Here is a 56,239-nt window from a genome sequence, read left to right on the forward strand (position 1 = left end):
CTCACCCCAACCCTCTCCCACGGGGAGAGGGGGCAAACACTAAAAACGGCAACGTGGTTGCCGTTTTGCTTTTTATTTAGGGCTCAAACGGCCGACGCTGGAACTGATCGTGGCCGCATTTCGGACACAGCGGCAGGACATCCGGCGTATATACCGCAATATGGTGGTGGCAATTCTCGCACACCAGATTTCCTAAGCCGACCACCTCACCACTGTGATACACACCGTGATGGTTCAAATCCTGAAAGACCTCGCGCCACTCCAGCTGCGTTTTATCCGTGATGTCGGCCAGCTCTTGCCACAGGCTTTCTTTAATCACCCGCATAAAAACGCTGTCAGTGACCTCCCCCTGGCTCTCCTGGTAGCTGCGCGCGAACTCTTCCAGATCGCGACGCACGGCGCGCGTCACCTCTTCCACTTCGGTTCGCGTTAACTCACCCGTTTGCGTCACGCGGGCACGTGCCTGCTCCACCAGCGCATCGATATCTCGCTCGCCGTTACGCAGCCGTTCCGTCAGTGTCGCCACCAGTTCGCGATAAAATTGAGCAACCTTGTTCATCATTTTGCCTCCCGGGTAAGTAACTATTTCTAATAATAGACCTTATTTCATCGCCGCTTTGTCAGGTGAAGCACAGACCCGGTAAATTCCTGCAAAGCGCATTTGTGCGAAAGGCTGTTTTGACGCGGGCGTTTGGGCTATGCTATGCGGATCTGAATTACCACATCCATTGGCTACATTTGTAGCTGTATTGAAAACAGGACCACTGGCTGCCATGCAAGAGCAATACCGCCCGGAAGAGATAGAATCAAAAGTCCAGCAACACTGGGACGAGAAGCGCACCTTTGAAGTAACCGAAGACGAGAGCAAAGAGAAGTATTACTGCCTGTCGATGCTTCCCTATCCTTCTGGTCGACTACACATGGGCCATGTGCGTAACTACACCATCGGCGATGTGATTGCACGCTACCAGCGCATGCTGGGTAAAAACGTTCTGCAGCCTATCGGCTGGGATGCGTTCGGTCTGCCTGCGGAAGGCGCGGCGGTCAAAAACAACACCGCTCCGGCGCCGTGGACGTACGACAATATCGCGTACATGAAAAACCAGCTCAAAATGCTGGGCTTTGGCTATGACTGGAGCCGCGAGCTGGCAACCTGTACCCCGGAATACTATCGCTGGGAGCAGAAGTTCTTCACCGAGCTGTACAAAAAAGGCCTGGTATATAAGAAGACCTCTGCCGTTAACTGGTGCCCGAATGACCAGACCGTTCTCGCGAACGAACAGGTTATCGACGGCTGCTGCTGGCGCTGTGACACCAAAGTTGAGCGTAAAGAGATCCCACAGTGGTTTATCAAAATCACCGCTTACGCTGATGAGCTGCTGAACGATCTGGATAACCTGGATCACTGGCCAGATACCGTTAAGACCATGCAGCGCAACTGGATCGGCCGTTCTGAAGGCGTGGAAATTACCTTCAACGTTGAGAACTATGACCAGACCCTGACAGTCTACACCACCCGTCCGGACACCTTCATGGGCGCGACCTACCTGGCCGTGGCCGCAGGTCACCCGCTGGCGCAGAAAGCGGCAGAGAATAACCCGGAACTGGCGACCTTCATCGATGAGTGCCGCAACACCAAAGTGGCCGAAGCCGACATGGCGACGATGGAGAAAAAAGGGGTTGATACCGGCTTTAAAGCCATTCACCCACTGACTGGCGAAGCGATCCCTGTCTGGGCCGCCAACTTCGTTCTGATGGAGTACGGCACTGGCGCAGTGATGGCTGTTCCGGGTCACGACCAGCGCGACTACGAATTTGCAACCAAATATGGCCTGACCATCAAGCCTGTCATCCTGGCGGCTGACGGTTCAGAACCAGACCTGTCTGAACACGCGCTGACTGAAAAGGGCACCCTGTTCAACTCCGATGAATTTAGCGGTCTGAGCTTCGAAGAGGGCTTCAACGCCATCGCCGATAAGCTGGCCTCACTGGGCGTAGGTGAGCGTAAAGTTAACTTCCGTCTGCGCGACTGGGGCGTGTCCCGTCAGCGTTACTGGGGTGCGCCAATCCCGATGGTGACGCTGGAAGATGGCACCGTGATGCCAACCCCGGAAGATCAGCTCCCGGTGATCCTGCCGGAAGACGTGGTCATGGACGGTATCACCAGCCCGATTAAAGCCGATCCTGAGTGGGCAAAAACCACCGTTAACGGTCAGCCTGCGCTGCGTGAAACCGACACCTTTGACACCTTTATGGAGTCATCCTGGTACTATGCGCGCTACACCTGCCCGCAGTATCAGGACGGTATGCTCGATTCCGATGCAGCAAACTACTGGCTGCCGGTAGATATCTATATCGGCGGCATCGAACACGCCATCATGCACCTGCTCTACTTCCGCTTCTTCCACAAACTGATGCGCGATGCAGGCATGGTGAACTCTGACGAACCAGCAAAACAGCTGCTATGTCAGGGCATGGTGCTGGCAGATGCGTTCTATTACGTTGGTGCCAACGGCGAGCGTAACTGGGTTTCACCGGTTGATGCGATCGTCGAGCGTGACGAGAAGGGCCGTATCGTTAAGGCGAAAGACGCCGAAGGTCATGAACTGGTCTACACCGGCATGAGCAAGATGTCTAAGTCGAAAAACAACGGTATCGATCCTCAGGTGATGGTTGAGCGTTACGGTGCGGATACCGTGCGTCTGTTCATGATGTTTGCCTCTCCGGCGGACATGACCCTGGAATGGCAGGAGTCCGGCGTGGAAGGGGCGAACCGCTTCCTGAAACGCGTCTGGAAACTGGTTTACGAACACACTGCACTGGGCGATGCCCCGGCGCTTAACGCCGCCGCACTGACTGAAGATCAGCAGGCGTTGCGTCGCGATGTTCATAAGACGATTGCGAAAGTGACCGATGATATTGGTCGTCGTCAGACCTTCAATACCGCAATTGCGGCTATTATGGAACTGATGAACAAGCTGGCGAAGGCTCCGCAGGACGGCGAGCAGAATCGTGCCTTAATGCGTGAAGCGCTGCTTGCTGTTGTTCGCATGCTGAACCCGTTCACTCCGCACGTCAGCTTCACCCTGTGGCAGGAGCTGAAAGGCGAAGGCGATATCGACAACGCGCCGTGGCCGCAGGCTGACGAATCAGCGATGGTAGAAAACACGACGCTGGTTGTGGTCCAGGTAAACGGCAAAGTCCGCGGTAAAATTACCGTGGCGGTCGATGCAACCGAAGAACAGGTTCGCGAGCGCGCGGGCCAGGAACCTCTGGTCGCAAAATATCTTGAGGGCGTTACCGTACGTAAAGTGATCTACGTACCGGGTAAACTGCTCAATCTGGTCGTTGGCTAAGCGCGGGAGGAAACGTGCGACAACTGGCAACAATACTCTTATCACTGGCGGTGCTTGTCACCGCCGGCTGCGGCTGGCACCTGCGCAATACCACGGCGGTGCCTGCTGAGATGAAAACGATGATTTTCGACTCATCAGATCCGAATGGTCCACTCAGCCGGGCAATTCGTAATCAGCTGCGTCTGAACGGCGTTGAGCTTGTTGAGAAACAAACGCTGCGCCAGGATGTACCGTCTCTGCGCGTTACAGGAAGTGGTCTGTCGAGAGATACGGCCTCTATCTTCCAGGATGGCCGTACAGCTGAATATCAGATGGTGCTGACGGTCAACGCAGCAGTCCTGATCCCGGGTAAAGACATCTATCCGATCAGCACGAAAGTGTACCGTTCGTTCTTCGATAACCCGCAGACGGCGCTGGCAAAAGATGCCGAGCAGCAGATTATCATCAACGAAATGTACGACAAGGCGGCGGAACAGCTGATCCGTAAACTGCCAGGTATTGCAGCGTCTACCAGACAAGGCTCTGACATTGTTGAAAAACCGGTTGCTGGCACGCTTCCTGCTGCTAACTCTCTGGGTAAATGATGATCAGGCTGTATCCTGAACAACTCCGCGCGCAGCTCAAAGAAGGGCTGCGCGCGGCGTATCTGCTTCTTGGAAACGATCCGTTATTACTTCAGGAAAGTCTGGATGCCGTGCGGCATGAGGCCGCCTCTCAGGGCTTCGATGAGCACCACACCGTCCAGCTGGATAACAACACCGACTGGAATGCCCTCTTCTCACTCTGTCAGGCGATGAGCCTTTTTGCGTCGCGCCAGACTATTCAGATCCTGCTGCCAGAGAACGGCCCTAACGCGGCCATCAATGAACAGCTGGCCACGCTGGTCAGCCTGCTTCACAGCGATCTGCTGCTGATTGTGCGCGGCAACAAGCTCACCAAAGCGCAGGAAAATGCGGCGTGGTTTACCCAGCTCGCAGCCCACGCGGTGCAGGTCACCTGTCAGACGCCTGAACAGGCGCATCTGCCCAAATGGGTGGCAGCGAGAGCGAAGCAGAACAACCTTCAGCTGGATGATGCGGCGAACCAACTGCTCTGCTACTGCTATGAAGGTAACCTGCTGGCCCTGGCGCAGGCGCTGGACAGACTCTCCCTGCTCTGGCCGGATGGCAAGCTGACCTTGCCGCGCGTCGAGCAGGCCGTTAACGACGCGGCGCACTTCACGCCGTTCCACTGGGTGGACGCGCTGCTGGCGGCGAAAAGCAAACGCGCCCTGCATATTCTGCAACAGCTGCGTCTCGAAGGGAGCGAACCCGTTATTCTGCTGCGTACGCTGCAGCGCGAATTGCTGCTGCTGATTACGCTCAAGCGTCAGTCTGCCCATACGCCGCTGCGTTCGCTATTTGATAAACATCGCGTGTGGCAAAATCGCCGGGCTTTGACCACCGAGGCCGTCAACCGCCTGAGTCATGAACAGCTTCGTCAGGCTGTACAGCTTCTGATGCGCGCAGAGCTCACGTTAAAACAAGATTACGGCCAGTCGGTCTGGGCGGAGCTGGAAAGCCTTTCTCTATTGCTCTGCCACAAGGCGCTGGCAGACGTTTTTATTGATGGATAGCATGTATTCTTTACAGGCCTTATATGGCGGCACCTTCGACCCGGTGCATTACGGACATCTGAAGCCGGTTGAAATTCTGGCGAATCTGATCGGCCTTCAGCGCGTCACCATCATGCCCAACAATGTCCCGCCCCATCGTCCACAGCCCGACGCGACCAGCGAGCAGCGAAAAGAGATGCTTGCCCTTGCCATCGCAGATAAACCGCTCTTCCGACTTGACGAGCGTGAGCTGCGTCGCGACACGCCCTCCTGGACGTCTCAGACGCTTCAGGAGTGGCGCGCCGAACAAGGGCCAGACCAGCCGCTCGCTTTTATCATCGGCCAGGATTCCCTTCTGAACTTCCCCACATGGCATCAGTATGAAACCATTCTGGAGAACAGCCATCTGCTCGTCTGCCGCCGTCCCGGCTATCCGCTGACCATGCGCGAAGCGCAGTACCAGCAGTGGCTGGAAGACCATCTCACCGATAATGTTGAAGATCTTCACAATCAGCCTGCCGGGAAGATCTATCTGGCGGAAACGCCGTGGTTCGATATCTCTGCGACCCTCATTCGTGAGCGTTTACAGCAGGGTTTAGCCTGTGACGATCTGCTGCCGCCCCCGGTGCTGGCCTATATCCATACGCACGGTTTGTATCAGAAAAGCGCAGATGAATAGCCGGAGGGCATAAAAAGCGGCTTATTGTTTATCCTGCCTTGACAGGGTAAGCCATACTGTTATTCTCCGCTGCCAGACTTTCCCGCCGATCATTGCTTTACAGAAATTGTTTTACAAAAATGGCGATGCAATCTCAGGCGGAGGGTGGGATGATACCCGCCTTCAAAAGCCCGGCCGGAGACATTTGTCCCGACAGAGGCATGAGTTCAGGTATACTGTCTGGCTACGAATTCAAAGTTTTACAATCTCATTCACCCCAGGGGGAAAACTTGCAGGGTAAAGCACTCCAGGATTTTGTTATTGACAAAATTGATGACCTGAAAGGTCAGGACATCATCGCTATCGACGTTAAGGGTAAATCCAGTATTACCGACTGCATGATCATCTGCACCGGTACATCGACGCGTCATGTTGTTTCGATTGCCGATCACGTGGTTCAGGAATCGCGTGCAGCAGGGCTGTTGCCGCTGGGTGTTGAAGGTGAAGCGACGGCTGACTGGGTGGTGGTCGACCTCGGCGATGTGATTGTCCACGTCATGCAGGAAGAGAGCCGTCGCCTGTATGAGCTGGAAAAACTCTGGGGTTAATGCGTGAAGTTGCAGCTGGTCGCTGTCGGCACCAAAATGCCGGACTGGGTACAAACCGGTTTTACTGAATATCTGCGTCGTTTTCCAAAAGACATGCCGTTCGAACTGGTGGAGATCCCTGCCGGGAAGCGCGGTAAGAACGCGGATATCAAACGTATTCTCGATAAAGAGGGCGAACTGATGCTGGCTGCCGCTGGCAAGAACCGCATTGTCACCCTCGATATTCCGGGTAAACCCTGGGATACGCCGCAGCTGGCGCACGAACTGGAGCGCTGGAAGCAGGATGGCCGTGACGTTAGTCTGCTGATTGGCGGACCTGAAGGGTTGTCCCCTGCCTGCAAAGCGGCGGCAGAACAAAGTTGGTCCCTCTCCGCGCTGACGCTTCCCCACCCGCTTGTTCGGGTACTGGTGGCAGAAAGCCTGTATCGCGCGTGGAGCATTACTACCAACCACCCCTATCACCGCGAGTAATGACTGACCAGGGTAGATTAAGCAGCGGATGAAACTACAGAATTCTTTTCGCGACTATACGGCTGAGTCCGCGCTGTTTGTGCGCCGGGCGCTGGTCGCCTTTACCGGGATTTTGCTGCTTACCGGCGTGCTGATCGCCAACCTTTATAATCTGCAAATTGTCCGCTTTACCGACTACCAGACGCGTTCAAACGAAAACCGTATTAAGCTGGTGCCTATCGCCCCCAGCCGCGGCATTATTTACGATCGTAACGGAACCCCGCTGGCGTTAAACCGCACCATCTATCAAATCGAGATGATGCCGGAAAAAGTCGATAATGTTCAGGATACGCTGGAAGCGCTGAAAAGCGTTGTCGACCTTAACGATGACGATATCGCGGCCTTCAAAAAAGAGCGTGCCCGCTCTCACCGATTCACCTCGATTCCGGTTAAAACCAATCTTACGGAAGTCCAGGTGGCCCGCTTTGCGGTGAATCAGTACCGCTTCCCCGGCGTGGAAGTGAAGGGGTATAAGCGTCGCTACTATCCCTACGGCTCCGCGCTGACGCATGTGATTGGCTACGTTTCCAAGATTAACGACAAAGACGTTGACCGCCTTGATAAAGACGGCAAGCTGGCCAACTACGCTGCTACGCACGATATCGGTAAGCTGGGGATCGAACGTTACTACGAAGACGTTCTGCACGGACAAACCGGCTATGAAGAGGTTGAAGTTAACAACCGTGGCCGCGTGATCCGCCAGCTGAAAGAAGTGCCGCCTCAGGCGGGGCATGACGTCTATCTGACACTCGACCTCAAACTTCAGCAGTATATTGAAACCCTGCTGGCGGGCAGCCGTGCAGCCGTTGTGGTCACCGATCCTCGTACCGGCGGTATCCTGGCGATGGTCTCCATGCCTAGCTATGATCCGAACCTCTTTGTTGACGGCATTTCCAGCAAGGACTATTCAGGTCTGCTGAATGACCCGAACACGCCGCTGGTGAACCGCGCAACGCAAGGGGTTTACCCGCCGGCATCAACGGTTAAACCATACGTGGCGGTCTCTGCGCTGAGTGCCGGCGTCATCAACCGTAATACCAGCCTGTTTGACCCGGGCTGGTGGCAGCTGCCGGGTTCAGATAAGCGCTATCGTGACTGGAAAAAATGGGGCCACGGTCATCTGAACGTCACTAAATCGCTGGAGGAATCCGCGGATACCTTCTTCTATCAGGTGGCGTATGACATGGGTATCGACCGCCTGTCGGAGTGGATGAGCAAATTCGGCTACGGGCATTACACCGGTGTTGACCTTTCAGAAGAACGTTCTGGCAACATGCCAACGCGTGAATGGAAGCTGAAGCGCTTTAAAAAACCGTGGTATCAGGGTGACACCATTCCGGTGGGTATCGGCCAGGGTTACTGGACGGCAACGCCGATTCAGATGAACAAAGCCATGATGATCCTCATCAATGACGGCGTGGTGAAAGTGCCTCATCTGCTACAGAGCACGGTTGAAGACGGCAAAAAAGTGCCGTGGAATCAGCCGCACGAGGCCCCGGTGGGTGACATCCATTCCGGATTCTGGGAAATTGCGAAAGACGGTATGTACGGCGTGGCAAACCGCCCGAATGGGACCGCGCATAAGTACTTTGCCGGTACGCCGTACAAAGTGGCCGCAAAGTCCGGTACTGCTCAGGTGTTTGGTCTGAAAGCCAACGAAACCTATAACGCGCACCGCATTGCTGAACGTCTGCGTGACCATAAGCTGATGACGGCGTTTGCCCCTTATGATAACCCGCAGGTCGCGGTGGCGATGATTCTGGAGAACGGCGGTGCCGGGCCAGCAGTAGGGACCATCATGCGCCAGATCCTTGACCACATTATGCTGGGTGATAACAACACCGAACTGCCGGCTGAAAACCCGGCCGCCGCTGCGGCGGAGGACCAATAATCATGACGGATAATCCAAATAAAAAATCGCTGTGGGATAAAATCCACATCGACCCAGCCATGCTGCTGATCCTGCTGGCTCTGCTGGTGTACAGCGCCCTGGTTATATGGAGCGCCAGCGGCCAGGACATCGGCATGATGGAGCGCAAAATCGGCCAGATCGCCATGGGTCTGATCATCATGGTAGTGATGGCGCAAATCCCGCCGCGCGTCTACGAAGGCTGGGCGCCCTATCTTTACATCTTCTGTATTATTTTGCTGGTTGCGGTAGATGCGTTTGGCGCCATTTCAAAAGGGGCGCAGCGCTGGCTGGATCTGGGCGTTGTCCGCTTCCAGCCCTCGGAAATTGCCAAAATCGCCGTTCCATTGATGGTGGCACGCTTTATCAACCGCGACGTCTGTCCGCCGTCGCTGAAAAATACCGCCATCGCGCTGGTGCTGATTTTCCTGCCGACGCTGCTGGTTGCGGCACAGCCTGACCTTGGCACCTCAATTCTTATTGCCCTCTCCGGCCTGTTTGTTCTTTTCCTGTCGGGACTGAGCTGGCGCCTGATTGGTATCGCGGTGGTGCTGATTGCGGCATTCATTCCTATCCTCTGGTTCTTCCTGATGCATGATTACCAGCGCCAGCGCGTCATGATGCTTCTCGATCCGGAAACCGATCCGCTGGGCGCGGGCTATCATATTATTCAGTCCAAGATTGCGATTGGCTCCGGCGGCCTGCGCGGTAAAGGCTGGCTGCACGGCACGCAGTCGCAGCTTGAGTTTTTACCGGAACGCCACACCGACTTTATTTTTGCGGTGCTGGCGGAAGAGCTGGGGCTGGTTGGCATCTTGATATTGCTGGCGCTGTACGTCCTGCTGATCATGCGGGGATTGTGGATTGCAGCGCGCGCGCAAACCACTTTTGGTCGCGTCATGGCCGGCGGGTTGATGCTGATTTTATTCGTTTATGTCTTCGTAAATATTGGTATGGTGAGTGGTATTCTGCCGGTGGTAGGCGTACCGCTGCCGCTGGTGAGTTACGGAGGCTCGGCACTGATCGTGTTGATGGCCGGGTTTGGTATCGTGATGTCGATCCATACCCACAGAAAAATGTTGTCAAAAAGCGTATAAAAATAAGGGGATCGGAATGCGTAAGCAGTGGCTGGGGATCTGCATCGCGGCAAGTTTACTTGCGGCCTGCACAAGTGATGATGGTCAGCAACAGGCAACCGTCGCGCCGCCGCAGCCTGCGGTGTGTAATGGCCCGATCGTTGAAATCAGCGGTGCCGATCCCGTTTATGAACCGCTGAATGCCAGTGCCAATCAGGATTACGAGCGCGACGGCAAAAGCTATAAAATTGTTCAGGATCCTTCCCGTTTCAGTCAGGCGGGCTTTGCCGCCATTTATGATGCCGAGCCAGGCAGTAACCTGACGGCTTCCGGGGAAGCATTCGACCCAATGCAGCTGACGGCGGCACACCCGACGCTGCCGATCCCGAGCTACGCCCGTATCACCAACCTGGCGAATGGCCGTATGATCGTCGTGCGGATCAACGACCGTGGACCTTACGGGAATGACCGGGTGATTTCCCTGTCGCGCGCGTCTGCCGATCGCCTGAACACCTCGAACAACACCAAAGTCCGTATTGATCCGATTATCGTCGCACAGGATGGTTCGCTCTCGGGGCCGGGTACCGCGTGTACGACGGTGGCAAAACAGACCTATGCCCTTCCTGACCGCCCAAATCTTGACGGCGGAATGGGAAGCGTCTCGTCTCCGGCAGAGCCTGCTCAGCCGGGGGGAGAAATTCGCCCGATCAGCAATGACACGCTGCAAAGCGAGGATTCTACCGGCGCGCCGGTAAAGAGTAGCGGCTTTCTTGGCGCACCGACGACCTTAGCCTCAGGCGTGCTGGAAGGCAGCGAGCCGACTCCGGCCCCTGCTCCCGTTGCTGCGCCAGCGACCCAGCCGGCTCCCGTAACGGCGCCAGCGGCCACGCAAAGTGCGGCGGTGACGGCTCCAGCAGCGGCCAGCGGCAGCTATGTGGTTCAGGTAGGCGCAGTGAGCGATCAGGCCCGGGCCAGGCAGTATCAACAGCGTCTAAGCCAGCAGTTTGGCGTACCGGGACGCGTTGAGCAGAATGGCGCGGTCTGGCGCATTCAGATGGGGCCGTTTGCCAGCAAATCGCAGGCCGCGTCCCTGCAGCAGCGTCTGCAGAATGAAGCTCAACTTCAGTCATTTATCGCTGTTGCGAAATAATTAACCGGCGGTATCCGAATTGTCAGTTAGTGTAAAACACATTCACAAACTCATGCTTAAAGTCGGATGCCTGCCTGAATAGCATTTGCTATAGTAAGGCACTTTTTTAATTCCATCACGGATGTCGTAGTTCTGACCATGAAGACCACTTTTTCTGCTCGTTTTGTGCAGCGCATGGCGCTGACCACGGCCCTTTGCGCTGCTGCGCTCTCTGCAGCTCACGCCGATGACCTGAATATCAAGACCATGATCCCTGGCGTTCCGCAAATCGACGCGGAATCCTACATCCTGATCGATTACAACTCTGGCAAAGTGCTGGCAGAACAGAATGCTGATGCCCGCCGTGACCCGGCCAGCCTGACCAAAATGATGACCAGCTACGTTATCGGCCAGGCGATGAAGGCAGGTAAATTCAAAGAATCGGATCTGGTCACCATCGGTAACGATGCTTGGGCAACCGGGAACCCTGTTTTCAAAGGTTCCTCTCTGATGTTCCTGAAGCCGGGTATGCAGGTTCCTGTTTCCCAGCTGATTCGCGGTATCAACCTGCAATCTGGTAACGATGCCTGCGTGGCGATGGCCGATTTCGCCGCCGGTAGCCAGGATGCCTTTGTGGGTCTGATGAACAGCTACGTTACCGCGCTGGGTCTGAAAAACAGCCATTTCCAGACCGTACACGGCCTGGACGCAGACGGTCAATACAGCTCCGCACGTGATATGGCCCTGATTGGTCAGGCCCTGATCCGCGATGTACCTAACGAATACTCTATCTATAAAGAGAAAGAGTTCACCTTCAACGGTATTCGTCAGACCAACCGTAACGGCCTGCTGTGGGATAACAGCCTGAACGTTGACGGCATCAAAACTGGCCACACTGACAAAGCGGGCTACAACCTGGTGGCCTCTGCCACTGAAGGTCAGATGCGTCTGATCTCTGCCGTGATGGGCGGCCGCACCTTTAAAGGTCGTGAAACAGAAAGCAAGAAACTGTTGACCTGGGGCTTCCGCTTCTTCGAAACCGTGAATCCACTGAAAGCAGGCAAAGAGTTTGCGTCTGAACCCGTCTGGTTCGGCGACAACGACCGTGCTTCACTCGGCGTTGATAAAGATCTCTACCTGACCATTCCACGCGGTCGCATGAAGGATCTGAAAGCCAGCTACGTGCTGAACAGCACCGAGCTGCATGCCCCGCTGCAGAAAAACCAGGTTGTGGGCACGATCAACTTCCAGCTGGATGGAAAAACGATCGATCAGCGTCCGCTGGTTGTCCTGCAAGAAATTCCTGAAGGCAATTTCTTCGGCAAAATCATTGATTACATTAAATTGATGTTCCACCACTGGTTTGGTTAAAAATTGAACACTTGAAAGTGTGATTTTGATCCCCATATACTAAGTATCCTGATAACTCCCACCTGACGTGGGAGTTATTATTTTTTGACGTTACGCCGGAGCTGACATGAAAACCAAACTTAACGAACTGCTTGAATTCCCTACCTCATTTACCTACAAAGTAATGGGTCTGGCGAAACCTGAGCTGGTTGATCAGGTGGTTGAAGTGGTACAGCGCCATGCGCCGGGTGACTACTCTCCGTCAGTAAAACCAAGCAGCAAGGGCAACTACCACTCTGTCTCTATTACCATCACTGCGACACACATTGAGCAGGTTGAAACGTTGTACGAAGAGCTCGGCAATATCGAAATTGTTCGTATGGTGCTGTAGTCCCTTTGCGGTTACCCGGTTTGCCGGGTAACCCCTCTCCCCGCTGTGATATACTCCCCCACACCTTTTGTCCCTCGTCTTCGGAGACGCAGTTTTGTATCAGGATAAAATTCTGGTCCGTCACCTCGGCCTGCAACCTTATGAGCCTGTCTCCCAGGCTATGCATGACTTCACCGATTCACGCGATGACAGCACCCTGGATGAGATCTGGCTGGTCGAACACCTGCCGGTATTTACGCAGGGCCAGGCGGGTAAAGCAGAGCATTTGTTAATGACGGGAGATATCCCGGTTATTCAGAGCGATCGCGGCGGTCAGGTCACTTATCATGGGCCCGGGCAGCAGGTGATGTATGTCCTGCTCAATCTGAAACGCAGAAAGCTTGGCGTACGTGAACTGGTTACCTTACTGGAACAAACTGTCGTCAACACGCTGGCGGAATATGGTATTGATGCACATCCACGCGCCGATGCGCCGGGCGTTTACGTTGGGGAAATGAAGATCTGCTCCCTGGGGCTGCGTATTCGTAAAGGCTGCTCATTCCATGGCCTGGCCTTAAATATTAATATGGACCTCGCGCCTTTCCAGCGCATTAACCCCTGCGGCTATGCCGGCATGGAAATGGCGCAGGTACGCCAGTGGGTTGAAACCGCTACGCCAGAAACTATTCGTCCGGTGCTTTTGAAGAACGTTTTAGCACTACTTAACAATCCACCACACGAATATATCCCTGCTTAATATATCATACAACAGGGCTCGATAATTTGGCGGGCCACTGTTTATTTACCGCTTTTGCACTTTACAATAATCCGCAGATTCTATATTTTCGAAGCGCCCGAATATTAGCGCTACATATTATTTAGCCTCCAGCAAGCACGGCAAACACGGCATAAGTAACGTGAGCAATAATCACTCAACTGTTTGTTTTTGATAAACAAGTGAAACAAAACCAACACTTTACGAATCTCTACAAGCATAATAAATAAATTCAACTATCATTCATATTGTGAATGTATACGGAGTGAAAGCGTGGAGTATAATAATTTACCAGCCAAACGACTGAATGAACCCGGTGGCGAAGACAAGCCACAAATTTTTCGGACTTTACGTAATATTGATCTCAATTTACTGACTATTTTTGAGGCGGTATATGTCCATAAGGGTATCGTTAACGCTGCGAAAATTCTTAATCTCACGCCATCAGCAATAAGCCAGTCAATCCAAAAGCTTCGCGCTATATTTCCTGACCCATTATTTATCCGCAAGGGCCAGGGGGTAACGCCGACCGCTTACGCCACGCATCTCCATGAGTACATCAGTCAGGGGCTGGAGTCGATTCTGGGCGCGCTGGATTTAACCGGGAGCTATGATAAGCAGCGAACCATCACCATCGGCTGTTCCCCTTCTGTAGGGGTGCTGGTGATGCCGGCGATCTTCCAGGCCGTGAAAGAACATGCTCCGCAGCTCCTGCTTCGCAACGTGCCTCTCAATGAACCAGACATTCAGCTTGCCCAGTTCCAGACGGACCTGATTATTGAAAGCGGCAGCTTCAGTGCCAGAGCGCTGGGGCAAAATGTGCTTTATGCGGATAACCTGGTACTGGTTTGCCGCCAGCAGCATCCTGCTCTTAGCGAGCCGTTAACCATCGAAAACCTGCGCAACTACGATCACTCATCTTTCATGACCGAAGGGCAATCAAATCATGCACTTCGTCAGCGTATTGATGAAATTTTCCCTGAACGTCAGATCAGCTTCAGCAGTTACAATATGTTTACCACCGCATCCCTGATCGGCAGCAGCGACATGCTGTGCGTTATGCCATCACGCCTGTATAGCCTGCTACAAAAATGCTGGCCGCTGGAAAGCATCCCGCTCAGTCAGCTTAATGCGGAATCTATCGAGATTTCACTGCATTACAACAAGCTAAGTTTGCGCGATCCGGTCCTGGAAAACGTCATCCGCATTATCCGTCAGGCCTTCTGACAGGTTTAGCCAGCACAAGTCCCTGCAACCCGCAGGGCAAAAGGCACAAAACAACAACTATTTTACAAATTGGCGATCTGGCAGGCTGCTTTAACGACCGTTTCAATGATATACTGCCTGTCGTTCGTTCAAAAATAGTTGATAAATACAACATTCCCTTGAATTGAAACGCTTTCCTTCGATATTCGCAACTGGAACACGCACGCTATGAGTAAACCCATTGTGATGGAACGCGGTGTTAAATACCGCGATGCCGATAAAATGGCCCTTATCCCGGTTAAAAACGTGGCTACAGAGCGCGAGGCGCTGTTAAGAAAACCGGAATGGATGAAAATCAAACTTCCGGCCGACTCTTCGCGTATCCAGGGGATCAAAGCGGCGATGCGCAAGAATGGCCTTCACTCCGTCTGTGAAGAAGCCTCTTGCCCGAACCTTGCTGAATGTTTTAATCATGGTACCGCGACCTTTATGATTCTGGGTGCTATCTGTACCCGCCGCTGCCCGTTCTGCGATGTTGCTCATGGACGTCCAGTCGCGCCTGATGCTAACGAACCCCAGAAACTGGCGCAGACCATCGCCGACATGGCGCTGCGTTATGTGGTTATCACGTCCGTTGACCGTGACGACCTCCGTGACGGTGGTGCTCAGCACTTCGCCGACTGCATTACGGCTATTCGCGAGAAAAGCCCTAACATCAAAATCGAGACGCTGGTGCCTGACTTCCGTGGCCGTATGGACCGCGCGCTGGATATCCTGACCGCAACGCCGCCAGATGTGTTTAACCACAACCTGGAGAACGTGCCGCGTCTTTACCGTCAGGTCCGTCCGGGCGCTGACTATAACTGGTCCCTGAAGCTGCTGGAGCGTTTCAAAGAAGCGCATCCGCATATTCCGACCAAGTCTGGTCTGATGGTGGGTCTGGGTGAAACCAATGATGAAATCATTGAGGTGATGCGCGATCTTCGCCGCCATGGTGTGACCATGTTGACCCTCGGACAGTATCTGCAGCCAAGTCGTCACCACCTGCCGGTACAGCGCTACGTGAGCCCGGACGAGTTCGATGAAATGAAAGCCGAAGCAATGGCGATGGGCTTCACCCATGCTGCCTGCGGCCCATTCGTTCGCTCCTCATACCATGCCGATATGCAGGCTAAAGGCGAAGAAGTTAAATAATGCTGTAATATTCATTTACAGTAATACAAAAAAACCGGCCTCATGAGCCGGTTTTTTTTCGCAAGCCCTCAGGCGTTGCTGTCACTCTTTGTGAGAAAGCTTGTCTGCCGGGACGTCATCCTCGGCGCTTTTCTTCGCCGCTGCATCATCATCGTTCATCGCTTTCTTAAAGCCTTTGATGGCAGCCCCCAGGTCACCACCCAGCGTGCGTAACTTCTTGGTACCAAACAGCAGGACGACCAGTGCGGCAACCACCAGCAGTTTGGTAATACTAATCTCACCCATAGATACCTTCTTTACTTAAAACAGGCTGCATTCAGCGCCAAAACCTGACTGTATTAACGGTCATTTAGCGCGTGCACACAATAGCAATCTGTAACAAGGTGAATCAAGCATTGTTGAAAAAAACATCACAATAATTGCGGTGGCGCAAACCGACGATTGCGAAGAACGGGTAATTGCTGACGCGCAAGCGCAATTCTCTCTAAGTTTATCTCCGCCACCAGCAAATGCGGGGCTTCAGCGGCGGCGGCGATCGTCACCCCCAGCGGGTCAACCACCCTGCTTTGCCCAATGTTTTTCGTGCCACATTCCCCTGCGGCAACGACATAGCAGGTTGTATCCAGCGCGCGCGCCGCAAGCAGCGTTGCCCAATGGTACTCTTTTAACGGCCCTTTGACCCACGCGGCAGGGAGTACCAGCACGTCCGCCCCCTGCAGCGCCAGATGCAGCGCCAGCTCGGGAAAACGCAGGTCATAGCACGTCATCAGCCCGATCCTGAATCCGTCAATCTCCAGCAGCGGAGGGAGCTCGTCTCCGGGGTCAACGCGACGCGACTCCTGGATGCTGAACGCATCATAGAGATGAAGCTTGGCGTAGCGTGCGACGATGGCCCCGTCACGAATCGCCACGAGCGTATTCACCGCGCGACCCGGCGTGGAGGGAACATGGATCGTTAAGATCGTCGTCATCGTATTGCCTGCGCTTTGGGCGAGCAATTGCTGTAAGAATTCGCCGTCCAGCGGCTGCGCGGACTTTACGGATAAATCCGGGTCATTATCATCCCTGGCCAGCAGCGCCTCGGGGAGAACCAACAGCGACGCGCCTTTCTGCCTGGCCTGCATCATCAGTTCGACGCACGTGAGCGCATTTTCACGCCAGTCAGGCGTGACCACAAATTGCCCTACCGCTACATACATATTTGTCCCCTCATCATAAACGGCGTTAAACTCGCTACCCTTACACATCAAATAGCAGGTATTTAGCGTGTTACAACTACTTTTAGCCGTTTTTATTGGTGGGGGAACGGGTAGCGTTGCGCGATGGTTTTTGAGTATGCGGTTTAACCCCCTGCATCAGGCGATTCCCATGGGGACGCTTGCCGCTAACCTGATTGGTGCCTTTATCATTGGTATGGGGCTGGCCTGGTTTAACCGAATGACGCACATCGACCCAATGTGGAAGGTGTTGATTACCACCGGATTCTGCGGCGGTTTGACCACCTTCTCAACCTTTTCTGCGGAGACGGTTTTTCTCTTTCAGGAAGGCCGTATCGGCTGGGCGCTGATGAATATGGCGATCAATATGTTCGGCTCGTTTGCGATGACGGGGATCGCATTTTGGCTATTTTCTTCCGCAAGCGCGCATTAACAGCCGAACCGTTAATGTTGGCTTAATTTTTCTCTGTCACTCTGCATGCAGTAATGAACGAGGGTGACAGAATGAAACAGAGTCTGATGAGCGCAGGAATGGTGTTGTTGAGCGTGCTGATCGTAGCCAGCTTCCTGAAAATGTATCTGCTTGGCTGATTCAAAACGAAAAAAACCCGCTCAGTGAGCGGGTTTTGAAATTCTTGCTGACGCGTCTGAATTACAGAGCAATTACGTTAGCAGCAGAAGGGCCTTTGGCACCGTTAGTGATTTCGAACTCTACACGCTGACCTTCAGCCAGAGTTTTGAAACCATTAGACTGGATTGCAGAGAAGTGTACGAACACGTCTTTGCTGCCATCTTCAGGAGTAATGAAACCGAATCCTTTGGACTCATTAAACCACTTAACGTTACCTTTAATCTTAGACATCAAAATTACCTTTACATTAAAAAACGACACAAATGCTGTGTCGGTTATCAGTACATCAATTGTGGGACCTTTTGTCCAGCGGATCTTTGATAAAAAGTGACTAAAGTCGCGTTAATTTTCACTGACAGATTTTTATCGCTTATGAATCAACAACTGCGCGTTTTATCACCAGCATGTAACGTTTTGTCAGTTAAAACTGTAAACGCATCCAGGCGAAGTAAACGTTACCGTTGTTGTACGTACCCGGGATGTAGGTCATCTGGAACGTTGCAGGACCATAGCCAATAGAGGCCAAAGGCAGCAGGACCGGGATCGGAATGTAGTTCCAGTTGTCACGTGCAGTGACCCCGGCGGTATAGCCCAAACCGACGTGGAAGTTCTCGTCCGCTAGCGGACGCCAGGTTTTCTCCCAACCATACCCCCCAATCGGCTCCCATTTATTAAACGAGTCTTTGAAGGCCATCAGATAGATGCCATGCCAGTTTCCCTTTTCATCCCAGCGCGACTGGCCAAAACCCGCGCCCCACGGACGCTCGTTGTATTTATCGGTTTTCTCTTTGTCATAAGCAAAACGCGCATGCCACGTTATTGCCGGGACATAGAGATCATAATGTTCAGGTGCCGTCCATGTCTGGGAAACATTATCCGTAAAGGTTGAGAACCAGCCTTTATCCGTCGCGTTGCCTTCTGCCTGTGCAACAGAAGAAAACGTTAACTGCCCAAAAATAAACAACAAAATAGAGAAAAATGTATTACGTACAATCACAATGCAATTACCATTCTTAGTATTCGAGGCAAAGTTTACCATAAAGTAGTTGAATCAAAGCTTAACGACATCAGCGTTATTCCTAATTATTCGGGCTCTTTCCGGGAATATTCTTAAAGAAAGCGAGAGATACGTGCAAATAAGCCCACAAGGGGTGTGACTTTTTACATTACTCTTTGCTAATCAGCAACATGCAAAACCATACAAAACATTAACAATTTGTTATCATTAATGGGACATGTTGCGCTATTTCTGACGGTCAAGGGCCACATGACATAAATGTACGGGCCATGGCAAAACACGGTTGTTCGGTTCTCTAGTCGTCTGTTTATTGATTTTAATCAGCAAGAACAGGCCAATTATTCGGCACATTTTCATCCTTCTTTTTTTTATTGATTTTTTGTGCTCCATAGCAGCAGAGATACAGGGGAAATCATGCTTACGTTATTCGAACTCCTTATTGGAGTCGTCGTCATTGTCGGCGTCGCACGCTACATCATTAAAGGCTACTCGGCCACGGGCGTATTATTTGTCGGCGGTCTAACGCTGCTGATTATCAGCGCAATAATGGGGCACCAGGTGTTACCTGCCAGCGCGACCAGCACCGGTTACACGGCAACAGATATTGTTGAATACATTAAAATATTGCTCATGAGCCGCGGCGGCGATCTGGGTATGATGATCATGATGCTGTGCGGTTTTGCAGCCTACATGACCCACATCGGCGCCAACGACATGGTCGTTAAGCTTGCCTCCAAACCCCTGCAATACATCAACTCGCCGTATCTGCTGATGGTCGCCGCCTATTTCCTCGCCTGCCTCATGTCGCTGGCCGTTTCGTCAGCTACCGGACTTGGCGTACTGCTCATGGCGACGCTGTTCCCGGTCATGGTGAACGTCGGTATCAGCCGTGGCGCGGCCGCGGCAATTTGCGCGTCTCCGGCAGCGATTATTCTCTCCCCGACCTCCGGCGACGTTGTGCTGGCGGCAAAGGCGGCGGAGATGTCACTCATCGACTTCGCCTTTAAAACCACGTTACCGATCTCGATCGTTGCCATCGTGGGCATGGGGATCGCGCATTTCTTCTGGCAGCGCTATCTTGATAAGAAAGAAAACATCAGCCATGAAATGATGGACGTGAGTGAAATCACCACGACCGCTCCCGCGTTCTATGCCATTCTGCCGTTCACCCCGATCGTCGGAGTGCTGATTTTTGACGGCAAATGGGGTCCACAGCTGCACATCATCACTATTCTGGTCATCTGTATGCTGCTGGCCGCCGTGCTGGAGTTTGTGCGCGGTTTTAACACGCAAAAAGTCTTCTCGGGTCTGGAAGTGGCGTATCGCGGTATGGCGGATGCCTTCGCTGGCGTGGTGATCCTGCTGGTTGCTGCGGGCGTTTTTGCCCAGGGTCTGAGCACGATCGGTTTTATCCAGAGCCTGATTTCTATCGCCACCTCGTTCGGCTCGGCCAGTATTATCCTGATGCTGGTTCTGGTGGTGCTCACCATGCTGGCGGCGATGACCACCGGTTCCGGTAATGCGCCTTTCTACGCCTTCGTTGAGATGATCCCGAAACTGGCTCACTCCTCCGGTATTAACCCGGCCTACCTCTCCATTCCTATGCTGCAGGCGTCAAACCTCGGCCGGACCATTTCGCCGGTGTCGGGTGTGGTCGTCGCCGTTGCCGGGATGGCGAAAATTTCTCCATTCGAAGTCGTCAAACGCACCTCAGTGCCCGTTATAGTTGGTCTGATTATCGTGATTATCGCCACGGAAGTGCTGGTACCCGGCGCGGCCTAAGCTAAATTATGGATATCCAAAAAGCGCCTGCGGGCGCTTTTTGTGCTTTAATAACTTCCAGAAATAAATCGTGCTCATTCGATCAGGAAATCATATGTTCAGGAAGGATATCGTCATCCCGTCTGGCGCAGTGGCGCTTTCTCTCTGTCTCTTCTCCGCACAGGCGGAACCGCTGAAGGCAACACAGTATGGCGATTTCGATCGTTATGTGCTGGCTCTGTCCTGGCAAACCGGGTTTTGCCAGAGCATGGTCGAGCGCAACCGCAATGAACCTGACGAATGTCGCCTGCAAAAAGAGCGCGATAATAAAGCCGATTTTCTGACCGTCCACGGTCTATGGCCTGGCCTGCCAAAATCTATTGCCGCACGCGGCGTGGATGAACGTCGATGGATGCGTTTTGGCTGCGCCACGCGCCCGATTCCGAACATGCCGGAAGTGAAGGCCAGCCGCAAATGCGATGCCGCCGAAACCGGACTGTCGCTTTCCGCTGCCGCCAAGCTCAACGACGTCATGCCGGGTGCGGGCGGTAATTCCTGCCTGGAACGTTACGAATATGCCAAACATGGCGTCTGCTTTGGTTTCGATCCGGATGCCTATTTCGGCACGATGGTGCGGATGAATCAGGAAGTTAAAAACAGCGCGGTCGGTAAATTCCTCGCCGATAATTACGGGAAACCCGTCAATCGCAGCGATTTTGACAGTGCCGTTGCCAAAAGCTGGGGCAAGGAGAACATCAAAGCGATCAAGCTGACCTGCAACGGCAATCCGGCGTATCTGACCGAGATGCAGATTTCGCTGAAGGCGGACACCATTAACAGCCCGCTTTCATCGGCGTCATTTGCACCGCAGCCACATCCGGGTAACTGCGGAAAACAGTTCGTAATTGATAAAGCCGGTTACTGACCCATAGTCGGGCGAACCATATCAAACCGGTTTTCGTCACTGATGCCATAGTACGCCGTCGGCCCACCCGCACGCAGGATGGGCTGAGCTTTCGCCGTCTGGTATATCCCCTCTTCCAGCAGCGTTTCGGCAATATGGATACCGACCACCTCCCCCAGCACCAGCCACGTATCCACCGGCGTGCCGTCGGCACCGGTAAGCTGAATGCACTGCGACAGGCGGCACTCAAAGTTCACCGGGCTTTCGGCGACGCGGGGCGCTTTGACCAGCTGGCTGGCCGCTGGCGTTAGCCCGGCAAAGCTAAATTCATCCCGATCGTGGGGAAGCATTGCAGAGGTTTGGTTCATCGCCTGCGCGAGATCGCGCGTCGCCAGGTTCCAGACAAATTCCTTTGTTTCGGTAATATTACGCACGCTGTCCTTCCAGCCGTTGCTGGAAAAGCCGATGATCGGCGGGCGATAGTTAAAGCAGTTGAAGAAGCTATACGGCGCGAGGTTCAGCTGACCGGCATTATCGCATGAGGAGATCCAGCCGATCGGACGTGGACCAATAATGGCGTTCAGCGGATCGTGCGGCAGGCCGTGCCCCTGAGACGGTTGGTAGAAATACATAATTCTCTCTCGTTGGTGGGCTGACGCGAATTGCGCTTCGCGCAACACCCGGGTTCAGGACTCTCAGCGTAACGTATTCCGTCCGGAATGAAGACTGAATAAATTTCAGCGAAAATTCATATGGACCATGAATGTGACCTTCATCACTTCAAACTTGCGCGCTCAGCCAGTATCATCGGGAGAGTTAAACCCTCGCTGCCAGACGGCGAGGGTTTTCTTTTGGATTGGTTTCTGCGTTACACGCAGCATTAACGACATGGAGTAAAAATGTCCAGACCTACAATTATCATCAACGAGCTCGACGCAGAACGTATCGACAGGCTGCTGGAAAAAGCAGCGTTCGCCTCACTTCCCGTGGCCGACGCCCTGAATGAGGAGCTCGACCGGGCGCAGATGTGCACGCCTGAGACGATGCCGCATGACGTGGTCACCATGAACAGCCAGGTAAAATTCCGCAACCTGACCACCGGTGAAGAGCTGACCCGCACGCTGGTTTACCCGGCTCAGATGACCGACAGCAGCGCACAGCTTTCTGTTCTTGCGCCTGTGGGTGCCGCACTGCTGGGCCTGCGCACGGGCGATACCATCCACTGGGAATTGCCGGGCGGCGCCTCTGCCCATCTTGAAGTGCTGGCGTTGCTCTATCAGCCAGAAGCCGCGGGCGATTACCTGCGTTAACCACTTCTGAACAAGCGCCCACCCGCTTTGCACAGAGGATGCAGCCGCATCCTCTTTCCGTAAATTCACCCCATTTTCTTATATCGCGCAAAAAGCCCTTAATCCACGCTTAATCTGTTTTGGTGCCGTGGGGACGGTCATGAGTGAGATACTGGCTATCACACTTATTTTTCTGATTATTGCGGCGATTATCGTCTTGGCCGTGCTTTATCTTGAACGCCACAGCTAGGCGAGTATTCATGCAACCCCACCGGGGAAAGCATTCACCAGGCCCTTAACTTTCTGCTCTGCGGCCTCGGGCGTTTCTGCACCAGGGACCAGAATCACCTTCCGGCACTCCTCCTCCCGTTTTTCGAATACCTTATAGGCGCGTTCCGCATCAGCAAGAGGAAGATAATGGGTCACGATCTCTTCCGGGGTAAGCAGCCCTTTTTCGATCAGCGGTAGCAGTTCACCCAGCCAGGCATGGACGTGGGTCTGGCCCATCTTGAACGTCAGCCCCTTATCAAAGCCATCGCCAAACAGGAATCCATGAATAAACCCGGCGTACACGCCGGGTACGCTAACTACGCCACCGCGTCGAACGGCAGCAATGCACTGCCGCAGCGCTTTGCCGCTGCTACCTTCAATCTTAAGATTGCTGAGGATCGTTTCGGTGGTGCTGCCTTTCGCTTCGAACCCTACCGCATCAATCACGGCGTCAACGCCGCGCTGGCCAGCGGTTTGCTCGATGATTTTTTCCGCTGCGTCGTTATCATCATCAAAGTTGATGGGGATTGCGCCGTAACGCGCCTCGGCAAATCGCAAACGGTACGGGTGGTGATCGATAACAAAGATCTGCTCAGCCCCTAACAGCCGCGCGCAGGCAATAGTCAGTAGCCCCACCGGCCCGGCGCCGAAAACCGCAACGCTTGAGCCTTTTTCAATCTGCGCATTTTTTGCCGCCTGCCAGGCCGTGGGCAAAATATCGGACAGGAACAGCGCCTTATCATCGGAAAGGAGTTGCGGGACCTTAAACGGCCCGACGTTGCCTTTTGGCACGCGGACATATTCCGCCTGTCCCCCCGGCACGCCGCCGTAGAGATGGCTGTAGCCAAACAGCGCGGCCGGAGCGGGAATTTGCTTTTTGTTCAGCGCGGCGCCCTGCCCGGCATTGGTATTCTCACAGGCCGCGTATTGCTGCATACGGCAGAAGAAACAGTCTCCGCAGGCAATGACAAAGGGGATCACCACGCGATCGCCTTTTTGCAAATTCTTCACCTCTGCGCCGCACTCGACGATTTCCCCCATAAATTCATGGCCAAAAATGTCGCCGTGCTGCACCTTCGGGACCTTTCCGCGATAGAGATGCAAATCGGAGCCGCAGATCGCCGTGGCCGTGACGCGCAAAATGATATCGTCGTGCTGCTCGATAATGGGATCGGGGACATTCTCGACGCGAACATGGTGCGGACCGTGATACGTAAGTGCTTTCATGCGACCTCCGAAAGGTTCCAGATAAGTGTATAAGGGTAGCTACCCCTCAAGGTCTGCCCTGGAATACCGGGCTTTTGAGATTTATCCTGGCGAGATAAGAAAACTGACGGGGCGCTTACAGAAACCATTAATATTTTATGGTTAAATGAGTTCAGCGTTTATAAACAAGGAGAAACGGGTATGTATCAGAGAATCATTATGCCGGTTGATGTTTTTGAGATGGAGCTGAGCGACAAGGCCGTTCGCCATGCGGAGTTCCTGGCGCAGCAGGATGGTGTGATCCATCTTTTGCACGTACTGCCGGGGTCCGCCAGCCTGAGCCTGCACCGCTTTGCCGCCGACGTGCGTCGCTTCGAGGAGCATTTGCAGCATGAAGCGGAAACTCGCCTGCAAACCATGGTCAGCCACTTCAGCATCGATCCTTCACGGATCAAAACCCACGTCAGATTCGGCAGCGTACGCGATGCGGTAAACGAACTGGCGAACGAGCTGAAAGCAGACGTGGTTGTCATCGGTTCGCGCAACCCTTCCATTACCACGCATCTGCTGGGCTCTAACGCCTCCAGCGTGATCCGCCACACCCATATACCGGTGATGGTCGTAAGATAAAAAAAGAGGCCACCTTTCGGTGGCCTCTCGCTATTGCAGGTGTAGCCTTACTTTCTTCTGTTATGCGGTTTTGGTGCGAATCAGGTAGTCAAAGGAACTCAGAGACGCCTTCGCCCCTTCGCCCGTGGCGATAATGATCTGTTTGTACGGCACGGTGGTGCAGTCGCCCGCCGCAAACACGCCTTTCACGCTGGTTTCACATTTCGCATCGATGATGATTTCGCCCATGCGGTTGCGCTCAATCGCGCCTTCCAACCAGGTGGTATTTGGCAGCAGACCAATCTGCACGAAGATCCCTGACAGCTGAACGCTGTGCACGTCGCCGCTCACGCGGTCGCGGTATTCGAGGCCGGTCACTTTGCTGCCGTCGCCCTTCACTTCAGTGGTCTGCGCGTTCAGTACGATGTCGACGTTTTTCAGGCTGCGAACTTTATCCTGCAGAACCTGGTCGGCCTTCATCTCTGGAGCGAACTCCAGAAGAGTAACGTGCTCAACAATCCCCGCCAGGTCGATAGCCGCTTCCACGCCGGAGTTACCGCCGCCGATCACCGCCACGCGTTTACCTTTAAACAGCGGGCCGTCGCAGTGCGGACAGTAGGTCACGCCTTTGGTACGGTACTGATCTTCGCCCGGAACGTTCATGTTGCGCCATTTCGCGCCGGTGGCAATGATAATGCTGCGCGCTTTCAGCACCGCGCCGGACGCGGTTTCAATCTGGTGTAAACCACCTTCGACCGCTGCCGGAACCAGCTTGCTGGCGCTCTGGCTGTCGATCACGTCTACGTCATAGTCGCTGACGTGCGCCTTCAGCGCCCCTGCCAGCTTCTGGCCTTCGGTCTTCGGCACGGAAATGTAGTTTTCGATGTCCACGGTATCGAGCACCTGGCCGCCAAAGCGTTCGCCCATCAGGCCGGTACGAATACCTTTACGCGCAGAGTACACCGCTGCCGCCGCGCCAGCAGGGCCGGAACCGACGATCAGCACGTCGTAAGCATCGCGTTTGTTCAGCTCTTCCGCCGCACGTTTTTCAGCACCGGTATCCACTTTGGCTACGATTTCGGTCAGCGTCATTCGGCCCTGGCCAAACTCTTTGCCGTTCATGTAGACCGCCGGAACGCCCATCACGTTGCGATCGGTGATTTCATTCTGGAAGGTACCGCCGTCAATCGCCGTGTGCTTGATGCGCGGGTTCAGGACCGACATCAGGTTCAGCGCCTGCACCACGTCCGGGCAGTTGTGGCAGGAGAGCGAGTAATAGGTTTCAAATTCGAAATCACCGTCGATATCGCGGATCTGCTCCAGCAGCGCCTGCGCCTCTTTCGACGGATGACCACCGGTCCACAGCAGCGCCAGCACCAGTGAGGTAAATTCGTGACCCAGCGGCGAGCCGGCAAAGCGCGGTCCCTGCTCGGAGCCTGGGTTGGTAATCAGGAAAGAGGGCTTACGGACCGGCAGCGCGTTGTCTTCTTTGAAGGTCACTTTCGGCGACAGCTCGGCGATCTCCGCCAGCAGTTCCTTGATCTCTGCCGATTTGGCGCTGTCGTCAAGCGTAGCAATCAGCTCAACGGGTTTGGTCAGTTTCTCAAGGTAGGCCTTGAGCTGGGTTTTCATGTTAGTGTCGAGCATTGTTCTTCCCTCTCTTAAGACGTCATCATGCAAGCTGCCTTATACGGGCGGCCTGAATGCAACTTGCATCATGGTGCTGGAATGAAATGGGCGCGGGTGCGCCCATTGATTGCCGAATGGGCAAAACTTAGATTTTACCAACCAGATCTAAGGATGGAGCCAGCGTCGCTTCGCCTTCTTTCCATTTCGCCGGGCACACTTCGCCTGGGTGAGAAGCCACGTACTGAGCGGCTTTCACTTTACGCAGCAGGTCAGAAGCATCACGGCCGATACCTTCAGCGGTAACTTCGATAGCCTGAATAATGCCCTGCGGGTCAACAACGAAGGTGGCGCGGTCAGCCAGGCCTTCATCTTCACGCATGTTGTCGAAGTTACGGGTCAGGGCGCCAGTCGGGTCACCGATCATCGCGTATTTGATTTTCGCGATGGTTTCAGAGCTGCTGTGCCATGCTTTGTGGGTGAAGTGGGTATCGGTAGAGACAGAGTAAACGTCTACGCCCAGCTTCTGCAGTTCGTCGTAATGGTCTGCCACGTCACCCAGTTCAGTCGGGCAAACGAAGGTGAAGTCAGCAGGATAGAAGAAGAAGACGCTCCAGCGGCCTTCGGTATCTTTCTCGGTAACTTCGATGAACTCACCGTTTTTGAACGCCTGGTTTTTGAAAGGTTTAATTTTGGTGTTAATCAAAGACATCTGTACTTCCTCCGTGTTTTCGTTGAGATGTAAGGTAACCAACTTTATTCATCGGGGCTAATGCGTATGCTTTATCAAATCAATCAGCCAAACCTTACAACGTCGACAAGACAACAAGGTGAACCTTTTACAGGAAAGCCTAAAAGTAAAAAGGCCGCCTCAACGGGCGGCCCTGATACCTGAATTCCCCGCAGGTACATTCAGTGCCAGCCGAAACTGGCGTTGCGTTGCGCTCTACAACCCTTTATATCAAGGCGGTAACAGCCTTTTGATTACACCACCCGCGCAGGGATTGAGCAATCCATAAGAGAGGCATTCCTGCCTATGGCTGTGATAGGTTGCGTCGAACATCATTCCGGAGCGTTATAGATTTATTTTTATTATAAAACTATCGCGATGTATAAATGGCAATTGTCATTTAAAATGATCACTCCCTTTTCTACAATAAAATTATCTCAATCGCTTTCGAAGCGCTATTTCAATAATCTGCCACCGTGATATATTAAGATGTTTTTAATTTAAAACTAAGAGAATTAACCGAAAGAATTATAAATGGTTAGCCTCAAACTATTGTTATCAGTTATATGATAACCACAGCAAACGCAGCGCCCTCAGGACGAAACATGGCAAACCTCTATGACCTTAAAAAATTCGATCTTAATCTGTTAGTCATTTTCGAGTGCATTTACCAGCACCTTAGTATCAGTAAAGCCGCCGAAACGCTGTATATCACCCCCTCCGCCGTGAGCCAGTCACTGCAGCGTCTGAGAGGGCAACTCAACGATCCTCTGTTTATCCGTTCCGGTAAAGGGATCACGCCCACGACCGTCGGCGTCAATCTGCATCATCATCTGGAACAGAACCTGAACCAGCTGGAGCAGACTATCAATATCATGCACAGCAGCGGGTTGAAGAAGAACTTTGTCATTTATTGCCCGCATTTTATGAGTACGAAAGCAACGCTTGACCCTATAAAATTGCTGATGGAAAACCATAACTATTCAATTGAATTACATGATGTTTTTCTATCATCTGATTCAGCAGAAGATCTCTTAGCCTACAGAAGAGCCGACCTGATATTTTCATTTTCTTCTTCTAACAATCATTCTGTCGCCTGTAGCCTCTACCATACACTTCCTTTCGTCCTCGTTTGTCGTGAGGGCCATCCCCGTCTCAGTGAAAATCCCACGCGTGAAGAGATTCTGAATGAAAACTTCACCGCCTACCTGAACGATGAGAACAGCTTCAAAGACTATCAGGAAAAGGCCGAAAGCCTGTTAACCAAAAGAAATATCGTCTATCGTAGCGACTCTTTTATATCCCTTCTGTCGGTGATCGGTTCGTCCGATCTCATAGGATTAGTACCCGCGCCGGCCTTCGAACAATATGGGCCAGCCCTCAACCTGCGAAAAGTGGAAACTGACATTCAATTCCCCAGCATTGATATTTACATGATGTACAACCGTTCCGCGCTCAATAGCTCAGCATTCGCGAGTTTTATTGAAGAAATATCCTTACCGTAAGATATTGCTGTGGTTCTCACACAAAATGAGAACTACGCCTTTAAAAAAGCATCACCGTCATAGAATTAAGCGGCATATATCCAGTTGATTATTGACTGATATCATCCTCTCTTTTGTATTGGCGCCACAGTCTGGTATTTCTTCCGCAGGATGAGAATAAGCAAGGCGCTGGGAATGGACGGCGATGAAGTCTTGCACCTCAGACAAATAAACGGTCTGCTGGAGCTGTTTGCAGACCGTCGTTATTCAGAAGCCTGGACGGTAAAATAATCAGAGCGTGTTCAGACGCTCTGCTGCCGCCAGCAGCGTCGATTCCTGCTTCGCAAAGCAAAGACGAATAAGCTTATGCGGGAAGGGATCGGCGCAAAATACCGACAGCGGAATGGCGGCTACGCCCACCTCTTTCGTCAACCACTGGCAGAAGCTCACGTCGTCCAGATCCGATATCGCGCTGTAGTCGGCGAGCAGGAAATAGGTCCCTTCTGAGGGCAAAATCTCCAGACGGCTTTTGCTTAGCGCCGCCACAAACAGATCCCGACGTTCACGATAGAAGTGCGGCAGCTCGCGATAGTGCTCCGGCTCGGCGCGCAGCATATCCGCCAGCGCCAGCTGAGCCGGCGTGTTCACGGCAAAGGTCAGATACTGGTGCACCTTGCGCAGCTCGGCGCTGATAGCCGCCGGTGCAACGCAGTAGCCCACTTTCCAGCCGGTCATATGGTAAGTCTTACCGAATGACGAGACGGCGATCGCACGCTCGCGAAGCTGCGGATGGGCCAGCACGCTGGCGTGTCCTTCTTCTGCAAAGCAGATGTGCTCGTAGACCTCATCGCTCAGCACGTAAGTTTCACGTTCCGCAATCGCCTGCCACAGCGCGCCGAAATCGGCCTTTTGCCACACCGTCGCCGACGGGTTGTGCGGGGTGTTCAGGATCACCAGGCGGGTTTTGTCGCTCAGCAGCGCAGCAAACGCCTGCCAGTCAGGGCGAAAATGCGGCGGCTGAAGCGCCACGCGTTTCACCACGCCGCCGGAGAGTTCAACCGCAGGCGCATAGCTGTCGTAGCTCGGATCAAAGCAGATAACTTCATCGCCCTTACGCACCAGCGCGGTAATCGCCGCATACAGCGCTTCGGTCGCCCCTGCCGTCACCGTAATGTCGGTGTTCGCATCGGGCTTATGGCCGTACAGCTCCGCCGTTTTATCCGCAATGGCTTCCCGCAGCGCCTGCACGCCCGTCATCGGCGCATACTGATTCGCCCCCTGCGCCACGTGGTACGCCAGACGCTCCTGCAGATACGTCGGGCCATCGAAATCCGGGAAGCCCTGAGAAAGGTTAATGGCGTTGTGCTGCTGCGCCAGAGCGCTCATCTGCGTAAAGATGGTAGTACCGAGATTGGGAAGTTTACTCTTAGGAATCAATGCATTATTGCTCATTGTGTCGTGCCTGCTTGTAATACTTATGTTGCTGCCACTATAACACGATGTTAGTCTTTGGCAATCAAGACGCTTAGACGTCCAAACTATATGAATATTCCTGGCCGCGAGGGTAAAAGGAAATGACAGACAACCTGCAACTCACACATCTTGTCGACGCCTGCCGCTGGATTGGCGCTAAAGGCTGGGCACCCGCCACCGGCGGCAACATGTCGGTGCGTCAGGACGAACGCCTGTGCTGGCTCAGCGAATCCGGCAAAGACAAAGGCAGCCTGACGACGGAGGATTTTTTGCAGGTGGAGATTGCCACCAACCGCGCGCCATCTGGCCGTAGACCGTCGGCGGAAACCGGTCTTCACACGCTGCTTTATCGCCTGTTCCCGGAAGCCAACGCCGTCCTGCACGTTCATACCGTCAACGCCACGGTGCTGTCGCGTCTGGTCAAAGAAGCCGAGCTCAACATCAGCGGCTTTGAGATGCAAAAGTCCCTCACAGGGCAGACCACGCATCTGGATACGGTGGCTATCCCGGTCTTTGATAACGACCAGGATATTGACGCCCTCGCCTCCCGAATCGCCCATTACGCACAGGAACGCCCGCTTAATTATGGTTTTCTTCTGCGCGGTCATGGCTTAACCTGCTGGGGACGCGACGTGGCCGAGGCCCGCCGTCATCTGGAAGGACTAGAATTCTTATTTGAATGCGAAATGCGTTTACGACAACTGGAGAGAATATGATTCGCGCGATTGTGACGGATATTGAAGGGACCACCAGCGATATCCGTTTTGTCCATGACGTTTTGTTCCCCTACGCGCGTGAGCGGCTGGCGGCCTTCGTGACCGCGCAGCAGTACGCCGAGCCGGTCAAATCCATTCTGGACAACCTGCGTGATGAAATCGGTAACCCGCACGCTAGCGTCAGCGAGCTTATCGAGGCCCTTTTTGCCTTTATGGATGAGGACCGCAAATCCACGGCGCTCAAAGCCCTGCAGGGGATCATCTGGCATGACGGCTACGTGAACGGCGACTTTACCGGCCACCTCTATCCGGACGTACTGCCTGCGCTGGAAAAATGGAAGGCGCAAGGGATTGATCTCTATGTTTATTCCTCTGGCTCCGTCGCCGCGCAGAAACTGTTATTTGGCTACAGCGACGAAGGTGATATTACTCATCTGTTCAGCGGCTATTTTGATACCCACATCGGCGCCAAGCGCGAGGTGCAGTCCTATCAGAACATTGCGGCACAAACGGGCATCGCCCCGTCGCAGATCCTGTTCCTGTCCGATATTCATCAGGAGCTGGACGCGGCTGAACAGGCCGGTTTTCGCACCCTGCAGCTGATTCGCGGTGATGATGACGGCGCAAGCCATCACCATCAGGTCCACCAGTTTGACGAGATTAATCCGGAGCAGATCCCTTCATGAGCGCATTGACCATTTATTCCGATAAAGACGCCATTCGACATCAGTGGTACAGCACCGACGCCGCCGAGATCGCCCAACAGCTCAACGCCAAAGGCGTGCGGTTTGAACGCTGGGCTGCGGATCGCGATTTAGGACACGATCCCACACCTGAAGCCGTGATCGAGGCGTATCAGCATGCGATCGACAAACTGGTGGCAGAGAAAGGCTATCAGAGCTGGGACGTGATCAGCCTGCGCGCCGACAACCCGCAGAAAGAGGCGCTGCGCGCGAAGTTCCTGAACGAACACACCCACGGCGAAGACGAAGTGCGCTTCTTCGTGGAGGGCGCGGGTCTGTTCTGCCTGCACATTGGCGATGAGGTGTATCAGGTGCTGTGCGAGAAAAACGACCTGATTTCCGTTCCCGCGGGCACGCCGCACTGGTTTGATATGGGCTCAGAGCCGAACTTTACGGCTATCCGCATTTTCGATAACCCGGAAGGCTGGGTGGCGCAGTTTACGGGCGATGCCATCGCGGATGCGTATCCACGGTTAGATTAAACATTCTACTAGTACTTCAGTCATCCCATTACTGTGTCGAATGTTGTGACTGAAGTCATAAAAAAATCACTCTATAACCATCAAATGAATATAATCTTTTGCCAACCCTTTTTTATCACACCATATATCCAAATTCTCTCGATTTGATGTTAAATAGTTAAAACCATTAGCATCGGTAGCAAGAAAAACACTTGATGAAATCGGACGAATGTATTGGTTAATTTTTTTAAACAAAAACAGACTCATAATATCTCTTATTAAATCTTTTTGTGAAACATTATGATCTTCAGCTATCGAAGCTAAATCAACCTCATGGATATATCCACCCTTTATTAACATGCAATGAAAAGCCGCCAACACTTTTTCATCTATACGTTCCGGTTCCCAATCTATCAGAAATTGTCTTTTTTTCAGTTCGCTTTCTTTCATTTCAACATATCTAAATTTCCAACCAGTTCTCCCGTCTTGATGCACAGGTATGGCATACAAGAATGGAGCCAAAATTTCATTTTTAGGATCATTTCCCCAAGGCATTTTTACATCAAAATAAAATGCTATTTTTGACCAGATGATTTCTAACATAATTCTTGCGGCATTATCTCTCATTGACACCAAAGCCGCCCATTGCTGATCTTTATTGATACCAAGAAAAGGCATGCCATGAGCCTTAACAATACTGATATTATTAGTTGTCACTAATGTAGGAAAACTGGGCACTCCAAAGCCTTCTCCAGATAACTTGCTTTTCTCAGTTAAGATATCAAAAAAGGCATTTCGCATTCCATATTCAGTTGAGTATCCACCATACCCATGAATAATACTTGATGGAGCTAGACTTTCTTGTACTAAAGCATAAAAAAGAATAGCATCTGTTCTGGATAAAGAATGAATATCTCTGTAAAAAGCAGGAGCCTCTCTTCCTGTTATTTGAGAAAAATGCTTACCAGGGATAGAAATATCTGGATTAAATGAAGGGTCTTTTAGTTTAAGCTCAAAATATTTAGCGAATTCTTTTCTGATAAATCTAAGATGGTCAAAAGCATCTGCGTAATCTGATTTATTCAAAGTCTTCTTAACTTCAAATACACATAAAACTTGGTCTATGGGATAAATAAAATCACTAGTCCGACCATAGCGTTTCCCTTCACCATGAACAAGCATCCCATCAATTTGGTTAGATAATATTTTATCATTGATAGAAATAAACCCCGAGACTACTTTTAGGTTTAACCCCTTGGGGATAATAAAATTCTGATCAATGCTTTGCTTAGTAATTTCTTCATAAGCAGAACCAAGTGTTGGCATGTGCGGCATTTCTACTTTAATAAGTTCACTTCTTTCGATTTCTATAAATCGTTCTAACAACTCAGAAGCTTTCTCAATCATAAAACCTCACATTTTAATCATGGGATTTTATACTGTTAATCACAGTTGATGGTTCTAATCCTATCATGTGCGCCAGATGCACAAACTCCACCACATCTAACCGGCGTTCACCACTTTCCACTTTAGCAATAAACGATTGCGGTTTACCCAGAGCCTCAGCAAGCTGCGCCTGAGTAATCCCCTTCTCCTTACGAGCTTTCTTCAACGCACTGATAACACGCTGGTATTCGTCCGAGTAAACTGAGGCCATTGTTCCGATTCCATACAAATATCCTGAAATCGAATATCCTCCTATTATGTTTTTATCCCAAAACAGGATAATTAAGTGCGTAACAAATACATGTAAGGAGGACACAATGCGTCATCAGAACTGGCATCCTGCCGATATCATCGCCGCACTAAAGAAACACGGAACAAGCCTGGCTGCGTTGTCCCGAAAGGCTGGCCTTTCCTCATCCACACTGGCTAACGCGCTTACCCGCCCATGGCCCAAAGGCGAATTGCTTATCGCACAGGCGCTAGACATTCCGCCCGATGTGATATGGCCGGAAAGATATTTTGATGAAAAGGGAGAGCCAATATTTCGTCAGATGAGGAATAGCAAAAAGAGAAACCTTTCTTCGACTTGATCAATGATTTCTCCCCCTCACCCCAGCCCTCTCCCTCAAGGGAGAGGGGGTCTAAGAGCACTACAGTTTTAACCCCTTCACATACCCCACCAGTTGATCCAGCACAATCCCCCACCCTTCGTGGAAGCCCATCTGTTCATGCTGTTCGCGGATTTCTTTCGTCGGATGACGCGCAATCGCCGTGTAGCGGGTCTTGCCCTCGCCCACATCCTCCAGCAGCAGGATCGCCGTCATAAACGGCTTCTCCGCCGGTTTCCAGCCTTCGGTATAGCCGTCGGTAAAGACCAGCTTTTGACCGGGATCGATTTCCAGAAAGACGCCCCGGTTATCCATCCGCTGACCGTCCACATCAAACACGGTGTTGAACCGCCCGCCCACGCGGAGATCGAGATCGCATTCGGTCACCTTATGGGGAGCAGGAATGAAGAAGTTTTTGATGTGTTCCGGCGTGGTCCAGCAGAGCCACAGCAGGTCGCGCGGTGCATCCACCACGCGCTCCAGTTTTAAGTCAGTTTCAGGATCGAGCGTCACGATATTGTCCTCTTAAGGGAACCCCTTAAAGGATAGCCGGACTCAGGCGAATTTCCCGTTTGCCACCGCTTCCGGCGTGACCACACCGGTGTCCAGCACCCAGCCGCTAATGAGTGAGGCAGGCGTAACGTCAAACGCCGGGTTATAGACCTGCGCGTTTTCCGGCGCCCACTGCACCGCGCCAAAGCTTCCGGCCACGCCCGTCACCTCGCTGGCGGCGCGCTGCTCAATGGGGATCGCGTCCCCGTTCGGGCAGTCCGGATCGAGGGTCGTTTGCGGGGCAGCCACATAAAACGGAATGCCGTGGAATTTCGCCAGCACCGCCAGAGAATAGGTGCCGATCTTGTTCGCCACGTCGCCGTTGGCGGCAATACGATCTGCGCCCACCCACACAGCGTCAACTTCCCCTTTTGCCATCAGGCTGGCGGCCATGGAATCGGTAATCAGCTGGTACGGCACGCCCAGCTCGCCTAGCTCCCACGCGGTCAGTCTACCGCCCTGCAGCAGCGGACGGGTTTCATCCACCCAGACGCTGCTGACGTTGCCTTCCTGATGCGCGCGGGCAATCACGCCCAGCGCGGTACCGACTCCTGCCGTTGCCAGCCCGCCGGTGTTGCAGTGGGTCAGCAGGCGGCTACCGGGCTTCACCAGCGCGCTACCGGCTTTCGCAATCGCGTCGCAAAGCCGTTTGTCTTCGTCAATCAGGCGCAGCGCTTCGGCCACCAGCGCCGGAACATACTCTTCCTGCCACAGCGCAATCTTCATGCGGTCGAGATTGTTCATCAGGTTCACCGCCGTCGGACGGGAGGCGCGCAGGGTTTCCAGCGCCGCCGCCAGCTCGTCGCGGCTTTTGCCGTTTTCCGCCAGCAGCCCCAGCAGCAGGCTTGCAGAGAGACCAATCAGCGGCGCGCCGCGCACGCGCAGGGCATGGATATGCCCAACCAGCGCCTCTACCGTCGAGGCATCCAGCCAGCATTTCTCCTGCGGAAGCGCCTGCTGGTCGAGAATAAAGAGCTGATTATCCGCCACCCGCAGGCTGGTCGTCTGTAATGTCTGCATGTCGTTAATTCCCTGTTGCGTTGTTGTAGCACATTGTGTCAGGATGAAATCCAGATGTATAGACGTCTACATGTCTTAATTAGAAAACTCGTGAGGAGCAGGCCATGTCGCAATACCGTACCTTTACCGCTCAGGACGCCGTGGAGTATGCCAGGCAGTTTGGCGGACTTGACGATCCTTCATCGCTGGTAGAGGCGCAGGAAGTAGGCGACGGCAACCTCAATCTGGTATTCAAAATTTTCGACGGCGCGGGCGTGAGCCGCATCGTCGTTAAGCAGGCGCTGCCCTACGTGCGCTGCGTCGGCGAGTCCTGGCCGCTGACGCTGGACCGCGCCCGTCTTGAAGCACAGACCCTGGTCGAGCACTACCAGCACAGCCCGCAGCACACCGTGAAAATCCACCACTTTGACCCGGAGCTGGCGGTGATGGTGATGGAAGATCTCTCCAGCCATCGCATCTGGCGCGGCGAGCTGATTAAAAACAATTACTACCCACAGGCGGCCCGTCAGCTGGGCGAATACCTCGCGCACGCGCTGTTCCACACCAGCGATTTCTACCTGCACCCGCACGCGAAAAAAGCGCAGGTGGCGAAATTCATCAACCCGGAGATGTGCGAGATCACCGAAGATCTGTTCTTCAACGATCCGTACCAGATCCACGAGCGCAACAGCTATCCGGCCGAGCTGGAAAATGACGTCGCGGCCCTGCGCGACGACGCTCAGCTTAAAATTGCCGTGGCCTCCCTGAAGCACCGCTTCTTCTCGCACGCCGAAGCGCTCCTGCACGGCGATATTCACAGCGGCTCAATTTTTGTGGCTGACGGCAGCCTGAAGGCCATCGACGCCGAGTTCGGCTACTTTGGCCCGATTGGCTTTGACGTCGGCACCGCCATCGGCAACCTGCTGCTGAACTTCTGCGGGCTGCCGGGGCATCTGGGCATTCGCGATGCCGCCGCCGCGCGCGAGCAGCGCCTGACCGATATCCAGGAGCTGTGGAACACCTTCGCGGAACGCTTCCAGGCGCTGGCAAACGAGAAATCCCGCGACGCCGCGCTCGGCGCGCCGGGCTATGCCTCCGCGTTCCTGAAAAAGGTCTGGCATGACGCCATCGGCTTCTGCGGCACCGAACTCATTCGCCGCAGCGTCGGGCTTTCCCACGTCGCGGATATCGACACCATTCAGGACGAGGCGATGCGCCACGAGTGCCTGCGCCACGCCATAACGCTCGGTAAAGCGCTGATCGTCATTGCCGACCGCATCGACAGCGCCGAAGATCTGGTGGCACGAGTGCGGCAGTACAGCTGATTACATTTGGTTTTCTCCCTCTCCCCGTGGGAGAGGGCCGGGGTGAGGGCATCAAACCGTACTTACCCCAAATACTCAATCACCGACAGCCCGCCGTTATAATCCGTGCTGTAAATAATCCCCTGCGCATCCACAAACACGTCGCACGACTGGATCACCTGCGGGCGATTCGGCCGCGTGTCCATCATTCTCTCCGGCGCGGCGGGCACCAGCGCCCCCGTTTCCACCGGTCGATACGGATTGGAAATGTCATATGCACGCACGCCCGCGTTCTGATACGTTGCAAAAATCAGCGTCGAGCTGACGAAGCTCCCCGGCCGGTTCTCGTGCAGGTTGTGCGGGCCGAAATGCGCCCCTTTCGCCACGTAGTCGGTTTCATCCGGCTGCGGGAAGGTCGAGATGCTCACCGGGTTCGACGGCTCGCGGATATCAAACAGCCAGATCAGCTTTTCGCCGTCCTCCTGGTTATCCAGCACCGCTTCGTCCAGCACCACCAGCAAATCGCGGTCCGGCAGCGGCAGCGCGGTGTGCGTCCCGCCGCCAAACGGCGGGCTCCAGTTGCGGTGGCTAATCAGCTTCGGCCGGGGGCGGTCCTTCACGTCCAGCAGCGTCAGGCCGCCGTCGCGCCAGCTGCCGTAGGCGGTATCGCCCGCGATAATCGCGTGGTGCAGCGCGTAGCGTTTCCCTTCCGGCCAGTTCGGCGTCTCCCCTTCCGCCTGGTTCATCCCCGTCAGCCACCAGCGCCCCGCCACTTCAGGCTTGCGCGGGTCCGCCAGGTCGATGGTCAGAAAGATGTAGTCGGTAAAGCCGTCAATGAGTGCTGAAACGTAGGCCCAGCGTCCGCCGACGTACCAGATGCGGTGAATGCCGATGCCGCTCAGCGACAGAAAGCCGATTTCGCGCGGCCTGTCGGGCGTGGAGATATCAAACACCCGCAGCCCGGCGCTCCAGCCTTTGTCCTGCACGTCGCTGACGGTTTCCCCCACCTGGCGGGTGTAGTAGACCTTCTCGTCGGCAAAGCGGGCATCGGCAAACAGATCCCGGGCGTTAATTACCAGCAGCAGGTCGTCATGCGCCTGCAGATGCACGTTCCAGGTACCGGGCGGCGCGGGCACGTAGCCCGCCGCTTTCGGGTTCTTCGGGTCGCGCACGTCGACAATCGAAAAGCCCTGCGACACCATATGGCCGATATAGGCGAAACCGCGATGCACCATCAGCTGTACGCCGTCCGGACGACCGCCCTGATCGCTATGGCCAATCAGCCGCATATTGCGGCTGTATTCGGGTGGGGGTAGTTGCGTCACCGTTAGCTCCTTTGGGTTTTCCCCCTCTCCCTGCGGGAGAGGGCCGGGGTGAGGGCATCAGGCCGCACCTGACGCCACCCGGCCTGGTTTTATTTATTTTTCGCTTCCAGCGTCGCAAACCATGGCGCGATAAAATCTTCCGTCTGGCCCCAGCCCGGAATGATTTTCCCCAGCGACGCCACGTTCACCGGGCCCGGCTGGGCGGTCAGCAGCGCCTGCGGAATGGCCGCCGCTTTGAAATCGTAGGTCGCAGGCGTGGCTTCCCCGGCAATCTTGTTCGCCACCAGACGCACGTTCGTCGCGCCAATCAGCTTCGGATCCACCGCCACGCTCACCTTCCACGCGCTGCCCGGCTCGCGCATCAGCTGCAGATCCTGGTTGGATATGTCGATGCTGTAGAGCTTGATTTCGGTGCGGCCGTTCTCTTTAAGCGCCTTATACGCGCCCTGGCTGAAGGCGTCCCACGTGCCCCAGATGGCGTCGATTTTGCCTTTCGGATATTTCGCGAGGATCGCACCCACCTTGTTGGCGGTATCGCCCTGCACGTCAGAGGAGACCGCGCCGATAGACTCCAGCTCTTTGATGTCCGGATACTGCTTTTGCAGCTCTTTATAGGCCGCCTGACGACGCTCCATCGGCGGGAAGCCCGCCACCCACAGCTTGACGATATTCGCCTTGCCGTTGAAATCTTTCGCCAGCTGGCCGAAGGAGAGGTTCGTCAGGGAGGCATCGTCCTGCTGGGTGACGGTCACGCCGGGGATCTCGCCGTTAACGGCGGTATCAAAGACGGCGACTTTGATACCGGCATCCACCGCTTTCTTCACCAGCGCGGTGGAGTACGGATCGCGCCCCTGAGAGAGAATAATCCCGTCATATTTCTGGCTGATCGCCTGGTTCACGAAGTCCTGGAATTTGGCGTCGTCCCCGTTGCTTAAAAAGGTGCTGACCTTAAAGCCGAGCTTTTTCCCTTCCTGAATTGCCCCGGCAATAAACTGCGTGGTGTTGTCGTCTGAGCCGAGGTTACGGATCACCGCGATGCGGATCGGGCCGTCATGGTTCGCAATGGCAGCCGGAAGCGGCGCGGGCGTGGCCGCGAAGCCTGGCAGAGCAGTGAGCAACCCAAGTGCCACTAAAGAGAGTGCAATCTTTTTCATTTTTTATCCCGTTGTGTTGTCAGCGTTTTTGTATGTAGGTAATCGCCAGCGCTACCGCGAGCACCAGCCCTTTTATAATGTCCATGGCGTAGTACGGCACGGAGAGCATCACCAGCCCGTTCGACAGCACGCCGAGAATGACCGCCCCGACCAGCGTGCCCAGCGCGTTCGGCTTGCCGGAGCCTGCCAGCGAGAAGCCAATCCACGCCGCCGCCACCGCATCCATCAGGTATCCGCCGCCCGCATTTACCTGCGACGAACCGATGCGCGAAGCCAGCAAAATCCCGCCCAGTCCCGCCAGCAGCGAGGCAATCACGTAGGCCGCCACCTTGTAGCGCGTGGTGCGAATGCCGGAGAGACGCGCGGCTTCGGGATTGCCGCCGATGGCGTACATGCGTCGGCCATGCGTAGTGAGCGACAGCCCCAGCTGCGCCAGCACTGTCACCACCAGCATGACGATCACGATGGTCGGCACCTGCCCCAGCAGGCTGAACGCCGCCGGAATGGTCCCTTCCGCCATGTCGCCGCTCGGCAGCACCATGTTCTCGGTAATCGACCCGCCGTAGCTGTAGGTCATCGCCACGCCCTGGATCACAAACAGGCTGGCAAGCGTCGCCAGCATGTCCGGAATACGCAGGATAACGATGAGGAAAGCGTTAAACAGCCCCACCAGTGAGCAGAGCGCGAGGGTAATCAGAATCGACTCGGTGGTGCCAAAGCCGTGCCAGACGAAAAGCGAAATCACCAGCGCGTTCGCCAGCGAGGCGGTGGATCCGACGGAGAGATCGAACCCGCCGATGGTCAACGAGATCGACACGCCAATGGCAATCACCGTCACGATGGCAATCGAGCGCAGAATGTTGATGATGTTGTTCGGATCGAGGAAGCTGTCCGACGCCAGGCCAAAGACGGCCACCAGCGCGACGACGGTTAACAGCATGCCCCACCTGTAGAGAAAATCGAAAATCTGCTGGCGGCCAGACGCCGCCGCGTTCACTGAAAGGGCCTTGCTCACGACGCCGTTCCTCCGGTTGAATAATAAAGTAGTGTCTCTTCGCGGGCCTCGGCCCCGGCGATTTCCGCCACGATGCGCCCGTCCCACAGGACGCAGATGCGGTCGCACAGCCCGACCAGTTCGGCAAATTCGCCCGAGGCGTAAATCACCCCTTTGCCCTCGCGCGCCAGGCCGTCAATCAGCTGGAACAGATCGGTTTTGGCCTTCACGTCCACGCCTTTGGTCGGCTCGTCGAATATCAGCACGCTGGCGTCATTGCGCAGCCATTTACCGATGGCGACCTTCTGCTGGTTGCCGCCGGAGAGACGGCGCAGCACCTGCCCCGGCCCACGCGCGCGCACGCCGACGCGGGCGATGACCTCTTCCGCCCAGCGCCACGCCTGACGATGGCCAAACAGGCTCCAGCGCGAAAAGCTGTTATCGGCGCATACGGCAAGGTTCATGCTCACCGGCTCGTCGATAAAAATGCCCTCTTTCCGCCGCTCCTCCGGCACCAGCGCCAAACCTCGCAGCACGGAATCGGCCGGGTCGCGCGGCTGCCAGGATTGATGATTCAGCTCACCGCGCGCCACGCGGCTTTTGGTGGCGCCAAACAGCGCCTTGCAGAGTTCGGTTTTCCCCGCCCCCGCCAGCCCGGCAATCCCGAGAATTTCACCTTTGCGCAGGTGCAGGGAGATATCTTTCAGCAGCGCGTCGTCGTGAAGCCCTTCAACGCGTAACAGCGTTTCGTCGCCGTGCGGCGGCCTCGCGGGCGGATAGATATCGCTCAGCACGTGGCCGAGCATCTTCTCGACGATCGCTTCGCCGCTAAGATCGGCCATCGGACCGGACTCGATCAGCTTGCCGTCGCGGAGCACCGTCAGGGTGTCGCAGATGGCCTTCAGCTCGTGAATGCGGTGAGAGATAAACACCACGCCGATGCCCTGCTGCTTTAAGCGTCTCACCACCCCAAACAGGCGCTCGCTCTCATGCGCGTCCAGCGGCGCGGTGGGTTCATCAAGAATCAAAAAACGGCAGTGGTGGGACAAGGCGCGTGCCAGCAAAATCTGCTGCTTTTCGGCCAGCGAACAGCCGTCGATGGAACGGCGAACGTTCAGCGTCACGTTGAGCTGCGCCAGCGCCTGTCTCGCCTGCTGGCGGATCGCGCGCCAGCTGAAGCGATGCCCCGGCAGCGCCAGCTGGTCGAGCATGATGTTTTCGGCGATGCTTAACCCCGGGATCAGCGCCACGTCCACCTCCTGCTGAACGAGGTGGATCCCCAGCCGTTTGGCGTCAAGCGGTTCACGGATGCTCACCGGCTGGTTGTTAATGCTGATCTCGCCCTCATACTGGTCGTGCGTGCCGCACAGCACCGCCATCAGCGTCGATTTCCCCGCGCCGTTGGCGCCGGTCAGCGCGTGTACGGATCCGCCGGTTAAGGTAAAGTCCACGCGCGACAGCGCCTGAAAGCCGGAAAAGGCCAGGCTAATACCGCGCATCTCAAGGCGACTGGAAACCATCCGCGTAAATCCTTCATTACTCTTCTGATTTATCGAATTTTTCACAGCTCCGGTTGACTGACAACGACGGAAAAGGCATAAGTTAAAGCGAAATATTATTAGCCATCCGGATGTCCAGACATAACATCGGGTTAGCGCTTCCGCAAAAAGGACACCATCATGAGCAACACCGATATCCGCGTCGTGCCTGGCCCGGCGAACTACTTCTCTCATCCAGGAAGCCTTGCGCGGCTGGATAACTTCTTTACTCCGGAACAGCTTTCACGCGCGGTGTGGATCTACGGCGAGCGTGCTATCGAAGGCGCGCACCCTTTCATGCCGGAGAGCTTTAACGCGCCGGGGGCGAAACGCCTGCTGTTTAAAGGCCACTGCAGCGAGCGCGACGTCACCCATCTGGTGAATGAATCCGGCAGCGACGCCAGCGTGGTGATTGGCGTCGGCGGCGGCGCGGTGATGGATACCGTCAAGGCCGTGGCGCGCCGCTTAGGGGTGCCGTTCGTGGGCATCCCCACCATTGCCGCCACCTGCGCGGCGTGGACCCCGCTCTCCGTCTGGTACAACGATGCCGGTCAGGCGCTGCATTTTGAGATCTTCGACGACGCCAACTTCCTGGTGCTGGTGGAGCCGCAGATCGTCCTTAACGCTCCGGCGGAGTACCTGCTGGCGGGCATCGGCGATACGCTGGCGAAGTGGTACGAAGCGGTGGTATTGGCACCTGAGCCGGAGAACCTGCCGCTGACCGTGCGGCTGGGTATCAACGGCGCGCTGGCGATCCGCGACGTGCTGCTGACGCGCAGCGAAGAGGCGCTGGCCGACCAGCAGCGCGGCGAACAGACGCAGGCGTTTCGGGACGTGGTAGATGCGATTATCGCCGGTGGCGGGATGGTCGGCGGTCTGGGTGAACGCTATACCCGCGTGGCGGCGGCGCATGCGGTACACAACGGCTTAACCGTGCTGCCGCAGACGGAAAAATACCTGCACGGCACCAAGGTAGCCTACGGGATTCTGGTGCAGAGCGCCCTGCTCGGCCAGGACGACGTGCTGGCGCAGCTGGTCGCGGCGTACCAGCGTTTTAACCTGCCGACCAGGCTTCGCGAGCTGGACGTCGACATCAATAACCGCGACGAGCTGGATCGGGTCATCGCCCACACCCTGCGCCCGGTGGAGTCGATTCACTATTTACCTGTTACGTTAACGCCTGACGTTCTGCGCGCCGCGTTTGAGAAAGTGGAATCCTTCAGCCGCTGATCGCGCCGACAGGCTATACCTAATGATGATTCTTACCACTCTCGTAACGAGGTCATCATGCAGATCGATTTAACAGGTAAAAAGGCGCTGGTTACCGGTGCCAGCCGCGGGTTGGGTCGTGCGATTGCCCTGTCGCTGGCGCGCGCCGGTGCGGATGTGATTATTACGTATGAAAAATCTGCCGATAAAGCCCAGGCGGTCGCCGATGAGATTAAGGCGCTGGGACGACACAGCGAAGCCGTGCAGGCCGACAGCGCCAGCGCGCAGGCGATTCAGGATGCCGTCACCCATGCGGCGCGTTCCCTTGGCGGGCTGGACATTCTGGTCAACAACGCCGGGATCGCGCGCGGCGGCCCGCTGGAGTCCATGACGCTGGCGGACATTGACGCTCTTATCAACGTCAATATTCGCGGCGTGGTGATCGCCATTCAGGAAGCGCTGGTGCACATGTCCGACGGCGGGCGCATTATCAACATCGGAAGCTGTCTGGCAAACCGCGTGGCGCAGCCGGGCATTGCCGTTTACTCAATGACCAAATCGGCGCTGAATTCCCTCACCCGCGGGCTGGCCCGTGATTTAGGGCCGCGCGGCATTACCGTTAACCTGGTGCACCCCGGCCCCACCAACAGCGATATGAACCCGGAAGACGGGGAACAGGCTGACTCTCAGCGTCAGCTTATTGCTTTGGGTCATTACGGTCAGCCGGAAGACGTCGCGGCGGCGGTCACGTTTCTTGCCAGCCCGGCGGCCGGGCAGATCTCCGGTACCGGCCTGGACGTGGACGGCGGTTTGAACGCCTGATCGCAATCTCCCTGCAAGCCTCTGTCGCCCGGCAGAGGCGTTTCCGAGCGCCCTCGACGGTTCGCGTTTTGCCGCTTTCTCCGGTTATTTCACCGCTCTACAGTATCCCATTAGAAATTCGGAATTTATCTAATACTCTTATTATTTCCTTATACTTTGTGCGGGCGTACAGTGGAGGTACGGATGAAGATTGTCTGGTCCAATGGTGCAAAAAAGGCATTTTCCAGAATTGACGAGCGGTATCAGCGTCGAATTGAGGTAAAGCTCTCCGAGCTGGATGACCGCTCGGCTCCCCGGCCCGATATCAAAAAAATATCGACGAAAGAAAATCATTTCCGGCTTCGCGTAGGCGATTACCGCATCGTCTATACGCTTCGGGACGCTCCCGATGACCATTGTTATGTTTTGGCCGTCAAGCGCAGAACTTCAACGACTTACCTGCATGAGGAGAGTGCCAACTATGGCTGTACAGCTAATCAAGGATGATAATGGGAAAACGCAGTACGTCGTTATTCCCTATCACGAATATTTTCGAATGCTCTTACAGATGGCAGAAATTGACGACGAAACCGATGACGATCTGGAGGATATTGAGGTCGAACACGATAGTCTGGATGACGTGGAATTGCCGGGAGAAGTATGCAGCATCATGACCTGGCAGAACGTCAGCCTGCAGGCCGCGTGGCGTATCCTGCGCGGCATGTCCCAGCAAGAGGTGGCGGAAAAACTCGGCATCACCCAGTCCGCCGTGTCGCAGCTGGAAGCGCTCGACTCCCGTCCGCAAAAGCGCACCCGTGAAAAGCTGGCAGCGATCTACGGCTGCAGGCAGGAACAGATCAGCCTCTATTTACCGAAAGAGGGTTAACAGCACTTCGCCCCGCCCTTGCCGCCGTAGCGGGCATCCTGGCGGTCGCGGAAAAATTCTTCGTAGGTCATGGGCGTCTGGTCCGGATGGTTGACGCGCATATGCTCGACGTAATTGTCGTAGTCCGGCACGCCAATCATCATTTTGGCGGCCTGGCCCAGGTACTTACCTGCTTTGGAAAGGGTGTCGAACATAATCAGTGTCTCGTTTGTTTCCGGCCCTCTCCCGAAGGGAAAGGCCGGAGAAGAAATGTGTGCCGGGTAAGGCGAAGCCGCCACCCGGCACACAGGTTAGTGCGCCCCTTTCGCCTGGGTCACAATCTCTGCCAGGTTTTCAGGCATCGGCTCGTACGGCGTCTCTTTCGCCGTTGGCTTATCGTTTTTCAACGCCGCCAGCGCGGTTTTCAGAGAATACAACGCCAGCACCACGACCACCACCATAAAGAAGATGGTCAGCCCGGCGTCCAGACGGTTGTTAAACACCAGCTGAGACAGCTGGGACTCGGTGTACTGCGCCGGGATCTTACCGCTGTCGATCATCGCCTGGAATTTGTTGGCGATCGCCAGGAAGCCCACCTTGTTGTCCGGGCTGAAGGCCTTCTGCCAGCCCGCCGTCAGGGTACAGATCAGCAGCCACGCGGTTGGCACCAGTGCCACCCACGCGTAACGCTGGCGCTTCATCTTGAACAGCACCACCGCGCAGAGCATCAGCGCCATACCTGCCAGCATCTGGTTGGCGATACCAAACAGCGGCCACAGGGTGTTAATCCCGCCCAGCGGATCGACCACGCCCTGGTGCAGGAAGTAGCCCCACGCCAGCACGCACAGCGCCGTTGCCAGCAGGTTCGCCGGGAGCGAATCGGTACGCTTCAGGTTCGGAGAGATCACGCCAAGCAAATCCTGGAGCATAAAGCGCGCCGCACGGGTTCCGGCATCCACCGCCGTCAGGATAAACAGCGCCTCGAACAGGATGGCAAAGTGATACCAGAACGACACGTCCATCAGCCCGCCCAGCGCGCCGTGAAGAATATATGCCATGCCGACCGCCAGCGTCGGCGCCCCGCCCGCACGGGAGATAATCGACTGCTCGCCCACTTCACTGGCGATGCTCGTCAACGTATCAGGGGTAATCGCAAAGCCCCAGCCGCTCACCACCTGCGCGGCGGACGCCACCACGTCAACGGTGCCAGCCGGTGCCAGTACCGCCATCGGGCTGTTCATCGCGAAATACACGCCCGGGTCGATGATGCAGGCAGAGACCAGCGCCATGATGGCCACGAAAGACTCCATCAGCATGCCGCCGTAGCCGATCAGGCAGGCCTGATTTTCGTTCGCAAGCATCTTCGGCGTGGTCCCGGAAGCGATCAGCGCGTGGAAGCCGGACACTGCGCCGCAGGCGATGGTGATAAACAGGAACGGGAACAGGTTACCGGTCCAGACCGGGCCGGTACCGTCGATGAATTTGGTTAACGCAGGCATAGTCAGGGTCGGGCGCATAATCAGAATGCCGATCGCCAGCCCGACGATGGTGCCGATTTTCAGGAACGTAGAGAGATAGTCACGCGGAGCCAGCAGCAGCCATACCGGCAGCACCGCCGCCACAAAGCCGTAGCCCACCAGCATCCAGGTCAGCTGGACGCCGGTAAAGTCGAAGAACGGCGCCCAGGTAGGGCTTTCCGCCACCCAGCCGCCGGAGATAATGGCGAACACCAGGAACACCAGGCCAATTACCGACACCTCACCAATGCGGCCCGGGCGCAGGTAGCGAATATAAATCCCCATAAACAGCGCCAGCGGAATGGTGAAGGCAACGGTATAGGTCCCCCACGGGCTGTGGGTCAGCGCTTTCACCACGATCATCGCCAGCACCGCGAGGATGATCACCATGATCATAAAGGTCGCCACCAGCGCAATCACCCCGGCGGTTGCCCCCATCTCCTCTTTCACCAGTTCACCCAGCGAACGCCCGTCGCGGCGGGTCGAGACGAACAGCACCATAAAGTCCTGCACCGCGCCCGCCAGCACCACGCCCGCGAGGATCCAGATCATCCCCGGCAGGTAGCCCATCTGCGCCGCCAGCACCGGCCCCACCAGCGGACCCGCCCCGGCAATCGCCGCAAAATGGTGACCGAACAGCACTTTTTTGTCGGTCGGCACGTAGTCCAGCCCGTCGTTATGGCGGACGGCAGGCGTCATGCGCGTCGCGTCAACGCCCAGAACGCTCTTTGCGATATAGCGGCCATAAAAACGGTAAGCGATCAGATAAATGCAGACGGAGGCGACAACGATCCAGAGCGCATTGATCTGTTCCCCCCGGTTGAGGGCGATATAGCCCAGGGCAAAGGCTCCCACAACGGAGAGCCCTGCCCATATAAGGTATTTCCCTGAGTTGTTCATAGTTGTTGTCCGTTGTTGTGAAACAGTGAGATGTTACATTTTGTTTCTAGAACAACCGGAAAAATTTAACAACTTTGAAACGCAATAATGCGTGGTCAAACCAGAGATTTACACCACAGTGTTAAGCCGATCACTTTGATCTGCCTGGCTTAGCCCAACACCATCGTACTCAACCGACAGGTGCAGCACCGCCGCCCCTGCTCGTCGAATACCACAATCTCCCAGCTCTGGCTCGAACGCCCCAGATGCAGCGGCTGGCATACCCCGCGCACTCTGCCGTGAGAGACCGCACGATGGTGCGTGGCGTTAAGCTCCGTCCCCACCACGCTCTGCCCGTCGCGGGTCATCAGAAAACCGGCCATCGATCCCAGCGTTTCCGCCAGCGCCGCCGAAGCGCCGCCGTGCAGCAGGCCAAACGGCTGATGGGTACGCGCATCCACCGGCATCTCCGCTTCCAGCGTGTCGTCGCCGAGGCGGGTATAGACGATACCGAGATGCGCCACCAGGGTGTTCAGGCTGGTCGCGTTCAGCTCCTCGAGCGGTAAATGACGTTTCCAGATCATCTTACGCCCCCAGCGTGGAGCCGCCGTCCACCACGATATCCTGCAGGGTGATATGGCTGGCGGCATCGGAAGCAAGGAACAGCACCGTGCTGGCTATCTCCTGCGGACGAGCTATTTTGCCCAGCGGAATGCCGAGCTTAAACTGCTCGCCAAAGCCGCGAATGCGCTGCTGCTCCGCGTCATCGTGGGTCCACAGGGTGCGCTGCATATCGGTGTCCGTCGAGCCCGGAGACACCAGGTTACAGCGCACGCCGCTGCCCGCCAGCTCCAGCCCGACGGTCAGGGCCAGGCTTTTCAGCGCCGCCTTCGACGCGCCGTAGGCGCTCATGCCGATGCGCGGCGCGTGCGCCGCGTCGGACGCCACGGTGACTATCACCCCGCCCTGCTGAAGGCGAAACTGGCCCATCGTCTGCTGGAACAGGTTGAACGCGCCGCCGACATTGACCGCGAAGGTCTGCTGCCAGTCCTCCTGCGAGAGCTGGTCCGTCGCCCCCATGCGCAGAATGCCCGCCGCGTTGATCAGTACGTCCAGCCGTTCAAGGGTATTAAGCAAACGGCCACACACATCGCTGACCTGAGCAAAATTCGCCACGTCCAGGGTTTCGGTGGCGAACGGGTAATCACCCAGCGGAAACGCCAGATCGAAGCCGGTCACCTGCGCGCCCGCCTCCACAAACGCCAGCGCCGTCGCGTAGCCAATCCCCTTCCCCGCACCCGTCACCCAGACGGTTTTACCGGTGAAATCCAGACCCATCACTTCACCTCGCGGGACAGCAGCGCCCACCAGGCGTCGATGGTTGGATTTTTGGCCAGCATCACGAAGTCAATATCGCCGTGCACTTTGCGCCAGCGGGCGGCCAGCGCCATCATGCGCACCGAGTCCAGACCGTAGTCGATCAGGTTTTCGTCATCCATCGGCTCGTCGGACTCGTCCAGCAGCGGCAGGATCATTTCGCGCAGCGCGGCTTTGGTCGCCGGAACGGACGGCAGCAGCTCGTCGGTCATCACCACGCGGCCCGAGCGTCCGGCCACGTAGTTGAGCGACATCAGGTGCTCATCGCGGGTGAAATCCGCCAGCGCGTCGGCAATAAAGAACGGCTTGATGTCGCGCATAAAGGCATCGGTGGCGGTGGTCATGCAGCCGATATGGGCGTAAACGCCGGTAATCAGCAGCTGGTTTCGTCCCGTCTCTTTCAGCATCTGCTCCAGCGGCGAGCGGTGAAACGCGCTGTAGCGCCACTTCACCAGCACCGTGTCCGCTTCGTCCGGGGTCAGTTCACGGACAATCCGCTGCTGCTCCGGCGAGCGGGTCAGGCCCGGCCCCCACATGTCGTTCAGCAGGGCGCGGTCTTCGTCGCTCTGCTCTTTCGGCTGGGCGGTGTAGTACACGGGAATATTGTGCGCTTTGCAGTAAGCGCGCAGTCTGGCGATATTCGCCACCACCTGCTGCATCATCGCGCTGTTTTCGCCCCAGAAGTTCAGGAAATACTCCTGCATATCGTGGATCAACAGCGCGGCACGTTCAGGCTCAAACGCCCAGTTCACTTTACTGGTCGGCAGCTCAGCGGCGGTCGGCAGCGCGTAAGCGGTTAATTTTGGAATGGCCATACTCTGTTCCTCAGCCCCGGGCGCGTTCAGCAAGCCACAGGCGCAACTGTTTCTTATCGACTTTGCCGACCGGCGTCAGCGGGAGCGCATCCACGCTCTCCACGCGGTCCGGCAGCTTGAATTCGGCAACGCCCTGCTCGCGCAGGAAGCGGCGTACCTCAACCGCGCGCAGGGGCTGTTTCACCACCAGATACGCGCAGCTTTTTTCGCCCAGCAGGCTGTCCTCCATGCTTACCAGCGCGGCGTGGATCACCGCCTCGTGGCGCAGCAGCAGGTTTTCAATCTCTTCAGCGGCGATCTTCTCGCCGCCGCGGTTGATCTGATCTTTCTCTCGCCCCTGCACGGTGATATAGCCCTGCTCGTCGATGGCGATCAGATCGCCGGAGCAGTAAAAGCCGTCGGCGTCAAAGGCGCTGGCGTTGTGTTCCGGGCTGTTGAAATAGCCGCGGAAGGTATACGGCCCGCGCGTCATCAGACGCCCGACCTCACCGCGCGGCAGCGGGTTACCGTGCTCGTCCGCCACCCAAACTTCGTCGTCCGGGCACATTGGGCGGCCCTGAGTGTTGATGATGCGCTCCGGCAAGTCGTCGAGCGCGGTGTAGTTCACCAGTCCTTCCGCCATGCCGAACACCTGTTGAAGCTGGCAGCCGATTTCCGCCGGAATGCGCGCCGCGAGAGTGGCGGAGAGGCGTGCGCCACCCACCTGCAGCAGCCTGAGGGATTTGAGCTGCGCGCTTCCCGCGCCGTCGGCAATCGCCTGCAGCCAGAGGCTCACCGCCGGAGGAACCAGCGAGGTGACGTTAATCTGATGCCGTTTAATCAGCGGGAAGCAGAGCGTGGCGCTCGGATCGTTCGCCAGCACCACGCAGCCGCCCGCGGTGAAGACGCCTAACGCTCCCGGCGAACTCATGGCGTAGTTATGCGCTGCGGGCAGCGCGTTCAGGTAACGCGTTTCGGCGGTGATGCCGCAAATCTCGTTGCTGCGGCGGATGCTGTAGTCGTAATCGTTGTGCGTGCGCGGGATCAGCTTCGGCGTGCCGGTGCTGCCGCCGGAAAGCTGGAAAAACGCCACTTCGTCGGCGGGCGTCGGGTTCGGGATGAAGTTGTCCGCCGGACGCGAAATCGCCGCTTCCAGGGCGTGTTCGTCCTTATCGCCGCGCAGCAGCACGACGCGAACCGAGCGGTGCGCATCCACAAAGGTGTTAAGAAAATCATCGCCCGCAAACAGCGCGTGGTCGCGATCGGCAATCAGCGCGGCGGGTTTGATCTGCTCCGCGTAGGCGTTCAGCTCGCTGCGCTGATGGCTAAAGAGCGCGTTCACCGGCGCGACGCCGATTTGCAGCAGCGCGAAGAAGGTGATGTAGAACTCGGCCACGTTTCCGAGCTGCACCAGCGCCGTCTCGCCGCGCTGCAGCCCGCGCGCCTGAAGAGCGGACGCCAGATTGTTTACCGCCTGATAAAACGCGCGGTAGGTGATGTGCCGCTCGCCGTCGATAATCGCCACGGCATCGCTGTCCGCGCGATCCGTCAGGATGTGAGTCAGCGGCAGATCCTGCCAGTAGCCTTTTTTACGGTAGCGGCGGGCGAATTCCTCAGGCCAGCGGGTATAAGGAATGGTCATGAGCGATCCTTAGTGCAAGCCAAACACGTTGAGCATGGTGGAGAGCTTCACGCCCGTTTCGCGCCATTCGCTCACCGGCGAAGAGGCAGGCACAATGCCCGCGCCGGCAAACAGGCGAACGCTATTCTGATGCAGACGCGCGCAGCGGATGGTCACCACCCACTCGCCGTTGCCTTCGCTGTCGCACCAGCCGACGATGCCGCCGAACAGCTCGCGGTCGAACGGCTCCAGCTCGGCGATCAGCTCTTTTGCCGCCTCATGTGGGAAGCCGCTCAGCGCCGGGGTCGGGTGCAGCAGGCAGGCCAGAGTCAGAGCGTTTTCGTTGTCACGCGCGTCACCTTCAACCGGCGTCGCCAGATGCCACAGCGTCGGCGTGGTGATGAGCTGCGGGGAAGACGGCATGCTCAGGTGGTGGCTGCGCGGTGCCAGAATGGCCTTCATCGCCTGGGTTACGAGATCGTGCTCGTGACGGTCTTTTTCGGAGGCCAGCAGCTTATTGCCCGCTTCGCGATCCAGCACGTCGTCCGGCTGACGGCGCGCGGAGCCTGCCAGCGGCAGCGAGCTAAAGTGCGCGCCCTCTTTACGCAGCAGCAGTTCGGGGCTGGCGCCGAGCAGCACGCCGCCGTCTTCCAGCGGCACGTGGAAGTTAAAGCTCGCCGGGTTCTGGGCGATAAGACGCTCCATCAGCGCACCGCTATCAATGTGTTTATCGGTCGCGATATCAATCAGACGCGACAGCACCACCTTGTTCACCTGCGGCGTGGCGGTAAGCGACGCGGCGCGAGCGACCATCTCTTCAAACACGGGCTGCGGCGGGATCTCGGTGCGTTGTTCCACCTTCAGCGCCTGCGAGCCGGAAAAATAGCGTGCTGACTGCTGACGTGCCGGACGGGAAAAGGTCTGCCAGCGCTGCGGAATAAACAGAGAAGATGGCTTGCGGGTATCGAATGGAATAGCCCCCACCATCACCGGATGAGCGATACCGTTAGCTTTCGCATTCCGGAAGGCCTGGGCTAATTTTTGCTGGAATTGCCCGGCCGGATCGTCACCGCCGACGGCGGGTTCAGAGAAGCGGGCAAAACAGCCTGAGGTAGTAAAACTGCGGTAAGGCGACATAAAGAAAAAGCTGTCTGATTGCAGCGTGGCCGCGGTGTGCTGAACTTCCTCAGCCAGGGACGTGTCCATATCATCCTCCTCAAAATGATAAAAGAAGCAATAATGATTATCATTTATATTTTCGTCGGCTAACCTAATCCCACATCGCTTCGCTGTCAACCGTCGGGCAAACAACTTGTGCGACAAAAGCTTGCATCCCTTTGCGGTAACTATGAAAATGAGAAGCATTATCTTCAACAAAAACAGGATGTCGCGCTGTGAAATTCCCTGCTCTATTCCGTAATACCCTGCTTTTATCTGGACTTTTTGTTTTAGGACTTGCCTCAGCCGCTGCCGCCGACTGGCCGCGTCAGGTGACCGACAGCCGCGGCGTTCACACGCTTGAGAGCAAACCGATGCGCATTGTCTCCACCAGCGTGAGCTTAACCGGCTCCCTGCTGGCGATTGACGCACCGGTCGTCGCCAGCGGCGCGACCACGCCGAACAACCGCGTGGCGGATGCGCAGGGCTTTTTGCGCCAGTGGGGTGATATTGCGAAACAGCGCAAGGTTGCACGGCTGTACATCGGCGAGCCGAGCGCCGAAGCGGTCGCCGCGCAAATGCCGGATCTGATTTTGATCAGCGCTACCGGCGGGGATTCCGCGATGGCGCTGTACGATCAGCTCTCCGCCATCGCCCCAACGCTTATCATCAACTACGACGACAAGAGCTGGCAGGAACTGCTGACGCAGCTGGGCTCCCTCACCGGGCAGGAAAAACAAGCCGCAGAGCGCATTGCCGCCTTTGATAAACAGCTCGCGCAGGTGAAACAGCAGATGAAGCTGCCGCCGCAGCCGGTGAACGCCATCGTCTACACCGCCGCTGCGCACAGCGCCAACTTGTGGACCGCGGAATCGGCGCAGGGCAAGCTGCTGCACCAGCTGGGCTTTACGCTGGCGGAACTGCCCGCCGGACTGCACACCTCAAAAAGCCAGGGCAAACGCCACGACATCATTCAGTTGGGAGGGGAAAACCTGGCGACGGGGCTGAACGGCGAAGGGCTGTTTGTGTTTGCCGGCGACCAGAAAGACGTGGATGCGATTTACGCCAACCCGCTGCTGGCGCATTTGCCGTCGGTGAAAAACAAACGGGTCTGGGCATTGGGAACGGAGACGTTCCGCCTGGATTATTACAGCGCGATGTTGGTGTTAGACAGATTGAATGCATTGTTTAAGTAGGCATGTCCCCTCCCTCTCCCTGTGGGAGAGGGCCGGGGTGAGGGCATCAGGCCGCCCCGTCGTTCAACACAACCTCCTGCCTGAACCGACGCAACTCCACCAGCGCCACTAACAAAATCACGCCAACCATCGCTAACGCAAAACCGCTGCTGCTCGCGGATGCCGCCGGGGTCATCATCGCGCCCAGCCCGCCGAGGATCGCCGCGCCAATCGCATCCCCCGTCACGTTCTGCGCCGTCCACAGGCCGTTAATGCGCCCGAGCATCCCTTCCGGCGTCTGGGTCTGGATCAGGGTGTACTGCAGCAGCGAACTGATGGCGCTCAGCCAGCCGAAAATCACCAGACACAGCACCCCGAGAGCCCACACCGTCATCAGGCTGAAGAAGCCGATGGCAATAAACGAGGCCAGCGAGGCAAGCAGCATAATCAACCCCGGACGCGCGCTCTGCGCCAGGTTGCCGCTGGTCAGCGCCCCGCACGCCGCGCCGAGCGGAATGGCGGCGTAGAGAATGCCAATCTCCGAGGCGCTCATCTGCCACTCCCCCGCCAGCGCCGGGTAGAGCACGCGCACGGCGCTCGCCATGGTCTGCAGGCCGCCGAGCAGCGCAATCCCGCCAATCAGCGGGTTGCTGAACAGGAAACGAATCGCGGCCATCAGGGACTTCAGCGGATGCTCGCGCGGCTGCGGTGGAGGCAGCAGCAGCGGCAAGCGCAGCAGCGTCAGGGTGGTGATAAAGGTCCCCGCCGCCGCCAGTCCGTAGTTCCACGCCACATTGCCGGTCGCCAGCAGCAGGCCGCCCACCATCGGCGAAATCACCGAGCCGAGGCGCACGGTGAGCATGGTAATCGCCCCCGCCTGCATCAGGTTCTCGCGCCCGACCAGCGCGGGCGTCGCCGCCAGCAGCGCCGTCACGCCCAGCGAGGCGAAGAAACCGTCCCACAGCCCTAGCGCGTAAATGGCGATCAGCGACGGCTCCGGCAGCATCGCATTCAGACACAGCCCGATAAAGCCCACGCCGCAGGTGCCGCGCGCCAGCAGGATCAGCTTTTTACGCTCGTAGCGGTCCGCCAGCACGCCGCCGACCATCAGGCCGATGAACATCGCCCCGCCGGTTAAGGTGACGGATAACCCCACCAGCCAGCTGGAGTGCGTCATGGTCTGGATCTGTACCGGCACGGCCACGCCGAGCAGCCCGAGGGACAAAATGGAGATAAAGCGAGCGATAAAAACGGCGCGATACGCCGGGTGCGTTTTCAGCAGGCTGAGGTTGAGCAGCCAGGATTTTTGATTCATGACAAAGCCTTGAGTCTATTTCTACCCTTTCCATGGGCGCACATGCTAACATAGCCAAATAAGATAGATAACGATAATCACTATCATTATCAAATCATGGATGTTGCTATGTCGTTTTCCTCTTCTGCGGTGCGCGCCGTTGCCGTGCCCGTTTTACTGCTGCTCCTGAGCCTTGCGGCTGCACTCAGCCTGCTGGTCGGCGCGAAGCCGCTGCCCGCGTCCGTTATCGTTGATGCGCTCTCCGGCACCTGCCAGAGCGCCGACTGCGTCATCGTGCTCGACGCCCGACTGCCCCGCACGCTTGCCGGACTGCTGGCGGGTGGCGCGCTCGGCCTTGCCGGTGCCCTGATGCAAATCCTTACCCGTAACCCGCTGGCGGACCCCGGCATCCTTGGCGTTAACTCCGGCGCCAGCTTTGCCATCGTGCTCGGCGCGGCGCTGTTCGGGTTGACGTCACCCTCCGAACAGCTGGTGATGGCCTTCTGCGGCGCGCTGGCCGCTTCGCTGGTCGTCGCCTTTACCGGCAGCCAGGGCGGCGGGCAGCTGAGCCCGGTACGCCTGACGCTTGCGGGCGTGGCGCTCGCGGCGGTGCTGGAGGGCTTGTCCAACGGCATCGCCCTGCTCAACCCGGACGTCTACGACCAGCTGCGCTTCTGGCAGGCCGGTTCGCTGGATATCCGCACCCTAGAAACCCTAGAAGTGGTGGCAATCCCGGTCATAATCGCCGCTGCCGTGGCGCTGTTTTTAAGCCGGTCGCTCAACAGCCTGAGCCTTGGCAGCGACACCGCGACAGCCCTCGGCAACCGCGTGGCGCGCACGCAGCTGATTGGTCTGTTCGCCATCACCGTACTGTGCGGCAGCGCGACCGCCGTGGTCGGCCCGATCGCCTTTATCGGCCTGATGATGCCGCACATGGCGCGCTGGCTGGTGGGGGCAGATCACCGCTGGTCGCTGCCGGTGACGCTGCTGGCGACCCCTGCCCTGCTGCTGTTTGCCGACGTGCTGGGCCGCCTGCTGGTGCCCGGCGAGCTGCGCGTCTCGGTGGTCAGCGCCTTTATCGGCGCGCCGGTGCTGATTTTCCTGGTTCGTCGTAAACGCGGAGGTGGCGCATGATGGCCCCGTCCCGTCGTTTACTCACCAGCGTATGCCTGCTGAGTATTGCCATTCTGCTGCTGGCGGTCTGGAGCCTGCGCAGCGGCGCGGTGACGCTCGATTTTTCTCAGGTGTTTAACGCCCTGCTCGGCAGCGCGCCGCGCAACGTCACCATGGTGGTGACGGAGTGGCGACTGCCGCGCGTGGCGATGGCGATTCTGGTCGGCGCGGCGCTCGGCGTCAGCGGCGCGATATTCCAGTCGCTGATGCGCAACCCGCTCGGCAGCCCGGACGTGATGGGCCTCAACACCGGGGCCTGGAGCGGCGTGCTGGTGGCGATGGTGCTGTTTGGTCAGCACCTGACGGCCATTACCTTTACGGCGATGGCGGGCGGCATTCTGACTTCCATACTGATCTGGGCGCTGGCCTGGCGCAACGGTATCGACACCTTCCGCCTGATCATCATCGGGATCGGCATCCGCGCCATGCTGATGGCCTTTAACACCTGGCTTTTACTGCAGGCCTCGCTGGAAACCGCGCTCTCCGCCGGGCTGTGGTACGCCGGGTCGCTCAACGGCCTGACGTGGGGCAAAACCTGGCCCGCCGCGCCGCTGATTTTGCTGATGTTTATCGGGGCGCTGCT

General features: G+C 56.2%; 59 protein-coding genes and 1 pseudogene (1 of these 60 cut by a window edge). 34 read left to right on the forward strand and 26 right to left on the reverse strand.

What is annotated here, in order from left to right:
- Positions 1-76: 76 nt before the first annotated feature.
- Positions 77-559, reverse strand: a complete 483-nt coding sequence (locus tag UTM25_RS16345; protein ID WP_194400095.1) for a zinc ribbon-containing protein — start codon at positions 557-559, stop codon at positions 77-79.
- Between the two features lie 214 nt (positions 560-773).
- Between UTM25_RS16345 and leuS the strand changes: the two genes are divergently transcribed.
- From leuS to lipA, 14 genes are all read left to right on the forward strand, one after another.
- Positions 774-3,356 carry a leucine--tRNA ligase gene (leuS, locus tag UTM25_RS16350; protein WP_194399829.1) on the forward strand — a complete coding sequence of 861 codons (2,583 nt, stop codon included), beginning with the start codon at positions 774-776 and terminating at the stop codon, positions 3,354-3,356.
- 14 nt (positions 3,357-3,370) lie between these two features.
- Positions 3,371-3,940, forward strand: a complete 570-nt coding sequence (gene lptE / locus UTM25_RS16355; protein ID WP_023310752.1) for an LPS assembly lipoprotein LptE — start codon at positions 3,371-3,373, stop codon at positions 3,938-3,940.
- A complete protein-coding gene (gene holA / locus UTM25_RS16360) occupies positions 3,940-4,971 on the forward strand; it encodes a DNA polymerase III subunit delta (protein ID WP_194400093.1) in 1,032 nt (343 codons plus the stop codon). Before lptE ends, holA begins: the two co-directional genes overlap by 1 nt.
- A complete protein-coding gene (gene nadD / locus UTM25_RS16365) occupies positions 4,964-5,629 on the forward strand; it encodes a nicotinate-nucleotide adenylyltransferase (protein WP_194399828.1) in 666 nt (221 codons plus the stop codon). Before holA ends, nadD begins: the two co-directional genes overlap by 8 nt.
- A 269-nt stretch (positions 5,630-5,898) precedes the next feature.
- Positions 5,899-6,216 (forward strand): ribosome silencing factor, encoded by a 318-nt coding sequence (rsfS, locus tag UTM25_RS16370; RefSeq protein WP_003858696.1) that lies wholly within the window; start codon positions 5,899-5,901, stop codon positions 6,214-6,216.
- Positions 6,217-6,219: 3 nt separating this feature from the next.
- The gene (gene rlmH / locus UTM25_RS16375) at positions 6,220-6,687 is read left to right on the forward strand and encodes a 23S rRNA (pseudouridine(1915)-N(3))-methyltransferase RlmH (RefSeq protein ID WP_003858701.1); all 468 of its coding nucleotides are present in this window, start codon (positions 6,220-6,222) and stop codon (positions 6,685-6,687) included.
- A 28-nt stretch (positions 6,688-6,715) separates the two neighbouring features.
- On the forward strand, positions 6,716-8,617 hold the full coding sequence (gene mrdA, locus UTM25_RS16380; protein ID WP_023310747.1) for a peptidoglycan DD-transpeptidase MrdA: 1,902 nt from the start codon (positions 6,716-6,718) through the stop codon (positions 8,615-8,617).
- A gap of 2 nt (positions 8,618-8,619) precedes the next feature.
- Positions 8,620-9,732 carry a peptidoglycan glycosyltransferase MrdB gene (gene mrdB, locus UTM25_RS16385; protein ID WP_023310746.1) on the forward strand — a complete coding sequence of 371 codons (1,113 nt, stop codon included), beginning with the start codon at positions 8,620-8,622 and terminating at the stop codon, positions 9,730-9,732.
- Positions 9,733-9,748: 16 nt separating this feature from the next.
- On the forward strand, positions 9,749-10,861 hold the full coding sequence (rlpA, locus tag UTM25_RS16390; protein WP_194399827.1) for an endolytic peptidoglycan transglycosylase RlpA: 1,113 nt from the start codon (positions 9,749-9,751) through the stop codon (positions 10,859-10,861).
- A gap of 138 nt (positions 10,862-10,999) precedes the next feature.
- Positions 11,000-12,211 carry a D-alanyl-D-alanine carboxypeptidase DacA gene (gene dacA, locus UTM25_RS16395; RefSeq protein WP_014069323.1) on the forward strand — a complete coding sequence of 404 codons (1,212 nt, stop codon included), beginning with the start codon at positions 11,000-11,002 and terminating at the stop codon, positions 12,209-12,211.
- A 106-nt stretch (positions 12,212-12,317) separates the two neighbouring features.
- The gene (ybeD, locus tag UTM25_RS16400; RefSeq protein ID WP_006177135.1) at positions 12,318-12,581 is read left to right on the forward strand and encodes a DUF493 family protein YbeD; all 264 of its coding nucleotides are present in this window, start codon (positions 12,318-12,320) and stop codon (positions 12,579-12,581) included.
- Positions 12,582-12,675: 94 nt separating this feature from the next.
- Entirely contained in the window at positions 12,676-13,317 is a 642-nt protein-coding gene (gene lipB, locus UTM25_RS16405; RefSeq protein ID WP_194399826.1) for a lipoyl(octanoyl) transferase LipB, read from the forward strand.
- A gap of 291 nt (positions 13,318-13,608) precedes the next feature.
- Entirely contained in the window at positions 13,609-14,562 is a 954-nt protein-coding gene (locus UTM25_RS16410; RefSeq protein WP_032665064.1) for a YbeF family transcriptional regulator, read from the forward strand.
- A gap of 207 nt (positions 14,563-14,769) precedes the next feature.
- The gene (gene lipA, locus UTM25_RS16415) at positions 14,770-15,735 is read left to right on the forward strand and encodes a lipoyl synthase (RefSeq protein WP_013097595.1); all 966 of its coding nucleotides are present in this window, start codon (positions 14,770-14,772) and stop codon (positions 15,733-15,735) included.
- Positions 15,736-15,816: 81 nt separating this feature from the next.
- On the opposite strand, the gene tatE is transcribed toward lipA, so the two are convergent.
- Together tatE and UTM25_RS16425 are read right to left on the reverse strand one after the other, a co-directional pair.
- Entirely contained in the window at positions 15,817-16,020 is a 204-nt protein-coding gene (gene tatE / locus UTM25_RS16420; protein ID WP_023310742.1) for a twin-arginine translocase subunit TatE, read from the reverse strand.
- Between the two features lie 125 nt (positions 16,021-16,145).
- Entirely contained in the window at positions 16,146-16,934 is a 789-nt protein-coding gene (locus UTM25_RS16425; protein WP_194399825.1) for a deaminated glutathione amidase, read from the reverse strand.
- A 67-nt stretch (positions 16,935-17,001) separates the two neighbouring features.
- Between UTM25_RS16425 and crcB the strand changes: the two genes are divergently transcribed.
- A complete protein-coding gene (gene crcB, locus UTM25_RS16430; protein WP_023310740.1) occupies positions 17,002-17,385 on the forward strand; it encodes a fluoride efflux transporter CrcB in 384 nt (127 codons plus the stop codon).
- A 219-nt stretch (positions 17,386-17,604) separates the two neighbouring features.
- Here the strand turns inward: crcB and cspE are convergent, their stop codons facing one another.
- Both cspE and pagP read right to left on the reverse strand, forming a co-directional pair.
- Positions 17,605-17,814, reverse strand: a complete 210-nt coding sequence (gene cspE / locus UTM25_RS16435) for a transcription antiterminator/RNA stability regulator CspE (protein ID WP_002439184.1) — start codon at positions 17,812-17,814, stop codon at positions 17,605-17,607.
- 190 nt (positions 17,815-18,004) lie between these two features.
- A complete protein-coding gene (gene pagP, locus UTM25_RS16440) occupies positions 18,005-18,622 on the reverse strand; it encodes a lipid IV(A) palmitoyltransferase PagP (protein ID WP_206689045.1) in 618 nt (205 codons plus the stop codon).
- Positions 18,623-19,015: 393 nt separating this feature from the next.
- Here pagP and dcuC point away from each other — a divergent pair, with 393 nt between their 5' ends.
- Together dcuC and rna are read left to right on the forward strand one after the other, a co-directional pair.
- Positions 19,016-20,383 (forward strand): anaerobic C4-dicarboxylate transporter DcuC, encoded by a 1,368-nt coding sequence (gene dcuC, locus UTM25_RS16445; RefSeq protein WP_023310737.1) that lies wholly within the window; start codon positions 19,016-19,018, stop codon positions 20,381-20,383.
- Between the two features lie 94 nt (positions 20,384-20,477).
- Positions 20,478-21,287 (forward strand): ribonuclease I, encoded by an 810-nt coding sequence (gene rna / locus UTM25_RS16450; protein WP_194399824.1) that lies wholly within the window; start codon positions 20,478-20,480, stop codon positions 21,285-21,287.
- On the opposite strand, the gene UTM25_RS16455 is transcribed toward rna, so the two are convergent.
- The gene (locus UTM25_RS16455; RefSeq protein WP_194399823.1) at positions 21,281-21,898 is read right to left on the reverse strand and encodes a flavin reductase family protein; all 618 of its coding nucleotides are present in this window, start codon (positions 21,896-21,898) and stop codon (positions 21,281-21,283) included. The genes rna and UTM25_RS16455 overlap by 7 nt on opposite strands.
- A 267-nt stretch (positions 21,899-22,165) precedes the next feature.
- Here UTM25_RS16455 and rnk point away from each other — a divergent pair, with 267 nt between their 5' ends.
- Together rnk and yldA are read left to right on the forward strand one after the other, a co-directional pair.
- Positions 22,166-22,576, forward strand: coding sequence for a nucleoside diphosphate kinase regulator (rnk, locus tag UTM25_RS16460; RefSeq protein ID WP_194399822.1), 411 nt, complete (start codon positions 22,166-22,168; stop codon positions 22,574-22,576).
- 139 nt (positions 22,577-22,715) lie between these two features.
- Positions 22,716-22,805 carry a small membrane protein YldA gene (gene yldA, locus UTM25_RS22645; RefSeq protein ID WP_023310733.1) on the forward strand — a complete coding sequence of 30 codons (90 nt, stop codon included), beginning with the start codon at positions 22,716-22,718 and terminating at the stop codon, positions 22,803-22,805.
- 8 nt (positions 22,806-22,813) lie between these two features.
- On the opposite strand, the gene UTM25_RS16465 is transcribed toward yldA, so the two are convergent.
- A complete protein-coding gene (locus tag UTM25_RS16465; protein WP_194399821.1) occupies positions 22,814-24,052 on the reverse strand; it encodes a zinc-dependent alcohol dehydrogenase in 1,239 nt (412 codons plus the stop codon).
- A gap of 180 nt (positions 24,053-24,232) precedes the next feature.
- Here UTM25_RS16465 and uspG point away from each other — a divergent pair, with 180 nt between their 5' ends.
- Positions 24,233-24,661, forward strand: coding sequence for a universal stress protein UspG (gene uspG, locus UTM25_RS16470; RefSeq protein ID WP_023310731.1), 429 nt, complete (start codon positions 24,233-24,235; stop codon positions 24,659-24,661).
- A 60-nt stretch (positions 24,662-24,721) separates the two neighbouring features.
- Here uspG and ahpF read toward each other — a convergent pair whose 3' ends face one another.
- Positions 24,722-26,287, reverse strand: a complete 1,566-nt coding sequence (gene ahpF, locus UTM25_RS16475) for an alkyl hydroperoxide reductase subunit F (protein WP_194399820.1) — start codon at positions 26,285-26,287, stop codon at positions 24,722-24,724.
- Positions 26,288-26,414: 127 nt separating this feature from the next.
- The gene (gene ahpC / locus UTM25_RS16480) at positions 26,415-26,978 is read right to left on the reverse strand and encodes an alkyl hydroperoxide reductase subunit C (protein WP_008501015.1); all 564 of its coding nucleotides are present in this window, start codon (positions 26,976-26,978) and stop codon (positions 26,415-26,417) included.
- Positions 26,979-27,601: 623 nt separating this feature from the next.
- Between ahpC and citR the strand changes: the two genes are divergently transcribed.
- Positions 27,602-28,501: a DNA-binding transcriptional repressor CitR gene (citR, locus tag UTM25_RS16485; RefSeq protein WP_194399819.1), complete on the forward strand. Its 900-nt coding sequence runs from the start codon at positions 27,602-27,604 to the stop codon at positions 28,499-28,501.
- 153 nt (positions 28,502-28,654) lie between these two features.
- Positions 28,655-28,771, forward strand: a pseudogene (locus UTM25_RS16490) (hypothetical protein); the annotation flags it as partial.
- Here UTM25_RS16490 and UTM25_RS16495 read toward each other — a convergent pair.
- Complete coding sequence (locus UTM25_RS16495) at positions 28,772-29,932, reverse strand: pyridoxal phosphate-dependent aminotransferase (protein ID WP_194399818.1); 1,161 nt, start codon at positions 29,930-29,932, stop codon at positions 28,772-28,774.
- Between the two features lie 122 nt (positions 29,933-30,054).
- On the opposite strand from UTM25_RS16495, the gene UTM25_RS16500 reads away from it, so the two are divergent.
- From UTM25_RS16500 to UTM25_RS16510, 3 genes are read left to right on the forward strand one after another with little or no spacing between them, the layout of a single operon-like run.
- Positions 30,055-30,669, forward strand: a complete 615-nt coding sequence (locus UTM25_RS16500; RefSeq protein ID WP_194399817.1) for a methylthioribulose 1-phosphate dehydratase — start codon at positions 30,055-30,057, stop codon at positions 30,667-30,669.
- On the forward strand, positions 30,666-31,355 hold the full coding sequence (gene mtnC / locus UTM25_RS16505; protein ID WP_029740121.1) for an acireductone synthase: 690 nt from the start codon (positions 30,666-30,668) through the stop codon (positions 31,353-31,355). Before UTM25_RS16500 ends, mtnC begins: the two co-directional genes overlap by 4 nt.
- Positions 31,352-31,894, forward strand: a complete 543-nt coding sequence (locus tag UTM25_RS16510; protein ID WP_194399816.1) for a 1,2-dihydroxy-3-keto-5-methylthiopentene dioxygenase — start codon at positions 31,352-31,354, stop codon at positions 31,892-31,894. Before mtnC ends, UTM25_RS16510 begins: the two co-directional genes overlap by 4 nt.
- 66 nt (positions 31,895-31,960) lie before the next feature.
- Here the strand turns inward: UTM25_RS16510 and UTM25_RS16515 are convergent, their stop codons facing one another.
- Positions 31,961-33,280 carry a DUF6602 domain-containing protein gene (locus UTM25_RS16515; protein WP_320715058.1) on the reverse strand — a complete coding sequence of 440 codons (1,320 nt, stop codon included), beginning with the start codon at positions 33,278-33,280 and terminating at the stop codon, positions 31,961-31,963.
- A gap of 13 nt (positions 33,281-33,293) precedes the next feature.
- Positions 33,294-33,530 (reverse strand): helix-turn-helix domain-containing protein, encoded by a 237-nt coding sequence (locus UTM25_RS16520; protein ID WP_194399814.1) that lies wholly within the window; start codon positions 33,528-33,530, stop codon positions 33,294-33,296.
- Between the two features lie 106 nt (positions 33,531-33,636).
- On the opposite strand from UTM25_RS16520, the gene UTM25_RS16525 reads away from it, so the two are divergent.
- Positions 33,637-33,909, forward strand: a complete 273-nt coding sequence (locus UTM25_RS16525) for a helix-turn-helix domain-containing protein (RefSeq protein WP_032661048.1) — start codon at positions 33,637-33,639, stop codon at positions 33,907-33,909.
- 60 nt (positions 33,910-33,969) lie between these two features.
- On the opposite strand, the gene UTM25_RS16530 is transcribed toward UTM25_RS16525, so the two are convergent.
- Together UTM25_RS16530 and mtnA are read right to left on the reverse strand one after the other, a co-directional pair.
- Positions 33,970-34,440, reverse strand: a complete 471-nt coding sequence (locus UTM25_RS16530; RefSeq protein ID WP_194399813.1) for an SRPBCC domain-containing protein — start codon at positions 34,438-34,440, stop codon at positions 33,970-33,972.
- 42 nt (positions 34,441-34,482) lie between these two features.
- Complete coding sequence (gene mtnA / locus UTM25_RS16535) at positions 34,483-35,499, reverse strand: S-methyl-5-thioribose-1-phosphate isomerase (protein WP_194399812.1); 1,017 nt, start codon at positions 35,497-35,499, stop codon at positions 34,483-34,485.
- 104 nt (positions 35,500-35,603) lie between these two features.
- Here mtnA and mtnK point away from each other — a divergent pair, with 104 nt between their 5' ends.
- A complete protein-coding gene (gene mtnK, locus UTM25_RS16540) occupies positions 35,604-36,803 on the forward strand; it encodes an S-methyl-5-thioribose kinase (RefSeq protein WP_194399811.1) in 1,200 nt (399 codons plus the stop codon).
- Between the two features lie 62 nt (positions 36,804-36,865).
- On the opposite strand, the gene UTM25_RS16545 is transcribed toward mtnK, so the two are convergent.
- From UTM25_RS16545 to UTM25_RS16560, 4 genes are all read right to left on the reverse strand, one after another.
- Positions 36,866-38,107, reverse strand: coding sequence for an LVIVD repeat-containing protein (locus tag UTM25_RS16545; protein WP_194399810.1), 1,242 nt, complete (start codon positions 38,105-38,107; stop codon positions 36,866-36,868).
- 89 nt (positions 38,108-38,196) lie between these two features.
- Complete coding sequence (locus UTM25_RS16550; protein WP_033144906.1) at positions 38,197-39,261, reverse strand: sugar ABC transporter substrate-binding protein; 1,065 nt, start codon at positions 39,259-39,261, stop codon at positions 38,197-38,199.
- A 19-nt stretch (positions 39,262-39,280) separates the two neighbouring features.
- The gene (locus tag UTM25_RS16555) at positions 39,281-40,276 is read right to left on the reverse strand and encodes an ABC transporter permease (RefSeq protein ID WP_126302900.1); all 996 of its coding nucleotides are present in this window, start codon (positions 40,274-40,276) and stop codon (positions 39,281-39,283) included.
- Positions 40,273-41,775: a sugar ABC transporter ATP-binding protein gene (locus UTM25_RS16560; RefSeq protein WP_194399808.1), complete on the reverse strand. Its 1,503-nt coding sequence runs from the start codon at positions 41,773-41,775 to the stop codon at positions 40,273-40,275. The genes UTM25_RS16555 and UTM25_RS16560 overlap by 4 nt, the downstream gene beginning before the upstream one ends.
- A 159-nt stretch (positions 41,776-41,934) precedes the next feature.
- Between UTM25_RS16560 and UTM25_RS16565 the strand changes: the two genes are divergently transcribed.
- From UTM25_RS16565 to UTM25_RS16580, 4 genes are all read left to right on the forward strand, one after another.
- The gene (locus tag UTM25_RS16565) at positions 41,935-43,023 is read left to right on the forward strand and encodes an oxidoreductase (protein WP_194399807.1); all 1,089 of its coding nucleotides are present in this window, start codon (positions 41,935-41,937) and stop codon (positions 43,021-43,023) included.
- A 57-nt stretch (positions 43,024-43,080) separates the two neighbouring features.
- Positions 43,081-43,824 carry an SDR family NAD(P)-dependent oxidoreductase gene (locus UTM25_RS16570; RefSeq protein ID WP_032661029.1) on the forward strand — a complete coding sequence of 248 codons (744 nt, stop codon included), beginning with the start codon at positions 43,081-43,083 and terminating at the stop codon, positions 43,822-43,824.
- Between the two features lie 183 nt (positions 43,825-44,007).
- On the forward strand, positions 44,008-44,310 hold the full coding sequence (locus tag UTM25_RS16575; RefSeq protein WP_194399806.1) for a type II toxin-antitoxin system RelE family toxin: 303 nt from the start codon (positions 44,008-44,010) through the stop codon (positions 44,308-44,310).
- Complete coding sequence (locus tag UTM25_RS16580) at positions 44,285-44,689, forward strand: helix-turn-helix domain-containing protein (RefSeq protein ID WP_047742559.1); 405 nt, start codon at positions 44,285-44,287, stop codon at positions 44,687-44,689. The genes UTM25_RS16575 and UTM25_RS16580 overlap by 26 nt, the downstream gene beginning before the upstream one ends.
- On the opposite strand, the gene UTM25_RS16585 is transcribed toward UTM25_RS16580, so the two are convergent.
- From UTM25_RS16585 to entC, 7 genes are all read right to left on the reverse strand, one after another.
- Positions 44,686-44,883: a YbdD/YjiX family protein gene (locus tag UTM25_RS16585; RefSeq protein ID WP_006809671.1), complete on the reverse strand. Its 198-nt coding sequence runs from the start codon at positions 44,881-44,883 to the stop codon at positions 44,686-44,688. The two genes, UTM25_RS16580 and UTM25_RS16585, sit on opposite strands and share 4 nt — an antisense overlap.
- Before the next feature lie 96 nt (positions 44,884-44,979).
- A complete protein-coding gene (gene cstA / locus UTM25_RS16590; RefSeq protein ID WP_194399805.1) occupies positions 44,980-47,085 on the reverse strand; it encodes a pyruvate/proton symporter CstA in 2,106 nt (701 codons plus the stop codon).
- 149 nt (positions 47,086-47,234) lie between these two features.
- Positions 47,235-47,648 carry a proofreading thioesterase EntH gene (gene entH, locus UTM25_RS16595; protein ID WP_194399804.1) on the reverse strand — a complete coding sequence of 138 codons (414 nt, stop codon included), beginning with the start codon at positions 47,646-47,648 and terminating at the stop codon, positions 47,235-47,237.
- 1 nt (position 47,649) lies between these two features.
- On the reverse strand, positions 47,650-48,405 hold the full coding sequence (gene entA, locus UTM25_RS16600; protein WP_194399803.1) for a 2,3-dihydro-2,3-dihydroxybenzoate dehydrogenase EntA: 756 nt from the start codon (positions 48,403-48,405) through the stop codon (positions 47,650-47,652).
- Entirely contained in the window at positions 48,402-49,256 is an 855-nt protein-coding gene (locus tag UTM25_RS16605; RefSeq protein WP_194399802.1) for an isochorismatase, read from the reverse strand. The genes entA and UTM25_RS16605 overlap by 4 nt, the downstream gene beginning before the upstream one ends.
- A gap of 10 nt (positions 49,257-49,266) precedes the next feature.
- Positions 49,267-50,877, reverse strand: a complete 1,611-nt coding sequence (gene entE, locus UTM25_RS16610) for a (2,3-dihydroxybenzoyl)adenylate synthase EntE (protein ID WP_194399801.1) — start codon at positions 50,875-50,877, stop codon at positions 49,267-49,269.
- Between the two features lie 9 nt (positions 50,878-50,886).
- Positions 50,887-52,062, reverse strand: a complete 1,176-nt coding sequence (gene entC / locus UTM25_RS16615) for an isochorismate synthase EntC (RefSeq protein ID WP_194399800.1) — start codon at positions 52,060-52,062, stop codon at positions 50,887-50,889.
- Between the two features lie 188 nt (positions 52,063-52,250).
- On the opposite strand from entC, the gene fepB reads away from it, so the two are divergent.
- Positions 52,251-53,210, forward strand: a complete 960-nt coding sequence (gene fepB, locus UTM25_RS16620) for a Fe2+-enterobactin ABC transporter substrate-binding protein (protein WP_194399799.1) — start codon at positions 52,251-52,253, stop codon at positions 53,208-53,210.
- A gap of 46 nt (positions 53,211-53,256) precedes the next feature.
- Here fepB and entS read toward each other — a convergent pair whose 3' ends face one another.
- Positions 53,257-54,504 (reverse strand): enterobactin transporter EntS, encoded by a 1,248-nt coding sequence (gene entS / locus UTM25_RS16625; protein ID WP_194399798.1) that lies wholly within the window; start codon positions 54,502-54,504, stop codon positions 53,257-53,259.
- Positions 54,505-54,612: 108 nt separating this feature from the next.
- On the opposite strand from entS, the gene fepD reads away from it, so the two are divergent.
- Together fepD and fepG are read left to right on the forward strand one after the other, a co-directional pair.
- A complete protein-coding gene (gene fepD, locus UTM25_RS16630) occupies positions 54,613-55,617 on the forward strand; it encodes a Fe(3+)-siderophore ABC transporter permease (RefSeq protein WP_194399797.1) in 1,005 nt (334 codons plus the stop codon).
- Positions 55,617-56,239: the 5' portion of an iron-enterobactin ABC transporter permease gene (fepG, locus tag UTM25_RS16635; protein ID WP_194400090.1), read on the forward strand. It continues 367 nt past the right edge of the window; 623 of the gene's 990 nt are visible here — the first part of the coding sequence; its start codon is at positions 55,617-55,619; the stop codon falls past the right edge of the window. The genes fepD and fepG overlap by 1 nt, the downstream gene beginning before the upstream one ends.

Origin of the sequence: Enterobacter sp. 61D5, from assembly GCF_034107965.1 — a bacterium.
GTDB lineage: Bacteria > Pseudomonadota > Gammaproteobacteria > Enterobacterales > Enterobacteriaceae > Enterobacter > Enterobacter cloacae_M.

What these genes read in the sequence shown, in the direction of transcription:
- pagP (WP_206689045.1), bottom strand. Translation starts at nt 18,622, where the DNA reads ATGGTAAACTTTGCCTCGAATACTAAGAATGGTAATTGCATTGTGATT.
- UTM25_RS16570 (WP_032661029.1), top strand. Translation starts at nt 43,081, where the DNA reads ATGCAGATCGATTTAACAGGTAAAAAGGCGCTGGTTACCGGTGCCAGC.
- lipA (WP_013097595.1), top strand. Translation starts at nt 14,770, where the DNA reads ATGAGTAAACCCATTGTGATGGAACGCGGTGTTAAATACCGCGATGCC.
- UTM25_RS16550 (WP_033144906.1), bottom strand. Translation starts at nt 39,261, where the DNA reads ATGAAAAAGATTGCACTCTCTTTAGTGGCACTTGGGTTGCTCACTGCT.
- UTM25_RS16425 (WP_194399825.1), bottom strand. Translation starts at nt 16,934, where the DNA reads ATGTATGTAGCGGTAGGGCAATTTGTGGTCACGCCTGACTGGCGTGAA.
- entH (WP_194399804.1), bottom strand. Translation starts at nt 47,648, where the DNA reads ATGATCTGGAAACGTCATTTACCGCTCGAGGAGCTGAACGCGACCAGC.
- UTM25_RS16500 (WP_194399817.1), top strand. Translation starts at nt 30,055, where the DNA reads ATGACAGACAACCTGCAACTCACACATCTTGTCGACGCCTGCCGCTGG.
- tatE (WP_023310742.1), bottom strand. Translation starts at nt 16,020, where the DNA reads ATGGGTGAGATTAGTATTACCAAACTGCTGGTGGTTGCCGCACTGGTC.
- UTM25_RS16520 (WP_194399814.1), bottom strand. Translation starts at nt 33,530, where the DNA reads ATGGCCTCAGTTTACTCGGACGAATACCAGCGTGTTATCAGTGCGTTG.
- UTM25_RS16345 (WP_194400095.1), bottom strand. Translation starts at nt 559, where the DNA reads ATGAACAAGGTTGCTCAATTTTATCGCGAACTGGTGGCGACACTGACG.
- ahpF (WP_194399820.1), bottom strand. Translation starts at nt 26,287, where the DNA reads ATGCTCGACACTAACATGAAAACCCAGCTCAAGGCCTACCTTGAGAAA.
- UTM25_RS16465 (WP_194399821.1), bottom strand. Translation starts at nt 24,052, where the DNA reads ATGAAAGCACTTACGTATCACGGTCCGCACCATGTTCGCGTCGAGAAT.
- mtnK (WP_194399811.1), top strand. Translation starts at nt 35,604, where the DNA reads ATGTCGCAATACCGTACCTTTACCGCTCAGGACGCCGTGGAGTATGCC.
- rlpA (WP_194399827.1), top strand. Translation starts at nt 9,749, where the DNA reads ATGCGTAAGCAGTGGCTGGGGATCTGCATCGCGGCAAGTTTACTTGCG.
- ybeD (WP_006177135.1), top strand. Translation starts at nt 12,318, where the DNA reads ATGAAAACCAAACTTAACGAACTGCTTGAATTCCCTACCTCATTTACC.
- UTM25_RS16565 (WP_194399807.1), top strand. Translation starts at nt 41,935, where the DNA reads ATGAGCAACACCGATATCCGCGTCGTGCCTGGCCCGGCGAACTACTTC.
- cstA (WP_194399805.1), bottom strand. Translation starts at nt 47,085, where the DNA reads ATGAACAACTCAGGGAAATACCTTATATGGGCAGGGCTCTCCGTTGTG.
- UTM25_RS16575 (WP_194399806.1), top strand. Translation starts at nt 44,008, where the DNA reads ATGAAGATTGTCTGGTCCAATGGTGCAAAAAAGGCATTTTCCAGAATT.
- mtnA (WP_194399812.1), bottom strand. Translation starts at nt 35,499, where the DNA reads ATGCAGACATTACAGACGACCAGCCTGCGGGTGGCGGATAATCAGCTC.
- dacA (WP_014069323.1), top strand. Translation starts at nt 11,000, where the DNA reads ATGAAGACCACTTTTTCTGCTCGTTTTGTGCAGCGCATGGCGCTGACC.
- UTM25_RS16525 (WP_032661048.1), top strand. Translation starts at nt 33,637, where the DNA reads ATGCGTCATCAGAACTGGCATCCTGCCGATATCATCGCCGCACTAAAG.
- uspG (WP_023310731.1), top strand. Translation starts at nt 24,233, where the DNA reads ATGTATCAGAGAATCATTATGCCGGTTGATGTTTTTGAGATGGAGCTG.
- nadD (WP_194399828.1), top strand. Translation starts at nt 4,964, where the DNA reads ATGGATAGCATGTATTCTTTACAGGCCTTATATGGCGGCACCTTCGAC.
- UTM25_RS16510 (WP_194399816.1), top strand. Translation starts at nt 31,352, where the DNA reads ATGAGCGCATTGACCATTTATTCCGATAAAGACGCCATTCGACATCAG.
- rna (WP_194399824.1), top strand. Translation starts at nt 20,478, where the DNA reads ATGTTCAGGAAGGATATCGTCATCCCGTCTGGCGCAGTGGCGCTTTCT.
- UTM25_RS16585 (WP_006809671.1), bottom strand. Translation starts at nt 44,883, where the DNA reads ATGTTCGACACCCTTTCCAAAGCAGGTAAGTACCTGGGCCAGGCCGCC.
- yldA (WP_023310733.1), top strand. Translation starts at nt 22,716, where the DNA reads ATGAGTGAGATACTGGCTATCACACTTATTTTTCTGATTATTGCGGCG.
- leuS (WP_194399829.1), top strand. Translation starts at nt 774, where the DNA reads ATGCAAGAGCAATACCGCCCGGAAGAGATAGAATCAAAAGTCCAGCAA.
- entS (WP_194399798.1), bottom strand. Translation starts at nt 54,504, where the DNA reads ATGAATCAAAAATCCTGGCTGCTCAACCTCAGCCTGCTGAAAACGCAC.
- entE (WP_194399801.1), bottom strand. Translation starts at nt 50,877, where the DNA reads ATGACCATTCCTTATACCCGCTGGCCTGAGGAATTCGCCCGCCGCTAC.
- UTM25_RS16580 (WP_047742559.1), top strand. Translation starts at nt 44,285, where the DNA reads ATGGCTGTACAGCTAATCAAGGATGATAATGGGAAAACGCAGTACGTC.
- cspE (WP_002439184.1), bottom strand. Translation starts at nt 17,814, where the DNA reads ATGTCTAAGATTAAAGGTAACGTTAAGTGGTTTAATGAGTCCAAAGGA.
- rnk (WP_194399822.1), top strand. Translation starts at nt 22,166, where the DNA reads ATGTCCAGACCTACAATTATCATCAACGAGCTCGACGCAGAACGTATC.
- dcuC (WP_023310737.1), top strand. Translation starts at nt 19,016, where the DNA reads ATGCTTACGTTATTCGAACTCCTTATTGGAGTCGTCGTCATTGTCGGC.
- UTM25_RS16515 (WP_320715058.1), bottom strand. Translation starts at nt 33,280, where the DNA reads ATGATTGAGAAAGCTTCTGAGTTGTTAGAACGATTTATAGAAATCGAA.
- UTM25_RS16560 (WP_194399808.1), bottom strand. Translation starts at nt 41,775, where the DNA reads ATGGTTTCCAGTCGCCTTGAGATGCGCGGTATTAGCCTGGCCTTTTCC.
- UTM25_RS16605 (WP_194399802.1), bottom strand. Translation starts at nt 49,256, where the DNA reads ATGGCCATTCCAAAATTAACCGCTTACGCGCTGCCGACCGCCGCTGAG.
- fepD (WP_194399797.1), top strand. Translation starts at nt 54,613, where the DNA reads ATGTCGTTTTCCTCTTCTGCGGTGCGCGCCGTTGCCGTGCCCGTTTTA.
- entC (WP_194399800.1), bottom strand. Translation starts at nt 52,062, where the DNA reads ATGGACACGTCCCTGGCTGAGGAAGTTCAGCACACCGCGGCCACGCTG.
- mtnC (WP_029740121.1), top strand. Translation starts at nt 30,666, where the DNA reads ATGATTCGCGCGATTGTGACGGATATTGAAGGGACCACCAGCGATATC.
- UTM25_RS16455 (WP_194399823.1), bottom strand. Translation starts at nt 21,898, where the DNA reads ATGTATTTCTACCAACCGTCTCAGGGGCACGGCCTGCCGCACGATCCG.
- UTM25_RS16495 (WP_194399818.1), bottom strand. Translation starts at nt 29,932, where the DNA reads ATGAGCAATAATGCATTGATTCCTAAGAGTAAACTTCCCAATCTCGGT.
- mrdB (WP_023310746.1), top strand. Translation starts at nt 8,620, where the DNA reads ATGACGGATAATCCAAATAAAAAATCGCTGTGGGATAAAATCCACATC.
- holA (WP_194400093.1), top strand. Translation starts at nt 3,940, where the DNA reads ATGATCAGGCTGTATCCTGAACAACTCCGCGCGCAGCTCAAAGAAGGG.
- mrdA (WP_023310747.1), top strand. Translation starts at nt 6,716, where the DNA reads ATGAAACTACAGAATTCTTTTCGCGACTATACGGCTGAGTCCGCGCTG.
- ahpC (WP_008501015.1), bottom strand. Translation starts at nt 26,978, where the DNA reads ATGTCTTTGATTAACACCAAAATTAAACCTTTCAAAAACCAGGCGTTC.
- citR (WP_194399819.1), top strand. Translation starts at nt 27,602, where the DNA reads ATGGCAAACCTCTATGACCTTAAAAAATTCGATCTTAATCTGTTAGTC.